This window comes from Paenibacillus sp. 3LSP, assembly GCF_032465655.1.
GTDB lineage: Bacteria > Bacillota > Bacilli > Paenibacillales > Paenibacillaceae > Fontibacillus > Fontibacillus barengoltzii.
In genome coordinates this window covers 1-46826 of record NZ_JAWDJI010000058.1, presented here as the reverse complement: position 1 = coordinate 46826, position 46826 = coordinate 1, and the positions used below count along the sequence as shown (strand labels likewise).

Sequence of the window (46826 nt, the reverse complement as noted above, 5' to 3'; positions counted from 1 at the left end):
AGCGGGTGGTTTTTTGTTTCGCACGCTTCGCGAGCTCAACTGGCTAAAGCCATAATAAAAATCCCGCTGCATACGCAGCGGGATCATCCTGCTTCTTAATCCTTAGAATACCGGTACCAAAGCACCTTCATAAGTATCGTTGATGAACGTGCGAACTTCATCGGAAGTCAGCGCCTTCGCCAGCTTCTGAATCGCTTCGGAATCTTTGTTGTCTGGGCGAGCGACCAGAAGGTTTGTGTATGGCGAATCTTTATCCTCGATGAACAAGGCGTCCTTCGTCGGGTTCAAATTCGCTTTCAGCGCGAAGTTCGTATTGATCAGCGCCAGATCTACTTCTGGCAGCAGACGAGGCAGCATAGCTGCATCCGTTTCTTTGAACTTCAGGTTTTTCGGATTTTCCACGATGTCTTTCGCAGTTGCTGTGATTCCAGCGTCATCCTTCAGTTTGATCAACCCTTGCTTTTGCAGCAACAGCAGTGCGCGGCCGCCGTTGGTCGGGTCGTTCGGGATCGCGATCGTCGCGCCGTCCGCAAGCTCGTCAGCGGATTTGATTTTGTTGGAGTATGCGCCAAACGGTTCAACGTGTACGCCTACAACCGGTATGAGGTCAAAGCCGTTTTGGCTATTTTGCTCATCCAGGTAAGGCTGATGTTGGAAGTAGTTTGCGTCCAGCTCTTTTTCATACAGTTGTACGTTAGGTTGCACATAATCGGTGAATTCTTTAACTTCCAGCTCAACGCCTTCTTCTTTCAGCTTCGGCGCGATAAGTTTCAAGATATCCGCATGTGGTACGGTAGCACCTACAACCAGCTTCACTGGTTCAGCTGCAGTTTGGTTCCCCGAATCTGCGGCGTTCCCTTCAGCGGCCGACGTTTCACCTGCCGTGTTTCCTGCTGCCCCGTTATTCGCGGCGTTATTGCTCCCGCAAGCAGCCAGTACCAGTACCAATACGAGCGTTAACAAAGATAAAGTCCATTTTTTCATTGCAGGTTCTCCCCCTTAAAAATGTTTTTTTGAATAAGGATGGTGTTATATATTTAAGTTTCCTTATTTCCGCGTAAAATAAATCACCAAGCGGTCACCCAGCATTTGCAGCACCTGCACCAGAATGACCATAAAAATCACCGAAACGATCATGATTCCTGTCTCGTACCGGTAATACCCGTAGCGGATCGCCAGGTCGCCGAGACCACCGCCGCCGACCATGCCTGACATGGCGGTATAGGATACCAACGTGACTACGGTAATCGTCATGCCTGCGATGAGGCCGGGCAGCGATTCTGGCAGCAGCACCTTGCGGATGATCTGGAATGAGGAAGCGCCCATGGCTTGGGATGCTTCAATCACTCCGCGATCCACCTCGCGCAGCGCCGTTTCTACCAAGCGGGCAAAGAACGGGGCCGCCCCGATCACCAGAGGAGGAATTGTCCCTTCCACACCGGTCGATACGCCCATGATCGCCCGCGTGACTGGAATCAACGCAACGATCAATATAATGAACGGAACCGAGCGAAGGATGTTAACAATGAGCGAAATGATCCGGTAAACCCAACCTAATACCAAGGATTGAGAACGTGAGAAGGTGAACAACAACACCCCGAGCGGAAGCCCGATCAAGAACGTAAACAAGGTTGCAACCCCCATCATCTTCAGCGTATCTAGTGTCGCCGTTCCCATCTCCGCCCAATCGATGGTTCCGAGATCCAATCCAGCCATTATTCGATCACCTCCACGTCAAGGTCACGTTCCCGCAGGAGCGACAGCGTGCGCTCCACCCGGTCATCTTCACCTTCAAACGATACGGTCAGTTGACCGTACGGGATATCCTTAATCGCTGAAATCGTGCCTTGCAGGATGGCGAAGTTGACGCCCGTTTCCCGAACAACTTGGGACAAGACCGATTCGTAGGTTTTCGCTCCTAAGAACGTGATTTTCACCAGCTTCGACCACTCTGGATGCGGAACCGAAGTCGCCAGCTTCAAGCCTTCATCCCCGGACTCCCGATGAATAAACTCCCGGGTTACCGGATGCTTCGGCTTCAGGAACACCTCCGTCACCGGCCCCTCCTCTACGATGCCGCCTTGGTGAATAACCGCTACACGGTCGCAGATGCTTTGGATGACATGCATCTCGTGCGTAATCAGCAGAATCGTTAGCTGGAACCGCTTGTTGATGTCCAGCAGCAGCTTCAGGATGGAATCCGTCGTCTGCGGATCCAGTGCCGAGGTGGCCTCGTCGCACAGCAGCACATCCGGTTCACTGGCCAAGGCCCGGGCGATACCAACACGTTGTTTCTGACCGCCGGACAGCTGCGCCGGATACTTGTCACGGTGCTCCTCCAAGCCAACGAGAGCCAGCAGCTCATTGACCTTCTCCGCAATGGCCGCCTTCGGCGTTCCGATCAGCGTCAGCGGAAATGCGATGTTATCATAGACGGTAGCCGAGGACAGCAGATTAAAATGTTGAAAAATCATGCCGATTTTGCGGCGCTGTTGCTGCAGCTCACGTTTGCCAAGCTTCGTCAGCTCCACCCCGCCGACCCAAACCTCGCCTTCGGTCGGGCGCTCCAGCAAATTGATGCACCGGATCAACGTACTCTTGCCAGCACCGGAATGACCGATGACGCCGAAGATTTCCCCTTTGCGAACGCTCAGATTTAATCCGGACAGTGCGGGGGTTGCCGTTTTTTTGGTGCGATAGATTTTCGTAATGCCCTTCAGTTCAATCAATCGGCTAACCTCCTGTTCCTAACATGCGGAAATATAACAAAAAGAGCCCTAACAGATTCAAAGGGCTCTCTTTACGTAAAGACAATGCCTTCTCATCTGCCAAAACCGAGTAAATCACATCGGTTTTGAAGGAATTAGCACCATGACATTCGGCCGTGATGAGTGCGCTTCATTCCGCGCATCATTCACGGGCGAATCGGTTGCTGGGCTTCATCGGGCCTTTCCCTCCGCCTCTCTCGATAAGAAATAAAATATGGAATTAAAAGAGTCGTTTGTGAAATTACATCAATGTTAACCTGTCATGTAAAACTATTGATGAGTATAATGAGTTTTGTTCGTTTTGTAAAGAGGAAAAATAAGAATGGCGATCGGATTAGATCGCCGTAATTTTTTTCCATCTATGATTGATGTAGTCAAATACCGTGAAGTAGGTGTCACAAACCATTTGGTATCCCTGCTCCAGATCCCGGATATGCTGATCCAGGTCCTCCAAGGCAACCTTGCCGAACAACGCCTGATGCCGTTGCCACAAGTCGTCCTTCATCTCCGAGTTCATGTAGTGAATCTCCGTATTTCTCCGGCGTCGCAGCACGCTGAGCGCTTCCCGGTACGTCTCTTTAATCGCGTTCAACCGGCTCCCCAGTTCGGTGTGGATCTTCAGCGTCGTAAATTGGCGCAACACCGTAAAATAGGAAAATCGCGACTTCACCTTCGACGTGTTCAAATCAAACAGTTCATTAAGCACCGTCCCGAGCTTGTCCAGCGCCGAGAACACGCGAATGAATCCATCCTTGTAAAAATACACATATCTTGCATAATCCGCCCGTTCCACCGGGTCCATGTCTTCAACAAATTCGGTATGTACCTTTTGGCGAAAAAAGGTAGCGGCATATAAGCATTGTTCGAGCTCATCCAACGAAGAGATCAATCCGTGCACCCAAATCTCCAGCTTGCGGAAATCATGCGTAGGGTCTTGATGCTCCTTGATTTCCTTCTGCAGCAGCCTCACGGTCTGCGTCATCGCGCTGATCGTATCGGCCAGCCGCCCCTCATTTTGGCGAGGCGGCTCCCCAAGCAAGCTTCGCAGCATAGGCATTCCTCATTTCACAGAAAGTAGGATTTCCAACGCTGATCCACCAAGGACACGATATCCTCTTGCGGGAACAGCTCATCCGGGTACCCTGGCTTCATGCGGGCATCAATAACGAGCGGCAAACTGTAGGACAGATGATGCTGGCGCACCTCGGAAGCCGCGTAGATGTCGCTGGCCGGATTAAACCGCGTAAACACCGTCCACAGGAACGCCGTTTGATCATGAGCCGCGGCTTCGGCGTTATCCACCAGCACCACCAGCGGCCAAGCGGTCCCGCGTTCGCGAAGACGACCCAGCAGACGCTCGGCCAGCTCCGGCTCGTCCTCATAGGATGCACCAGAAACGACAAGACATCCGTCATGAAATACTTGGATCGAATCGATTTCCGCGATTTCGCCTTCCTCGTACGCCCGAGGCAGCTCGCGCATCGGCTCGCCTACGCCGATCAGAATCGCCTTACTGCCGTGATTCAGCTTATGGCCGGTGTAGTCCAGCGTATCATGCGAAGTGTTGTTTAGAATAAACAAATCCGTGCGTGGATCAAAGCGTTCCAGCACCGTCTTCAGCAGCAGACGGAAATCGGCGAGATCGATCAGCTTGTCCGTCAACATCAGGAATTTGGTCAGTGAAAGTTGACCTTCCCCAAGAATCCGGAAGGCGGACACCAGCGCTTCACGGGAATAGCTCTCCCGAACAACCGCCGAGCTCAAGGCATGGAATCCGCTCTCCGCATATGTCCAAAGCGAGCGCACATTCGGCATGACGATCGGGAAGGCCGGCGACAGCAGCTTTTGCAGGAAATCGCCCAGATAATAATCCTCCTGACGCGGTTTACCAACGATGGTTGCCGGGTAGATGGCATCCTTCCGATGCCACATATGGCCAACATGCAGCACAGGGAATTCATGCTGCAAGGAATAATAGCCAAAGTGATCGCCAAAAGGCCCTTCCAGTCGACGCTCATGCGGAGGCACCAGCCCAAAGATGGCAAATTCCGATTCGGCCGGAATGCGGTGACCGCCCAGCGGGTTTTCGGCCATCGGCAGCTTCTCACCAAGAATGAAGGAAGCAACCAACAGCTCGGACAGATGCTCAGGCACCGGTGAAATCGCCGAGGCAATCATCGCTGGAGGTCCGCCCAGGAACACGGATACCGGCAACGGTTCGCCGCGTTTCTCCGCCTCATGGTAATGGAACCCGCCGCCTTTTTGGATTTGCCAGTGCACGCCGGTGGTTTGATCATCATACAATTGGATCCGGTACATTCCCAGATTGTTTTCTTTCGGTTGCAACGGATTTTCCGTATACACCAGCGGCAACGTAATAAACGGACCGCCGTCCTTCTGCCAGCTGGTCACCTTCGGCAGATCTTTCAGCGGCGCTTCCGTTCGGCAGACATCAAGAATCGGGGCGTCTTTTTTGGATACCGTTCTCATGCCAACCTTCAAAACGTCGCGAATCAGTCCGCGCTCATTCCAAATCGCTTTAGGTGTCGGCGGCAGCAGTTTATGTATCGCGTCAACCAATTGGTTAGCAAGCTGTTCTGGTCGCGGGCCAAAGGCCATCTCCACCCGGCGAGGGGTTCCGAACAGATTTGTTGCCACGGGAAAAGGCGTACCTTTGACATTGGTAAACAGCAGAGCCGGGCCGCCGTCATCGATGACCCGCCGGTGAATTTCGGCTAACTCCAGGTAAGGATCAACCGGCACATCGATGATTGCCAGGTCGTTTTCTTTTTGCAGTGCATCGATCCATTGACGCAGATTCTTGTAGCTCATCTCCTGATCCTCCTAAAAGACCGGGTCAGCGCCCGGTCGTTGCGTAACTTTACACTATAGACAAAAGTATACCTTACCTCATCCCCCTCGGGATGCCCAGTCATTCTACAGATTCATGACAATCCCGGCGCAATCGCGGAAGTTGTCGCCGAAACCTGACGCCATGAAGCGCAGGTTAAACGGCTTTATCAGCCGGTGCAGCCTGTACCTCCTTGGCGGTTCGGCTCAACTGCCAAGCTCGGACGCTTAAATAACATAGAACCCCAAACAAGGAGGCTAGCACGATGATATGCGCCAGCGAAGCGAAAAGATAAATCTGGTAGTTGTTGATCGTCAGCGCGATGGTTGCCCCGGTCAGCACTTGAATGATTACCAGCACCGTGGCGGCAACGCCCAGCTTACGGATGCCCGGCAGTTCGGGATGCTTGCGGTAGGCAAAATGGCCCACCGTGGCGATCACGACCAGCAACAGAGCAGCCGCAACCCGGTGAATAAAGGCGATCCCTTCCCCGCCGGATAAACCGGGAAGAAGCTGCCCGTTACATAACGGCCAACCGCTGCAGCCACCCGCCGAGTCCGTATGGCTGACATACGCACCGAGGTAAACGACAATGTATGTGTAAGCCGTCGCAAACCAAGTCAAATTGCGGAACGCTTTGGACACGCGGGCTCCCGATCCAGATGGACGCACAGGGTCTTGCGAACGACGCCCTGCGTTGCGGTCAGCTTGTCCGCGTTCTTCCTCGCGGATGCCGAGAACGAGCATGATCGAGCTGGCAAAAGCGATCAACGAGAACCCGAAGTGCAGCGCCATAACGGCGGACGACGTAGGGTATATGACTGCCATCGCCCCCATCACAGCCTGTACCATGACAAAAATTAAAGCCATCAAGGAATACAACTGGAGATCCTTCCGGTTCTTCCGGTACATCCAAAACGCAATGAACGCTGCCAAAGAAAACAAACCGGCCGCCCCGCTGACTGCCCGGTGTGAATATTCAATCATGGAAGCGAGCGTATGTGCAGGGACAAACTTCCCATGGCAAAGCGGCCAATCATTGCCGCAGCCAAGACCGGATTCCGTTTTGGTCACTACACTGCCCCCAAGAGTCGCCAGAAACATTACAAAACAAGAGGCATAACTGAGCCATTTTAAAAATTTCGTATGCAAAACGGTTCACACCTTTAAGTTAATCGCTAATCCTTTTCATTATAACCGATCAAGTAACCACTTTCATAGAAAATGTTGAAAAATAGACACCGCCGCAAGGGGAAGTCCCTGCGGCGGTGTGATGAATATAATGGCATCCGTCTGATTGTAGATTATAACGTATCCCGAGTCTCCGGCGTGTCATGGAGCGTATGATACACATCCAACGCCTTGTTCAGGAAATCCTCAATTTCCTCACGGGATTTGCGAAGCTTGTTCACGAATCGAACCAGCTCGCGGCCATCGGTATAGGCGACAAAGCTGGGGATCCCAAGAATGTTTTGCTCCTGGCTGACATCGCCGACTTGGTCAACGTCGACTTCAATCAACGTCAGTCGACCTTCGTATTTCGCCTCAACTTCAGGCATAAATGGATCTATAAATTTACAATCCGAGCACCAGTCGGCTTTGAAGACCGCTACGATCAGGTTGCTGGATTGAATGCTGACTTGAAATTCCGCAGGGGATGTAATTTTTTTCATGAATGATCCTTCCTTTCATCAGGATACTTCTAGTCAACCAAAAGCGGGAGTGGAAGTCAATCTTTTTGGACATACTGGATAGTATTATGCCTAGCCGGCCGCCAAATATTCGGACGCTCGATCCAAGGTAGAAGGGAGGCGGAATCCATGGAAGACCACCGCCAAGACACCGGGAACGGGAAGGCCGTCAACCTGAAAAGATGGATGTCCAGCCTGCCCGCCGCAATCTCAACGATGTTCAAAAATAAAACCGCCGTGCTTTCCGATTCCTCTGAATTGCGGAAAGAGACGGTGGATTTGGGCTGGAACGAAGCGGCTGCCCGGACGGTCATCAGTGAAATCGAGGAGTTGCTGCGGCGTTCTGCGGCCGCTCGTTCCGCATCAGCAGGAGAAGATTACAGCGCTGAGGATTTGCAGTTGGCCGAAGCGATCGCGGAGGAAACCCGTCTGGCCGGAGCCAACAATATCAGCCGGACGGCAGCTTATCTCGCCTGCTATCAAGCATGCCCGGAGCTGCATTGGGCCTTCCTCGCGCATATGGTTTCGCGGAACGCCGGCTGGAACATGACAGACCTGCAAAGCAGCCGTATGGCCGATGCGATTGATGCGGAAGAGAAGCGGCTCACGTATCGGTTTCTGGAGCGGTGCAACGCCCTGATTTTTCAGGACGCTTATCCGCAGCTCAGACTGTATATGAAAAGCCGGGAGCTCGGGGCCAGTCGGTTCCACCTGCTGCCGTATTTTCACGTTTCGCGTTTTATGCGGCCGTTTTGGGAGCGGTTTTGGATCGACCGCGGCAGCGCTCTGCTGACCGTCGGACTCATTATCAACGAACAAAATTATATCGAAAAACGCGTGGTACGCCATCCTTACTTCCAGAAGCAGGTCACGGACAAATTGAACTTCCGCCTGTTCAGCCTGGCGGGATTAAACCAAATCGTGTTCCCGCTGAGCGAAGCGGCGGAAGGGGGCGACGAGGCTGCCGGGAGCAAAGTGCGCCGCCTCGCGGGGCGCACCGTCTCCGACTTCGGCAGCCTGCAAGCCCGCATCGCGTTAGGCAAGAGCCTGTACGCGATGCTGATGGGCTACCGCGCCGTGCGAAGCGGCGCGGAGCGCTTCGCCGCGAGCGTGCCGCACAGCGGCTCGCGGGCCGATTATTGGCCGGAACTGTTCACGGCCAATTTAGAAGAAGCTCTGACCGCCAAGGTACAGGGGTCAGAGCTTCTCGCCCAGGAGACGCTGCCGCCGGGCCAGCGTCTCTACAGCCCCAAGCTGCTCAGCGCTTGGGGCGACACCGCCTATGAGCCAATCTCTAGGGAGGATTGGCTCAAGGACACCCGCGCGCTGGACGACATCAGCGCGCCAAAAGCGCCGTTCCTGTGCGACATCAGCCGCTCGCACAGGAACGGCATCCTCACCACCGCATTTGTGCACGATGCGGTGGAGGAGCAATGACAGGAGCGGGGTTGAGCTTGTTCGTCAACCCCGCTCCTGTCGCCGTCCTCCCATCTATCTGCGAGAGTACCATCCCTCGCTGCCAGCTCTTTTTCACCATTATCCCGTTAAATCAGACAGCTGAGCAATCCAAACGAAATTACACTGTACCCAAACAACATCCTAGATCCTTTTGCGAGAGATGATGATGTTAGAGGAGCGTTCACTAACCGTGTGGCTGAAGCGCTTCACCTGCTCCAGCTCCGAGCTCAACTTCCTACCGCCAAGGAACCCCCGAGCCAGCTCTTTTTTACCATTATCCCGTTAAATCAGACAAAGCTATTTTAAACTGAAGCAATTAAACCAACACAACACAAGGACCAACACCTAACCGCCTTATATGCGCCTTATATGCGCCTGCTAATTACCTACTTATTTCATACCCATCTCACACCCAACTCCCCCTGAACCAAGGGGATAACCCTCTAACGTCTCTGAACCAAAGGGATAATGGTGCAAAAGCGCCTAGCCGCACACCCTTGGAGCATCGAGCTTTCCCCAACGACCTACCGCCCACCCACTGTCAAACCACACGATGCTTCCCCTCGCACCCTCTACCTTCTACCTTCTCTGACCGAAAGGGATAATCGTGCAATAGCTCCCAGCGGGATACAACCATACAACCACACCCCTACGTGACACGCACGACACGACCTAATCCCCTCCAGATCCACCTGATTGATGCGCCCCCGCACTTCTACTTCCCTGAACCAAGGGGATAATGGTGCAAAAAAAAGCGACCAGCAGACACATGCGCATCCACTAGTCGCTTAAATTTGCTTCATGATTTCTAATGTTAGCCCACCTGGCGGTCTCGGCCGCCGCGTTGTAAACGCATGAGCGGGGAGAGGATTTTGCGGAGGGGGGCTGGGTAGCTGGTCAGCTCGTCCTTACGGACGACGCGCAACAGGATGAGCAGCACCGGATAGAGTGCCACCACTGCCACGCCAACGATGCAGCAGGTCAGGAAGAACGCGACCCGCGCTGGCATCAGGTCCACCATTTGAATGCCGGCTTGGTTTAAGCCATAGCCGACACCGGACAACACCACAACCGTGACCAGAAAACCGCCCCAACGGCTTCCCATCAAAGAGAACGGTACGATTTGCTTCATTGCTCGAACGTTCAGCAGCGTAATGACGAAGAAACAGAGTCCGGTGGCGATAATGATGCCATAAATCCCCCAAAACTGCGCAAACACATAGCTGGCTGCCAGCTTGACGACAATCCCGATCGCCACATGCACCATCGACAAATTGGCTTTGCCTACCCCCAGCAGAATTGAGTTACTGGTCATCATGGTGATTTGAAAAATCGTCGCAAACGTCAGTAACGCCACGATACTGCTGCCATCCCGTGTACTGAACAGCAACCCGTTCACAGAGTAGGCCGCCGTGCCCAATGCAAGGATGATCGGCATCCCGCTCAGCACGGCCACCCGCATCGCCAAGGTGACCTGACGCTGCAAATGCTCCTGATCCTTCCGCGCATATGCGGCGGAAATGATCGGCACCAGCGATTGGCTGAGCGCGATCGCCAGAATCGGCGGAATCCCCGCGATCATTTGCGCCCGGTTGCCGAGAATCCCGAGAATGTAGGTAGCTTGTCCAGAGCCGATTTGTCCGGTCAGCAGCGGCTTCAGGATCGAGTTGTCGATGAAGTTAACCGCCGGTACCGCCAATGCGGTCAACACAATCGGAATCGACAGCTTAAAGATTTCCGCATAAATCCGCTTAAACGGCAGACGACCGGCAACGCTCCGCGGTTTGGCTTGTCCCTCGGTCTGGTCTTTCCGTTGCAGCTTCAAGCTGTACACCAACATCACGATCAATGCCGCAACCCCGCCGAGCACTGCGCCAAATGTCGCGCCGGCCGCGATCTTTTCGCCCGAGTAACCCCAGTGGAACAACACAAACGCCAAAATAATCCCGGTTGCCACCCGCACGATCTGCTCGATCACCTGCGAAACGCCCCCGGCGATCATAATATTCCGGCCCTGTAAATAACCACGGATCATGGCGATCAGCGGAAACAGCAACAAGGCCGGCGCCAGGGCACGAATAGCCACCACCGATTCCGGAACGCCGGAAGCTACCGCGTAATAGGGCGCCAAGGCATACAGCAGCACGAACATCACCAAGCCCGCTACACCCGCAAAGAGCAGCGCCGCTTGGTATACGCGCCGCGCCTCCTCCGGCCGGTTTAACGCGTGCCGCTCCGACACCATTTTGCTCAGCGTGCTCGGGATCCCTGCCGTGGCTAAAGTTAACAGCATAAAATAGGCCGCATTAGCTTGAGAATAAGACGCATTCCCTTCGATACCTAGAATATGCTCCAACGGTACGCGCTGGAACAAGCCAAGCACCCGGGCAATCAACGCCGCCCCCGCCAAAATTAACGTGCCTTTAATAAACGATTCCTTCTTGGACAAAAGCAATTCCTTCTTTCCCGCAATCCATATGAGTGCTAACTAAAATGATGACTAAAATGCAACGATCCAAATGATAAACACGATGATCATCACCAGCTGCAAAATCACCTTGACCACCATGCTGCTAAGCAAACCAACCACAGAACCGATGCCTACCTTAAACGATTTGCTGAGCGACTCGCCCTTAATCAATTCCCCGATCATTGCACCCAGCAACGGCCCAAGAACCAAACCAAAAGCCGGAATGACAAACGGTCCGATGATAATGCCGATCGTGCTCAGCCAGACAGATAGCTTGCTGCCGCCGAATTTTTTGACACCCCAAGCCCCGACCGCATAATCCGCCACCATCAGCGCGACCACGATCAATGTTTGTAATATCCAGAAGAAGGGGCCAAACGACTCAAACGAGAAAAACCATCCGTACACAAAAAAGGCAAAATATATGGCGAGCACTCCAGGCAGTACGGGATACACCGCTCCGGCCATCCCCACAGCAAACAGGGCAATCACCAAAATCCAGCCAATCACGGACAGTGCCATTTTCTCACTCCCCTGTCAAAATATAGTCCCGAATAATCCAAGCAATGCCATCTTCATTATTCGACGTGGTCACGACATCGGCCTTCTCCTTCACAGCCTCTTGGGCGTTCCCCATCGCAACGCCCAGACCCGCGGCTTCAATCGCAGCCAAGTCATTTAAACTGTCTCCGATCGCAACGACTTCCGACATCTCGAGTCCAAGCAGTCCGCACACCGTCTGAATGCCGCTGGCCTTGCTGATCCCTTTCGGGTTAATCTCCAAATTGTGCGGGGAGGAATTCGTGATTTCTAGGCCGCCCATCTCTTGCAGCTCCCGCAAAATCTCTCCCCTCGCCTCATCATCCTCGGTAAAATAACCAAACTTCATCCAATGATTCTTTTCCAATAATTCCGGTCGCCAGTTCCCTTCGTTATAACTGCCTTCCACGGCATAGGCCCAGAACCAGACATTCTTTTCCCGGGAAATGTCGTACATTCGCGAAACGAGTGATCGATCAAGCAGCACCCGACGGTACAACTCATGCGGGGATTTCCACACTTCGCTACCGTTTACCGTAATCATCGGCGTCCCAAGGTCAAGTTGATTGCCATACGGAACTGCTTCCCGATAGCCTCTTCCTGTCGACAAGCAGACGTGGACTCCTGCCGCCGCCGCCTTCCGGATCCAACGTTCGGTCTCCGGCGAGATTTGTAGATCGTCGTTCAGCAAAGTTCCATCCATATCGAGCGCCAACAGTTTATATTTCAACAACAGACAGCTCCCCCCATCCGCAAGTTTCTGACTCTCTAAACAGCATACCGCCATTTTACCATAATCCCGAACTCCGACAAAGCTTAGTGAAGCAAGGACAAGTCACTCATAGGCATGATGAAAGCCGCCCACCAGGGCGGCTTCGCACCACTCAAAACACTCTCAGATTAACGTTGTCCGGTCAACGACTCAATATCGATGAACGGTGTGGCGCCGCCTGTAACTTGCGGGAGTTTGCCGTCCCATTTTTCCAGCGCCTTCTCCTGCACTTCGATCTGTTTCAGCTGCACGAGTTCCGGTGTAACCTCCTGCTTCTTCAACTTCAGCGCTTCTGCCTCAGCTTCCGCCTGAGCGATCTTCTGCTGCGCTTCAATCTGAATCCGCTTCAGGTCGTTGCTTGCTTTCAGTGCCTGCTGCTGAGCTACCTGCTTCGCTTCGATCGATTGGTTAAACGCGTCGGAGAACTTAAAGTTGACGATATTAATTTCGTTAACGATTAAATCGTATTTGGCCAAACGGGAGGTTAAATGCTCGCTGATCTCCCCGGCTACAACGTCACGCTTGGCAATCAATTCCTCAGCTTGGTAACGAGCTGTCACTTCTTTGACGATCTCCTGCACCGCCGGGTTAATGATGACCGTATCGTAATTGCCACCGATATTGTTCATCAGATTGTAAGCCGACTCCTTGTTCACCGAATAGTTCACGGCAACATGCGTAGATACCGGCTGCAAGTCCTTCGATGATGCGGTTGTATCTGTTTCCGTTTTGGTCACCTGTGTATTCACCTGAATGACGGTTTGAACAAACGGTATTTTAAAATGCATGCCCGGGCCTAAAATATTATCATTTAACTTCCCGAACGTTTTGTACAAGCCGACATGACCATATTCGACCTGCGCATAACTGTTGGATCCGACGATCAGGACGACAATGACGATAATGGCCGTAGAAATCCATTTCCCCGCGGACATATTCCTCTTGGTTTGCTGCTGCGTACCTGTCTCCATATGAATCCCTCTCCCCTTAATATGTGGTCTAACCGGAACGATTGACCGGCTAACTATATTAAGTAATACGGAGAAGACCGCCGCTTGGTGGCAAAAACTTGACAAAAACGTGCCATATTTGTGTTAACCAGCGATTTTCACGATTATATTGCGTTTCTTGCCGACTTAAGCGGCCGCAGAATACAGTTCATCGCGTTTCCGCTGCTTCCTCCCGAATCGAGCGATCAAACCATGCTTCGGCGAAAAGAGGAATGCCAGCAGGAATAACCCACCGGCAACCGTGACCATCGAACCGGCGATCGAAGCATCCAGCCATTTGGCCGCATAATAACCGCCGGCTGCGCTGATCGCCCCGATCAGCACGCTGTAACCGATCATTACACTCAGTCGATCGGTCAGCAGATATGCCGCCGAGGCCGGGATGATCAACATGCCGACGACCAGAATCGCCCCTACGCTCTCAAAAGAGGCCACCGTCGACAGCGAAACAAGCCCCATCAGCAGATAGTGGAACAATGCAACCGGAATGCCTATTGCAGCCGCCAATGCCGGATCAAAGGCACAGAGCTTAAATTGCTTGTAGAAGAGCAAAATGGCTGCAAGCACGATAAGCAGCGTCCCGCCCAGCATCCAGACCGCGATCGGCCCCATATCGTAGCCGTTCCATATCCAGGTATCCCATTGCACATAGGCGATTTCACCAAATAAGACACAGTCCAGATCCAGGTCGATATGCGAAGCGTTCCGGCTGATCAGGATGACACCAACGGCGAAAAGCGCTGTAAACACAATGCCAATCGAAGCATCGGATTGCAAGCCGCTTTGTTGCAGCATCTGGATGAAGAACACCGTGATCAGCCCCAGCACAGCGGCCCCGATTAACATCAGCAAGGAGTCCCGCGAGCTGCTGACCAGAAACGCGATGGCGATGCCGGGCAGCACGGAGTGGCTGATGGCATCCCCAACCATGGCCATTTTTCGCAAGACCAAAAAGCAGCCCAAGATTCCACACGTCGCCGCAACCAGCGTACCAGTCAATATAATCCAAAAATCCGCCATGTTATTCCGCCCCCCTTTCGACCGTGTTCCCGGCTTGCTTGATCATCGCCAGCTCCATCGGTTGCTGGATTTCATTGCGGCTGCGCCAGCGTCGTATCCACTGGGCCAGCCAACCCCGATTTGGCGCAAACACAGCGGAGACGAAAAACAAAGCGGTCGCCGCTAACACCGTCACAGGCCCAGTTGGCAAGTTCGATAAAGTGGAGCTGATCAGCGTACCGGTTACACCTGACAGTGCTCCGAACACGCCGGCCAGCACAACCATCACGCCCAGCGCATCCGTCCAGTACCGCGCAGCCACAGCCGGGGTAATTAGCAAGGCGGCGACGAGCACCACGCCCACGGCTTGAATGCCCACGACAACCGCCACCACGGTCATCATTAGCAGCAACTGTTCAAGGAAAGCTACTTGAAGCCCCATGCCCCGGGCAAACCCGGGATCAAAGCTCACCAGCTTCAACTCCTTAAAAAGCAACGCGCATATCGAAATCAGCAACACGGACACCGCGCCCATCAAGTAAACGTCAGCCAACATCATGGAAGCCGCCTGACCAAACAAATATTTGTCGAGCCCGCTCTGGTTCCCGTTGCCACTATGCTGGATTTGGGTTAGCAACACGATGCCGATGCCAAAAAACACCGACAACACGATGCCCAGCGCTGCGTCCTGCTTGATCCGCGTGTAGCGGGTAATGGCGGAGATACCAAACGTCGCTGCCATCCCGGCGAGGATGGCCCCAAGCATAAACAGGCCGACGGATTTGACGCCGCTTAGCATAAAAGCGATGCAGATTCCTGGCAGCGCGGCATGCGCTAACGCATCCCCAAGCAGGCTTTGCTTGCGAAGATAAGTGAAAGAGCCGATGACGCCGCTGCCCAAGCCAAGCAACAAGGATCCCATCAGAATCCACTGCAGGTTTGGATCCGTGATCCATTGCCATAATGTCGTTAGCATCGCGTCACACCTTCCCCGCAGGCACCGCGCCAAAATCGGCCAGCATAGCAATCTTCCCGCCGTACGTCTTGTGCAAATTTTCCGGTGTAAATGTCTCCTCAGTAGGTCCGGCGGCAATCAACTCACCGTTCAGCAGCAGCACATGATCAAAATATTCCCGTACTGTAGATAAATCGTGATGAACCACCAGCACCGTTTTCCCTTGCTCCTTTAATTCGTGCAGCAGGGCGATGATCGCTTTCTCTGTAGTGGCATCGACGCCAGCAAACGGTTCATCCATAAAATACACGTGCGCATTTTGAGCCAGAGCCCGCGCCAGAAAGACACGTTGCTGTTGTCCGCCGGATAACTGACTGATCTGACGCCCGGCGTACTCCGCCATCCCCACCTTCGCGAGACATTCCAGCGCGATCTGCCGTTCCTTGACTCCGGGGCGGCGAAACCAGCCAAGCTGGCCGTAACGCCCCATCATCACAACATCCAGCGCATTCGTTGGGAAATCCCAATCCACCGATTCGCGCTGCGGCACATAGCCAATCAATTTGCGTTGCTCCCGATAGGACTTCCCATAGATGCGAACTTCACCGTCCAGAGTTGGAAGCAACCCCAGTACAGCTTTTAGCAGCGTAGATTTCCCCGCTCCATTAGGACCTAGTATCCCAATCAACTGCCCTTCCGGGATGTGAAAAGAAACCGATCTTAACACCGGCTTCTTCTGATAAGCAACGGTTAATCGGTTCACCTCAAGCGGATAAACGTTCATTTTGGATCACCCTCTCTAAAGTTATTTCAAGGCCTCAACGATCGTGTTGACATTATGACGGACCATCTCGATGTAGCTATCCGCTTCTGAACCTGGTTCTCCCAGCGAGTCGGAATACAGCTCGCCGCCGATTTTTACCGTATGCCCCAGCTCTGCAGCTCCGGCAATCACCGCTTCCATTGATTTGGTCGGAATGCTCGACTCAACAAATACAGCTTTGATCTTATGCTCAACCAGGAAGTCTCGGAGCTTGGCAACATCCCTTGAACCGTATTCGGCCGCCGTACTGATTCCCTGCAGACCCATCACCTGAATGCCATAGGCATCTCCGAAGTAGCCAAAAGCATCATGAGCCGTGACCAGTATCCGGTCCTGCTCAGGAATTTCTGCGATCCGCTCCTTCACTTCCGCATCCAGCTTCTCCAATTCGGCAATATACGCCTCGGCGTTCCCCCGGTAGACGTCGGCATGGTCTGGATCGTAGGCCGACAACGTGTCGCGGATCGCTTGTGTGGCTGTGATCCAATGCCGTACGTTAAACCAGATATGCGGATCGTACTGCGTCCCCCCGGCATCTGCACCCGAGCGCAGCTCGCTAGGATCAATGTCCTTCGAGACCGCCACAGTCCGCTTCTTCTGCTCCAATTTCTCGAAAATCTCCGTCATTTTCCCTTCCAAATGCAATCCACCGTAAAACACGACCTCCGCCTGATCCAGCTTCTCGATATCCCCCTGTGACGCCTTGTATAAATGCGGGTCCACTCCTGGCCCCATTAGACCGGTGACTTCAACCTGCTCGCCGCCAACCTCCTGAACGACATCTGTGATCATGCCGATCGTAGTCACCACCTTAACGGGGGAATCATTAGCCGATGCGCGAACATGATCAACCTGATCTTGTACTTTGGAACAAGCCACTAATACGATGAACGCCAGCACGCCGAGCGTCATTTTGGCCCGTTCAAACGGGCTTTTCTTGATCTTCATTTCGTCCATTTTGCTACTCCTCTCCTCGAATTTGATTTAATGTTGTACAAGAGAACACTTGTTTACTTGATACCTTTTTGTTTTATTTGTATAAAAATGTTTCCTTAGGGCAAATTCTAAGCAAAAGATTCCCAAAAAGCAAGAGGAATTTCCCATAAAACAAAAAAAGCCTGCTCATCGCGAGCAAGGCTTCGTTTAATCCTATATTTACTTCTTAGGGTTACCGTCCAAACCGTATTCCCGATCATATGCATCAAAAATTTTCCGAGCAACCGGTGCCGCGCTGTAAGCCCCAAAGCCTCCTTCGGGAATTACAACCGCCACCGCCAGCTTCGGCTTCTCCCTTGGGGCGAATGCAATAAACACGCCGTTATCCAACAGTTCTCCTCTGTAATCCTGCTGCGAAGTTCCCGTCTTGCGGGCAAAATCGTAAGGAAACCCATCAAAGGCGTTCACAGTTGTTCGCATCCCTTCAATAACTTCATCCCAATAGGCCTCCTTCATCTTCACTTCGTTAAGCACCTTCGGTTCAAATTGAACCACCACTTGGCCTTCGGCATCGGTGATTTTCTGCACAAGTCTAGGTTGCATGCGTTTTCCCCGATTGGCCAGCGTTGCGGCATATTGCGCCAGTTGCATCGTCGTATATTTGCCCTGCTGCCCGAAGGAGGCATAAGCCAAGCGGGACAATGCCGTCTGCGATTCGTCTTTATAATCCAAGATCCCTCGGAAATCATCAGGCAAATCGATTCCTGTGGGGACGCCTAACCCAAATTGCTTCATGTAATCGTCCCAAACCTGAATCCCTTTGGCTCCATATTTGTTGTACAGCTTCTCCCCGACCATATCGACCATAAATGCATTGGACGATACGCGAATGGCGTCTTTCGGATAAAGGGGGCCGTAGACATGCCCGGAAGAATTCCGCACGCTCGCTGAATCGTTGCGGCCGAAATAAGCGATCCCTCGATCGTTGTACTTCGTCTTGGTCGTAAACAAACCTTCGTTTAAGCCGATCAACACCGACAATGGCTTGATCGTCGAACCCAGATACACGGTGGACTCAAAATCGTGGTCGGAGCGCCCGGAGGAATACGGCCATACCGTGCCATTCCGATAATTTGACGAAATTTGGTTCCATACCTCATTGGATACTCCGCCAGTTTGCCATACATTCGTATCATAATCCGGCATGCTGGCCATCACGATGACGTTTCCAGTGTCGACTTCCATAGCCACGGCATAACCCGTTTTGGCGTGAGGATGCACTCTACCGGATACTAGGTTTTGATGAACCCACTCGATTTGATCCAGAATCGCCTGTTCTGCGACCTGTTGCACCCTTTTATTGATTGTCGTATGTAGATCGTACCCCTTCTCCGGTGGTACGATTTCGGGAACGCCATTCACCATGTTCCGCGGATCAATCGGCACGCGCTTATATCCGTTTTTCCCCCGCAGTTCCTGCTGATAATATAGCTCCAACCCATCGAAGCCGACAAACTCGTCTTCCGTGTATTGCAGCGCCGGGTCGGTATTTCGTCGTTCCCGTATCGGCTGATACCAAGCCAAATCATATGTGGATTGGAACTTCTTTAGATAACCGATCGTTTGCACCGCAACCAAATCAGGGTCATAGTGGCGCACCGACTCCTCAATGATGTCTATTCCAGGAAACCTGCTTTTTTGAGCAAGGAAATAGGCGGTTTCTTGTTCCGTCAGGTTGCTCTTGATTCGACGTGGAGCAAACCCGCTGCTGCGGCGAAATTTCAAATCCATCGCATCCAGAATCTCTTCCTCCGTCATCTGCGCGTTGGGATCGCCATACGAATCAAACACCTTCTTCAATTCATTCGCCAGGGCCTCAGCTTCTGTCAAATTGGCTCTGCCCGTTTCAGTTGTAGAATCATAGTTACTTTTCTGTAAAGTCAAATATAAGGTTTGGATTGGCGTGGAATAAGCCAGCTTCGCTCCATCGGCGGACAGAATCGATCCTCGAACCGGCGGCATCGGGACATCCCGGAACCTCATTTTCACCTCTTCCATAGAGATCGATGGTCCTTCGACAAACTGCAAGATGGCAAGTCGGATAATGATGAGGGTGAACAACGCGAAGGCACTGAAGAAAAACAGATTCAGCCGAATATAGAAATGCCGCCGCATGGAGGCTTGCTGTTCCTGGGGATCCTCAATGACGAATTTGTTCATCCACTTTACGCCTCCCTGTTAGTGATGAATCGTCCTTCCATAAGAAAAACGACCCTTTCAACATCGCTGTGAAAAGGTCGTTGCTGTCATTGGATTCAATTAAGGATTCGTTTGCTCGGTTTGATTTCCGTTTTGCTGGGAAGCATTATTGTTTGTCTGTTGCTGATTTTGGTTTTTGGTCTTTTTCGGAACCCCGTCCAAGCCATATTCCTGATCGTATGCATCAAAAATTTTACGGGCAACCGGCGCGGCGCTGTATGCACCAAAGCCGCCTTCCGGGATAACAACTGCTACCGCCAGTTTCGGGTTCTCCCGAGGGGCGAAAGCGATAAATACGCCGTTATCGCGATTGGCACCATCAGCCCATTGCTCCGAGGTCCCGGTTTTTCTAGCAAAATCGTAAGGGAATCCTGAGAAAGCCATGGAGACATCGGTCTCCATACCGCTGATGACCTCTTTCCAATAAGCATCGTTAAATTTGACCTCATTGAGAACTACCGGCTTAAATTCCTTTACGATATTGCCGTCCGTATCGGTAATTTTGCTGACGAGATGCGGTTCCATGCGTTTCCCTCGCGTAGCCAAAGCCGTTGTATATTGGGCGAGCTGCATCGCGGTGTATTTCCCTTGTTGTCCAAAGGAAGCATAGACTAGCCTTGATAAGGCTGTCTCCGATTCATTTGTATACTCCAGATTGCCCAAATATTCTTTTGGCAGATCCACACCCGTCGAAACCCCTAGACCAAACTGCTTCATGTAGTTGTCCCAAATTTCAATCCCTTTCGATCCGTATTTGTTGTAGAGTCTTTCCCCCACCATATCAACCATAAAGGTGTTTGAAGAATGACGGATCGCGCCAGCCGGGTCGATGGAACCATAAGCATGGCGTTGGGAGTTCCGGACACTTGCAGAATTGTTCTTCCCAAAGTAGGCAATACCTGTATCGTTATAATAGGTACTTGTTGTAAACAAACCTTCATTCAAGCCGGTCAACACCGATAACGGCTTAATGGTTGAACCCAACAAAATAACGGATTCCAAGTTATGCCCCGACCGCCCCGAACTAATCGGCGTGATCGCCCCGTTCTGATAGTTGGAAGAGATCTTGCTCCAATTCTCAGGAGATATCCCGCCGGATTGCCACACATTGGTATCGTAGTCCGGCATGCTGGCCATAGCCACCACATTGCCGGTCTCGACTTCCATCGCAACCGCGTAGCCGGTTTTAGCATTAGGATGAACCTTCCCGGATACCGGGTGGGTATGCACCCATTCGATCTGATCAAGGATTGCCTGCTCAGCGACCATCTGAATGTTCTTGTTGATCGTCGTGTGAAGATCATGGCCTTTTTCCGGCGGCGTAATTTCCGGGATCCCGGTGGCCATGTTCCGCGGATCAATCGGCACGCTCTTATAGCCGTTCTTCCCGCGCAGCTCGTCCTGATAGTACAACTCCAGGCCGTCGTATCCGACGTCCTCAGTTTCTGTATATTGCAGTGCCGGATCATCGTTCTTCGCTTCCCGGATCTGCTTGTACTTCTCCAGCGATGTAGATGCCCCTTTAAACTTTCGGATATAGCCGATCGTTTGCACAGCTACGGTATCAGGATCGTAATGGCGGATACTCTCCTCAACGATGTCGATCCCCGGAAATTCACTTTTCCGTTCCAAGAAATAAGCAACTTCCGCAGGCGTTAAATCGATTTTAATTCGACGCGGCGTAAACCCGTTATACTGCCGGTAATCAAGGTCCATCGCCTTGATGATGTCCTCTTCCGTCATTTGGGTCTCCGGCGAACCTAATTTATCGAAAACTTCCTTCAGCTTCTTGGCAAGTGCCAATGCTTCCGGACGATTGGCTTTTCCCTTATCTGTGGAATTGCTGTAGTCTTTCTGCAGCGTGATATACAGCGATTGAACCGGCGTGGAATAGGCTAACTTCTCGCCCCCCGCCGCATAAATCGTTCCGCGGGTTGGAGCAAGCGGCACATCCTTAACGCGCAAATTACTCTCCTGTTTAGACAACGTTGGACCTTCTACGAACTGTAATATGGCTAAACGTACGATGATAACGGTAAATATGGCAAAAGCACTAAAGAAAAACATGTTAAGCCGAATGTTAAAATGGCGTTGCATTGCGATTTCTTGTTCTTGCGGATCCTTCGCATAAGTGCTTTTCAAGGCGTTTCCCTACTTTCTATCCCTTAAATCCTCATTTCTTGCAGTCAACTTCTCTATAGTACCATAACGAAATAAGGGGCGGTGAAGTTACGCCCCCTTTCCAGTATTTTTTCATCGCACCAACTTAAATTGCAGCCCTTACTCAAATCAGCTTGTTAGGGACATGGGTTTCACTGAATGCCGGCGGATTAAACCAGTCGCCGCTCTTGGCCCAGGTCGAATCCAGCGGAATCCAGGCGTCTTTCTCGGACAAGTATACCTCGTTCCAGGCATGAGGACCGTACCCGCCTTGCCCGTCGTATCCAAGTCCGGTCACGACCTTCACCTGAAGTCCGACGGTTCTGGCCATGACGGCATAGAGCCGGGCATAATCGATACACACCCCGCGTTTGGTATCAAACGTCATTTGCGGCGTTTGCTCATGCCAGATGCCTTTCTCCTCATAGTCTTTCACTTTATCGTAATCGTATGACACCCGGGTTCCAACCCAGTCGTATAGGCGCCGGGCCTTCTCTTCATCCGTGTCAGCGCCTTTGGTGATCTCTACAGCGGCCAACTCAATGGATTCGGGAATGTTGGCATCAATCACTTCGTATTTCTGCTGCAGGATGCTGCCAAGCTCTGCTTCTACGCTGCGCGTGAATACCGGCAGCTTCTCCTTGATCAAATTGCCGGTAATCGGCTCAATAATCGTTCTTGCCCCTTGTTGATAGACCGGCGAGGCTTCTACGTAACGGCTGAACCCGCTGTTGGGATACAACGTCACGACAATAAATAAGATGGCGATCAGCATCACGCAACGCGCCGCACCAATCACCGCGCCGATTCCTGCGCCAGCCAAACGGCTCAGCAGCGAAGCCGGACGGTCCCCGCCGGAGAACAGCCAGCCGAACAGACCGCTTCCCCCGCGAACGAACAGCATCGCGAAGCCCGCCAAAGTACGTATGATCCAATAGAGCAGAAGAAAAACGACGGCAAATCGCATCAGCGGAAAATCCCGCACCGCCATGACCAGCATATATAGAACTTGCTCCCATTTCGCCAGCTCTCGATCCGGCAACGGCAGCTCCGTCAGCCAAGTCTGAACCTTCGGAGATAACCACAGCGTTAACGGGATGGCGATGGCAATGCCAACCAGCGATAAGACGCCGCCGCTTAATAGCGTGAACAGACGGCCTGCCGAACGGGAGGCTCCGCGCACCAATCCCTGCAGCACCGAGCTGAGAAGCACGGCAAGCAGCAGCACCGTGATCCAGTTATATTCGCTTAGCGTTTGCAGCAATGTCGTCATGTCCAGCTTCATAAGCTCCTCCGTCCAATCTAGGTGTAAGTCGTCATTATCTTAGGTTATTGAGAATTCCGTTTCGCTTCTTGGATGAAAGCCTCCAGCGTGTCGTTCATCGACCATTCACCCAACGAAACGCCGCGGAACGATACTTTCACTTTATCGCTGCCCGCTTGTCCGGTCACTTCCAGATTCGGGGTCGTAATGGTAAACGAACCGTCCGGATTTTGCGTGATTTGGGCTTCCTTCGCTTCATTTTTCATCATGTTCAACGCTTCGGTTTTACTGATGTCGAGGGCTTGTTCCTTCACCGTTGTTACTGCCTCCCCGATATCCTTCAGCGTGATCCCGCTGTAAATCACGATAAATGCGGCGATGACCAGCACCAGTGCCCATTTGACAACCGTTCTCACAAAATTGAGCACAAGGAAGAGAATGACCAGTGCTACAACAATCACCAGCCAATTTTCTTTCAGAAATTCAGTCCATACTTGTACGTCATACATTGATGAATCCTCCATATTTAGATTTTCCATGATTTTTGATTTCTGTATTTTGATTCTAACCCATTATACATGATGGCCCAAGACCATGTCAGCTTAACCCCCAATCCCGCGGAAATCAAGCTTGGATGAAACTTGGATCGAGTAGCGGAGCGTAGCTGGAAGCTACGTGAGCAACGAAGAGACAAGGTGAATTCAAGATTCGAAGTCGAACAGCATCTCCGCCTCTACTTCGTGATGGAAAGCCGATCGGGTAATAAGTTCGTCCATGGGAGCGTACAAGTAATACTAACGTTCATTCTACGAAAAGGAGGGGCGACGCGTGAAAATCGCCTTCTGGCTGTACTTCTTTATGTTTCTGGCTTTCTTCGACCTGCACGCCCAGTACCCGATCCTGACTCCGTTTGCCTTGTCGCTGGGAGCCGCGCCGACGTTTATCGGCTGGATGATGGGGATTTATGCGCTGACGCATCTGCCGGGCAACCTGCTCGCCGGCCAGGGCGTCGATCGCCACGGCAGCAAACCGTACATGATCTTTAGCCTGGTGACTGCCGGCTTGGTTTTGCTGCTTCAAGCCTATGTCACGGAGCCTTGGCAGCTGCTCGTGCTGCGTTCCATCAGCGGTTTTGTGCTCGCCTTCCTGTCCCCGGCCTGTCTGGCGATGCTCGCTTCGCTGTCCAAAAATCCGGTGCAGCAAGGCAAGCTGATGGCCGGTCACGGGGTGATGCATACCGTTGCTTCCGTCGTATCGCCGGCCGCCGGCGCTTTTCTTGTCGCTCAATCCGGCTTTTCCATCGCCTTTCAAATGCTGGGCTGGCTGTTGATCTCGACAGGCATCATTGCCATTTTTACGATCAAGGAGCCTCCCCGTTTGGTTACGGAAGGTCCGGCCAAATTGGACGCGGCGAAATCACAGGTACCAGTGAAGATCAATGTGATCCCTTTGCGTTATTACGTGTTGCCGCTCGCCGTCTCCTGCTCACAGGGCATTTTGTTCTTTGAACTGCCGCTGCAAGCCGGCGGGGCAGAGGGGATCATGAACACCGGCTTTTATTTTTCTATTATCAGCTTAGGGGCGCTGGTCACGCTGTCGATGTTATTTTTGAGCCGCTATTCCCCTTATTTAAGAGCCAGTATCGGCATTCTGGGGATCGCCTTATCTTTCTTCGCCTTGGCCGCCTTTGAGTTCATTCCGCTTCCCGTGGTGCTTGTAGCCCTAGGGATGGCGAAGGGAGTCGTGTATCCCGCCATGGCTTCGTTGTTTATCGATTTAAGCGGAGGCAAACGGCTCGGCACCGTGTTTTCACTGCAATCGATCGCCATGTCGCTGGGTTCCTTTATCGGCCCGATTGTCGCGGGAGCCATGCACGGCAGCTATTCTCCTTACTTCCTAGCCTTCTTCGTGCTGATGCTGGCCACCATCATCGTCCCGCCTAGAAAGTTTACCGCAACCCTGCCGCCCCCAGTTGGCGCGGGCACGGGACACCATCATTAATCGATGGACTTATGCCCGCGGGACAAGTGCAACGGATTTTTCATTTCAGTTTAGGCTGCCGCACAGGGCACATGATACGGTCCTACATAAGATAATCGTGTAGTAACCGATCATGTTTGAAAGCGGGGTGAACATGAATGGGCGGCATTGACAATTGCGGACCGGGCCCGATGGTTCCTGGCTATGGATTCTGGACAACGACGGGGACGATCCTCGTGTTGTACATCTTGCTGGTAATCATCCTCCGTGCTCCTCTTTATTAATTCTTGTCATTGTTACTGACCCCTGCACACCGGTCTGCCCTCGGGCAGGCCGCTTGTGTTTAAGGGGGCTTTTGCAGCACAAGATTCCATCATCTACCGAAAAAGATGAACCCTCCCTTCCTCTGTTAACGTACTAAAAGATAGATCAAATTTTAAGGGAGGGCTCTAGTTGAAGAAAAAACGAAACTCGATTTTAGCCATCATTCTGACTCTTACGCTATGGTTACCTGGAACGGTTATGGCGGCAGAGGCGCCGCAGGCCAACACCTCACCGCAAGGCTTGGAGGAAATCGCCGCCGCGAAGGCCGCATTGCTCACCGAGACGTACGGAACAACCAGCGTTCAGTACGCCCTGGTCGACCATGGCAAACTCCTCGTTTCAGGACAAGCCGGAAAGAATGATCCTGAAGGCAAAATTCCGCTGACCGCTGAAACGATATACGGCATCGGATCGACCAGCAAAATGTTTACGACCGCTGCCGTTATGAAACTGGTCGATCAAGGTAAAATCAATCTCGATTCGCCGTTGGTTAATTATATCCCGGAGTTTAAGATGAACGATGAGCGATACAAGCAGATCACGCCGCGCATGCTGCTGAACCATTCCTCAGGTATGCAGGGATCCAGTCTCACCAACGCGTTTTTGTTCGAAGACAACGACCCTTATGCGCATGATACGCTGCTTGACCAACTGGCCAATCAATCCCTGAAGGCTGACCCAGGAGCGTATTCCGTATACTGCAACGACGGATTTACACTGGCGGAAATTTTAGTCGAACGTGTCAGCGGGATGGATTTTACGGATTATATCCACCAGGAATTCACCGAACCGCTTGGGATGGAGCATACGTTGACGCCGCAGGACGGTCTCGACTTTGACAAGCTTGCCGCACTCTATGCACCAGGAAATCCACAGCCATTACCGAAGGAAACGGTGAATGTAATCGGGACGGGCGGCGTTTACTCGACCGCTGAAGATCTGGTGAAATTCGCCGGCTTGTTTACGGGCGAAGCCGACAACATTTTGTCCAAGCAAGCAGCTAAAGCGACGGCACAACCGGAGTATAAAAGAGGGATCTGGCCTCAGGATAACGACAACAGCGTCGACTTTGGTCTAGGCTGGGACAGTGTAAAACTGTTTCCTTTTAATGAATACGGTATCCAAGCATTGGCCAAAGGCGGCGATACATTGCTGTATCATGCCCAGCTGGTCGTGTTGCCAGAGCAACAAATGGCAGCAGCGGTTCTCTCCTCCGGCGGGTCCAGCTCGCTGAACCAATTGCTTGCGAACGAAATCCTGCTCCAAGCGTTAAAGGAGAAGGGGACGATTTCCGAGCTCAAGCCAGCCAAATCCTTTGGTACGCCGGAACAAGCGGACATGCCTGAAGAACTCAAGCAGTTCAGCGGATATTATGGAGCCACCAACCAGCTGATCCGCATCGATGTCGCCGATGGTGAAATCCAAATCACGTCCCCGTTTGCGCCTGGCGAATCGTTAGGACTTCCTAAGCTCGTGTATACGAAAGACGGGACCTTCGTCAGCGAGGACGGATCACTGAAAGTCAGCTTTGTGAAAGAGAAGAACGGACGCACCTATCTGTGGGAAAGACAATACGCCACCGTTCCTGAATTAGGCCAGCTCGCCCTCAATCTGTACTCCGCAGAGAAACTTACGGACAACACCATTTCACCGGAAGCGGAGGCAGCCTGGAAGCAACGCGATGGGAAAAGTTATTACCTCGTATCGGAAAAATACAGCTCGATGGCCTACTTCATGATGTTGCCAGTTGTCCAAATGAACCGTACGGACAGCCTGCCCGGCTACGTGATGGACAAACAAATTACAGGCCCTGATACATTGATGGGCAAACATCAGGTTCCAGCGACGGGCAGCCGAGACTCCGAAGAATATCGCTTCTTCACTCAAGGCGGAAGTGAATATTTGGAGGCCGGCGGCGCCTTGTACCTCAGCGGCGATCAAATCCAAGAGCTGTACCCCGGCAAGAAGTCCGCGGTGACCTTGCAGCCGTCTGAACAAGCGCGTTGGTACACGATTCCGGCGAAAGCAGCAGGAAAGACGATCACGGTGGAACTTCCAGCCAAAGCCTCCTTTGCCGTGTATGATGCTGCAGGGGCTTGCGTGAACTTCTCGGTGGCCAGCGGCAGCACCCAAGTGAACCTGCCTGAGAACGGAACGATTGTGTTTATTGGTGATCCAGGCATGCGCTTTGGCATAGAATTGAACTAATCGAATCGAACAGCCCTTATTTTCTTATCTAGTTTCTAGCAATTTTGCATGAAGTCCCCTCCCGGGTATAAACTAGAACGTAATAACCCCAGCTTGGAGGTTTACGTTTAGCCTGGAGGGGATTTATTTTGGCAATCAGCATCATTGTGGAAGGGAAGAACGATCGCAGCAAGCTGCGGCGCTTATTAGACGAAGAAGTCCGCATCTACTGTACGTTTGGGACATTAAATCATGAGAAGCTGGAGACCTTGCGGAAGAAAGTTAAGGATGACGAGTTGTTTCTGTTCCTCGACAACGATCCTTCCGGCAAACGAATTCGCGGTGTACTTCGGGATGCTTTCCCTGATGCGGAGCAAATTTACACAAGACGAGGATATGCCGGAGTCGAAGGAACACCCGATGAATACCTCATCGCCCAATTAGAAAAAGCCGGGCTGGAGGAATACATCATCTATCCCCCAACACCGGCTACCTATGACAAGTTTTGATTGTGTATGAAGTTACTCCTTGGCGAGGCTCATCACACCTGCGGCGATTTCATCCGGCGTCGCCTCTGGCCGGTAAATTTCCCGCAGTTGGCCTTTGCGATCAACGAGACCGATGAGATCCATATGCACGTAGTTTCCATCCGCGTCCTTATCGATCAGAATTTTAAAGGAGTCCATCGCCAGGTCGATCGTCTTCTGCTGATCCCCCCGCAGGAAATACCAACCGGAATAATCCGCTTTGAATTTATCCCCAAACGCCTTGATGTTCTCCAGCGTATCGCGTTCCGGATCAAACGAGATCGAGACGATCGACGCATCCTTGCCGAATAAGCCTTTCTCTTTCAAAATATCCTGGACCTGGCTCAGTCGGAAGGTTGTGATCGGGCAAACATCGGGACAGTTGGTGAAGAAGAAATAAAACAGCCGGACTTTGCCATTGGTATCCTGCAGCGAGACCGTCTTGCCGTCTACGTTCTCCATGCTAAAATCCGCAACAGGGCGGATCACAGGAAGCTTAGGCTTCGCATACGTATCCCAGAGCAGATAGCCGGCTAAAATCACGCAGATGGCCAGCAGAATCCATGTCCATTTATATTTCTTCAAAACCGCCATTTCCCATCCCCCTAATTACAACCTAACCGTATCCAAGATCATCACGATTAAAGCAATGGTTAAATAGTTCACGGAGAAAATAAACACCCGTTTCGCCCAAGCGTCGTTATCCTTAGCCCGGAACCCTTGGAGTGCCATGAGCAGCCAAGCCACCGACAGCAGGGTGCCGATGATGAGGAACCAAACGCCCGTATAGCCATAGACATACATCAAAATCGGTATCGGAATCAGCAATGCCAGATAAGGGATCATCTGCAACTTCGTGCGCGGAATGCCCTTCACAACCGGCAACAACGGGAAACCAGCAGCCCGATATTCCTCGGTACGGCGAATCCCCAGCGCCCAGAAATGGGGCGGTTGCCATAGGAACAACAGGGCGAATAACATCCAAGTTCCCAAATCGATTCCGCCGGAAGCCGCAACATAGCCAATGACCGGCGGCATAGCGCCGGAGATGGCCCCAACCGACGTACTCCAGGTCGAGCTGCGCTTAAGCCACAGCGTATACACCACCACGTAGACAAACATCCCTACCGCACCAAACAACCCGGCCAACGGACCGGAGAAGATAAACAATACGGATAAGCCAAGCACTCCTAAGATGACGGCATACCATAACACCGTTCTCGGAGCCAGCTTCCCCGTAGGGAGGGCGCGATTCTTCGTCCGGGCCATCTTCGTGTCCATCTCCCGGTCGAAGTAATTGTTAAAGACACAGGACGATGCCATCACCAACATCGTTCCCAGCAACATGACAACTAATTGAATATAATCAAGCTCCCAGCGGGAAGCCACCCAAAACCCGGCAAACGCAGCAATCAGATTCGAACGCAGAATGCCCGGTTTCGTTAAGGCGATAAAATCTCTCCAAGTCGCCGTCTCTCCCGGAGGAGTAGGTCTCACGGACAACGCAGCGGATTCCGAAGAAGCCTGAACACTTAATGGTTTGTCCACGCGCGATTCATTCCTCCTATATTTGAAATAAAGTTCAGTTTAGGCTTAGGCTTACCTTTATTGATCATTCATAAAATGTTCAACGTTTTTACCCTTATGCTATAAACTTTATCATATCAAAAGCTAGAAGTGTTTGACAATCGCTGGAATATCGCGCGTTAACTATGACAATTTAGTGACACAGTAAGCCGCCGGGCACAGCCGGCGGCTTTCTTTTGACATATCGCTTATTTTCCGACAAACCCCATCAGACGTTGAACATCCTGCAGCGTTTTCTCAGCCATTTCGGAAGCGCGTTCCGCTCCTTGGCGCAAGATGTTGCGCAGCTCGCCCGACTCGCGGATATCACGGTACCGCTGTTGGAGCGGCTCAAGCACACTGACGACCGCTTCAGCCAAGTCTTTCTTGAACGGACCATACATTTGACCTTCATAACGTTTCTCTACTTCCGCGATGGTCAGTCCCGAGCATTGGCTGTAGATCGTAATCAGGTTGCTGATCTCCGGTTTCGTCGCCGGATCGAATTTTACTTCGCGCCCGGAATCCGTAGTTGCCCGGCTGATCTTCTTGCGGATTTCGTCCGGGGTGTCCAGCAAGGCGATGTAGCTGCCTGGGTTCGGATTGCTTTTGCTCATTTTCTTGGAGGCATCGTCCAGCGACATGATCCGTGCCCCAACCTCAGGAATGTACGGCTCCGGCAGTGTAAAGTATTCGCCAAACCGATGGTTGAACCGTCCCGCCAAATCACGGGTTAATTCCAAATGCTGTTTCTGGTCATCTCCAACCGGCACCAGATCCGCATTATAAATCAAAATATCCGCCGCCATTAAAGCAGGATAAACGAACAACCCGGCCCCAACGGATTCTTTCCCGGCCGATTTGTCTTTAAATTGCGTCATCCGTTCCAGCTCGCCCATCGAGGTGAGCGTCGTCAGCAGCCATCCGAGCTGGGCATGCTGCATCACATGGGATTGCAGATATACGTTCGCTTTATTCGGATCGATACCAGCTGCGAGATAAAGCGCCGCCACCGCTTCGGATTGCTCCGTCAGTGCAGCCGGTTCCTGCGGAACGGTGATCGCGTGCAAATCCACGATCATAAAGTTGCAAGCATGATCATGCTGCAGCTTCACAAAGTTCTTAATCGCCCCGATGTAATTGCCTAATGTCAGTTTGCCGCTGGGCTGAATGCCCGATAATACTCTCTTCATAACAAAAATCCTCCCTTTAATTTTATTTCTGCATAAGTAAGACCCCGGGTTTATTGTAAAATGCAAAAAGGCCCCACGCCCGCAAGGGACGTGAGACCGTGGTGCCACCCTTCTTTGCTGATGTTGGAGCATGAATGTTACGCAGTCAACTTAAGACGCTGATGCGTTTGTCGCAACAAGATCAGCCTTTCCAATCCGTAACGTGGATGATCCGGCCGGCTTACTGGCAACAGGCTCATCGCCTCTTGTGTTCAACCTGGCGCTCCGAGGCCCATTCGGCACAAGCTCCTTCACCGGTTCGCATCAACCACCGGCTTTCTGAAGAACGGAAACTTCGCCTACTTCCCCTCATCAACGCTTTCTCATTATGCCTATCATCATAAATAACACCAGCGTTGGTGTCAAATCTATTTTTCGTCTTACGCAAAAAGTGTTATGATTAGTCTAGTCTAAGGAACTGATTATGTGGGAAAAGGAGCAACGATATGAAAAAGGTGACCAAAGGGCAATGGAACGGTTACGATACGTACATCTTACATAGCCGAGAGCTTGAAGTCACGCTGCTACCTCGCCTAGGAAATAACGTCATTCGTATATGGGACAATGTCCAGCAGCGCGATGTGCTGCGTCATCCAGAAGAGAACGAACTTGATTTCTACCTGCAGAAGCCATATCATTTCGGCATCCCGCTCTTAACTCCCCCCGGACGCATTCGCAGAGGGAAATTCACGTATGCCGGGCAAGAATATCAATTTGATCGCAATACGGCAAATGACAACCACATCCACGGTCTGCACCGTACGCAAAGCTGGTGTGTGAGCGATATTGAAGAAGACGACGAAGGCTGCACGATCACCACAGAATTCAAAACCTCTGACGATCCCAATTGGATCCGTCAGTATCCCGAACCCTTGAAGCTGGAAATGACGCTCAGATTGCAAGGGACAAAATTAACGCAAACCTTCAAGATTACGCACTTGGGTCACAACCCAGCCCCTTTTGGTTTGGGGCTGCATACCTGGTTTCTCATTGACGGCGAACCTGGTCGCTGGAATGTGAAGCTGCCCGTGACGGAGCTTTACGAATTGGACGAGGAGAACATTCCTACCGGGAAGACCGCTCCGCTAGGAAGCTGGGATGCATTAAACACAGGGATGAATCTGCAAGGCGTGAATTGCGATACCATGCTGCGAATCGGAGATAAGCCGGTCGAAGCGTTGATGCTGCGCGATGACGGCTATGGCCTTCGCTACGCAGCGGATCCTGAGTATTTTAAATTTTGGGTGATCTACTCCAAGGGGGAAGCAGATCAATTCTTCTGCATTGAACCTTACACATGGTTGCCGGACGCTCCAAATTTGAACCTCCCCGCCAGTGAGACCGGGCTGATCGAATTGACGCCGCAACAAACGTTGGAATTAAATCTTTCCCTAGAAATGATTTATCCGAATACCGGCGATGAGAACGAAGCTTAACCTTTTTCAAAATTTCCGCCTTCCTTATAGAAGGCGGCTTTTTTGTATGATTCCACGATTCCACAGCTTGTCTGCGTGAAGAAATAATTACCACTGCTATAGTTTTGAAGCCTCCCGCATATTTTGCACCCTACGAACCATACTAACATCACAAACGCCAAAGGAGGTGACAAACATGGCAGGTCAAAGCCGCGGAAGCCGTAATAACCTTATTGTTCCTCAAGCAACTGCTGCGCTGCAACAACTGAAAATGGAAGCAGCTCAGGAATTGGGCGTACAAATTCCGCAAGACGGTTACTATGGGAACTATACTTCCCGTGAAACCGGTTCTCTTGGGGGCTATATCACAAAACGTTTGGTTCAAATGGCGGAGCAACAGTTGTCGGGTCGTTCGAACCTGTAACTTGCATCCTCCCATTACCCTCTATAGAAACAGGCGGTCTGCTTAGCAGATCGCCTGTTTCCTTAAATATTGAAAGCCTCTAGGAAGACAGCTTTCGGTATGTATTAGCAACTTGCTCCTTCTGCGAATACCGTTGGATCAGCAAGTTGGCCATGTTATAATTCGATTCCATGATGGCATCCACGACGACAGCCCCTTGGCGCAGGGCGAATTCATAGCTGATCTCGCCATGTGTCCAGTACCGCTTGTACTTCAGCGCTTCAATCGCCATTTTTCGAAAAGAATGGATCTGTTCTGCATTAAGTCCGTAAGGTTCTTCACGAAGCTGCCCATTTCGACCCTCAATCGGATTGTGGCGGATGCCAAATTTCCCGATGGTGTTATTCCGGATCTGTAGAAATACGGTACCCGAAGTTAACCCCGACAGTTCCTCCTCCAGTTCCTTAAAAACCATGTCGATCTGCCTAACCAGCGATAGTTGCTCGGCTTTCAGCATATTCTCCCACCTTTCCCCCAAAGAATGCAACCTATGAAATAGGTCTTATGTCACATTATAGGTTAAATTTACCTATACATCAACATTATGATACATATTTACTAATTATGTCTTTTTCTCTCGATATTTTCTTTCCTCTTCCGACAAAATTCTTCAACAAAAAAAGGTCCCCTCTCGAGGACCTAAAATAGTGTAACAGAATGAAGCAGGTAGCGCCCGGTTTATTTGGTTAATTCCAAGAATGCGTCAACGTCGGCCACACATACGGCCATCGCGTCACGCCAAAAGTCCGGCTTCGTCAAATCCACGCCCAGATGCTTGGCAGCCAGCTCTTCTACCGTCATGCGGCCGGTATCTTGCAGAAGCGCATCATATTTAGCCGCAAAGCCTTGGCCTTCACGGAGCGCTTGTGCGTAGATCCCCGTGCTGAACATGTACCCAAAGGTGTAAGGGAAATTATAAAAAGGCACATCGGTGATATAGAAATGCAGCTTAGATGCCCAGAAATGCGGGTGATAGCTGCCCAACGCCCCCTGGAACGCTTCACGCTGCGCTTCTTCCATTAATTCGCACAACTCCGCAGCATCCAAATAACCCTGCCGGCGCTTCTCGTAGAAACGGGTTTCAAACAGGAAGCGGGCATGGATATTCATGAAGAAGGCAATTGAATTTTGCACCTTATCGGCGAGCAGAACAATTTTCTGCTGATCATCTTCCGCATGTTTGACGAAGGCGTCAGCTAGAATCATTTCCGCGAAGGTCGAAGCGGTCTCCGCCACGTTCATCGCGTAATCCTGACTGAATCTTGGCAGCTCCTCCATCACGTATTGATGGTAGGCGTGTCCCAGCTCATGCGCCAACGTGTATACGTTGGATACGTTCCCTCCATATGTCATGAAGATCCGTGTCTGCTTGCTCAGCGGCAGAGAAGTGCAGAAACCACCCGGGCGTTTACCAGGACGGTCCTCGGCCTCGATCCAACGTTTATTAAACGCCATGGTGGCGAACTCCGCCAGCTTCGGGCTAAATTTGCCGAACTGCTCGACGATGTCTTCGGCTGCCTGTTCGTACGAAATTTTGCCGGAGGCTTGGCCTAATGGGGCATCCACATCGGTCCAGCTTAATTTCTCCACCCCAAGCAGCTTCGCTTTGCGCTCTAAATAAGCCACAAACTTCGGCTTGTTCTCGACGATCACTTGCCACATCGCATCGAGCGTGGCTTTGGACATCCGGTTCATGTCCAGCGGTTCCTTCAAAATATCGTCCCAGCCGCGTTTTTCGTACAATTTAATGCGGAATCCCGCCAAGCGGTTCAGCGTATCGGCACAATAGTCCTCCGCCTTTGTCCAGGCTTCCTCCCATTTCGGGAATACGCGCTCGCGCACATTGCGGTCTGGATGATCCAGCTTGTTAGCTGCTTGACCGACAGACAGCATTTGAACCTCGCCCCCTTCTTCTTCAAAAGGGACTCCTACTTTGGCGACGATCGTATCATAATGCTGTCCCCAGCCGTGATAACCGTCTACTGCCAGGTCGGACACGAGGTTTTCCAGCTCCGGCGCCAGCTTCTCCCGCGCTTGCTCCCGTTTCTCGCGAAGCAGGAAGGAGATCGGAGCGATTTCTTCCCGCTGCATCCAGGCTTCCCACACCTCATCACTTGTCAAGCGGAGCAGGTTCCAGAATAAAGTCATCACGTTGTTGTATGCAGCGTTTAACGAAGTGACTCTCGCGTCAAGCTGGAGAGCTTTCTTGTCATGCTGGTCTTGCGCGGTCAAACAGCCGATAAAGGAGCCGGCTTCGGACAGACGGCTGTCGGCCGCTTGCAGATCTTCAATCAGGTTATCCAATGCCTTGGTCTCTTCTACAGTGGACGGGGCCTGCAGTTCTTGCAGCTTCGCCTGGTAGGCGGCAATATCCCGTTCCAGAGCATCCAGATGATCTCTTAGCGCCGTAGAGGCAGAACCTCCAGGGAAAATGGTTTCCAAGTCCCAAGTTTGTTGAAGGGTTCCTACGAATCTTGACATAAGTTCGCTTCCTTTCCGTATCGTTTAGAATTGATGCTTTATGGGATAACAGTGTATGCTAGTAGAGGATGCTCTATTATCACGCTTGTCTAAATACAGGGGGGATTTCCATGAAACCGTTGCAAATATCGGCGGATACCGCCGTGAAATTAGCCGCAAAACTCAAGGTGCCGGTCGAGCACCTTATGCATATGCCGCAGCACATTTTAATGCAAAAAATCGCAGAACTGGCCAAAGAAGAAGCAAGCCAGCCTTCCGCACCATCAGAACCCGGAATTGACAGTCAAGCCGGTCACGAATCGGAGCGTTCATGATCCCGTTTAACCAAACATGGCCTTATGATCTTGTCATGGGGGACGTGTATGTCCATGAGTGCCCATTTTGCTCCAGTCGTAACGTGCTGCTGCCGCTGAAGCCCCGTGAGTTGAAAACGATCCACGAAGGGAAGAAGAAGCTGCTTGTCTTCCCCTGTTGCGGGAACAAGCTTCATGTCCTGGACTGTGACAATGATTACCTGTTAACGGATAAGGTGGTCCGTTAGGTCGCCTTTAGCGCTCAAGATACAGGAAAGGGCCGTTTCCTTCTGGAACCGGCCCTTCGTCATGCCTTCTTCGATGTCTGCTTGTCCGTTCCGTCAACCGCGCATTTCCTCAGGCAGCTCATGTCCGCCATTCATCATTTCTTCGCGAAGCAGCGCCCATTGCTCCCGGGATGCCCGAATCATCGCCGCATCCATGATCTTCTTGTCATTAATGACGCGCCCAAACCATTTGACCGCATCGTTGTACTTGCCGACCCGACGGTTCAACTCGCCGATCAAATACATCAGCCTTGCATCGCTGCCGCCGACGCCTTCTTTTTCGTAAACACGGATGTAAGCCTCCAGAGCAAACTGCAGAAAACGCTTCTCCTGTTCGACGTTGTTCTTGTACCGGTACAACCAGGCAATATGATGCAGCAAGCTGGCAATAATTCGTTCCGTTTCGCCGATGGTTTGCGCGCAGATCAGCGCCAGCTTGTACGTCTCCAGCGCGGTCTCCCAATCCCGGCGCCCGCCATAGTCCTTCTGGTTAAATCGACTGCCGATCGCCTCTTGGAATAGGGTTCTTTGCCTTTCGGTCAATCGTGGCACCGAATTCTCCGTCGAAGCAAAACCGCAGGACGGGCATACCCGAACAACGTAATAATCCGGATTCTCCTTCTGGTAGTAGCTGCAGAAATCCGTGTCCGTACGTACAGCCCGCTTAAAGCTCGGACGCACACGCGAGGTCGAAAATTCATTCTGACAATGGATGCAAGTGACCTTGATCTGATAAAGCGGTTCAAGTTCCAAAACGTCCTACTTCCTTTCAGTAATCTGCCCTGCCCGGCACATTATGTTCATCGGTCTAAGGTGTGTTTACGAAATGAAAAGCCGGGCCGGACAGACGCTCCAGCACGATCCCTCGCAGCGGCTCCTCGACGCCAATCTCCTCCAGCGCAGCTTTCATGCAGGCCAGCCAAGCCTCGGCGCGTTCCGTCGTCACCGGAAACGGCAAATGCCGGGCGCGCATCATCGGATGGCCAAAGGCATCAGAGTAGAGGGACGGGCCCCCAAAAAACTGCGATAAGAACATAAATTGCTTCTCCATGACCGGAGTAATGTCTTCCGGGAATAAGGGTCCTAACAACGGATCACGTTGAACCCGCGGATAGAAGGCTTCCACCAACCGCCGAATTGTCTTCTCTCCGCCGAGGTTGTCATATAGACTTAAGCTTGGATTCATCTGTTCACCGCCTCCGTTTTTCCTTATTATATCAAAAAAAAATAAAAGCTCCTACCAAGGAGCTTCTATTCTAACGCGGTCTTTCCATCTATCAGTAGCTGCGCCAATCCTCTTCGCCGGGATGGACGAGAGCGGCTCGAATTACATAAACAAAAGCACAGACAAGTATCCCTGCGACAATGCTCATGAACATCACTCCATCCTCAAAATTTGGCTGCAAACCATGTTTGATCAAATCATAGCTGGTACTAAAGTTCTATTATTAGTCTTAAGTATCATTTTAGCATAGAAGCTCAAAAATATCAGCCCCATTTTGAAACCGCTTACTCAATTTTTTTGTGCTGTTTGTCCCAATCATTTCATACACTTCACTATGATTTGTTGTGGAGGCGTACCCATGAAATTCCAACGCTTAACGGCTGTGTTATTACTCTTTACCGCACTCATGCTGGCCGTTCTCATGGCCTGCTACCCGGAAGCTTCCTGGCAGGCCGGGGTTCGCGGCCTCGCCATCTGGTGGGACGTGCTGTTCCCGTCCCTCTTCCCGTTCTTCGTCATCTCCGAAGTGCTGCTGGGCTTTGGGATTGTGCATTTTCTCGGCAAACTGCTAGACCCGCTGATGAAGCCCTTGTTCCGGATCCCCGGCAGCGGCGGATTTGTGCTGGCGATGGGGTTTGCTTCCGGCTACCCCGTCAGCGCCAAGCTGGCGACCAAGCTGCGCGAGCAACGGCTCGTTTCCCGGGTAGAGGGAGAACGGCTGGTCTCGTTCACCACGTCATCCGACCCCATCTTTCTTATTGGGGCGGTCTCGGTCGGTTTTTTTGGGAATCCGAAGCTGGCCGCTGCACTTGCATTAGCACATTATGGAGGAGCCCTGGTGATCGGCCTGATCATGCGCTTCTACCGTCCAGATCGAAACTTGTCGGCAGATCCCGGGGAAGGCGGCGAATCCGAATCCGGGCGCTTCAGTCTGAAGCTGGCGCTTAAAGCCATGCATGAAGCCCGGATCCAAGACGGACGAAGTCTCGGAGAACTGCTGCGGCAGGCCGTTGCTTCTTCCCTGCAGCTGATGACCGTTGTTGGCGGCCTAGTTGTATTTTTCTCCGTAATCCTGGAGGTGCTCACCGCTTCGGGTTTTATGGGCTTCCTCTATACCGGGTTCCAACAGCTGCTGCCGCTGCTGGGGCTGCCCGGCCAGTTAGCTGAGCCGCTTATGGGCGGCTTGTTCGAGGTCACCTTGGGCGCAAAAGCATCCGCAGCGCCAGAGGGGATTCCGTTGCAATTCAAAGCTGCAGCGGCCGCCTTTATTCTCTCTTGGGGCGGCTTATCGGTTCATGCCCAAGTGGCCAGCATCTTAAATGGCGCTGACCTGCGTTATTTGCCTTTTCTCATTGCAAGATTCCTTCATGCCGTGATCTCCGCCGGGCTGTTGCTGCTGCTCTGGAACCCCTTGATGGGAGCCTCACCGGCGTGGGCAATTCACCCCCCTGCGTTTGGGGGCCGACAGATGCTATACGGTTGGGGTGCGGTTCCGGGAGCGTTCCGGCTCTTCTTAGTGACCCTGACCATGTTGCTTATTTTGTCATTTTTGGCCGAAATCATTCGCCGCCAGCGGCATCGAAAATGAAACGTTGTGTTCTGCGGACGAATTGATTATGATCTTTACAAAAGGACATTCAAGCGCATGTTCAAAATATTGTTCATTTTTGAACAGTCTTTTTCAAAGGAGCTTGTCAACTTGAGATACTTTGTACTTGACCGCGGCGATCAGCTGTCCGTGGAATTAAGCCAAACCTTCCATAAGCTTGCTGCGCAGCATGGGCTTGAGCTGGATGCGAAATCCCCGGACATCGTCGTCTCCATTGGCGGGGACGGCACGATGCTTCATGCCTTCCATACGTTTATCGACCAGATTCAATCCATCGCATTCGTAGGGATTCATACAGGCCACCTGGGCTTCTACGCCGACTGGAAAGCCGACGAAATTCCCGAGCTGGTGGAAATGATGAGCGGTCATGCGGATCCTGGCTTGCTCAGACCGCGTATTGTCCGTTACCCCTTAATCGATCTGGAGATTCAGAAGAAGTCGGGCAGCTCTTCCTACATTTGCTTAAACGAATTTACCCTGAAGGGCGTCGATGGTACGGTGGTTGCCCAAGTGGACATTAATGACCAAATGTTCGAAATGTTCCGCGGCGACGGCATCTGCGTTTCCACCCCTTCCGGCAGTACCGCTTATAACAAGAGCTTGGGGGGAGCAATGATTCACCCCACGATTGAAGCGCTGCAGATTACAGAGATCGCTTCGATCAACAATCGTGTGTTCCGGACGTTGGGTTCTCCGCTCGTGCTGCCCAAGCATCATCATTGCGACATTTATTCGCGCAAGGAACAACGGTTATTGTTGACCATTGACCACGTCAACCTGCCGATGGACGATTTAGTGTCCGTGCGCTGTCAGGTATCGGAACAGAAGATCAGCTTTGTCCGTTATCGTCCATTCCCGTTTTGGAACCGGGTCCGTAATGCATTCCTGGACTAATCGGCAGATCTGACAAGCTCAATGGATCACGAAAATATTGTAAAGGAAGAACTGAATATGATCTTAAGCTCATTCCGCAAGTATGCATTCATCCCGGTGTTGTCCCTCGCCTTGCTGGGCTTGCCCCAGATGGTTGGAGCGGCCGGGACGGCAGGCACATCTGATGCCGCAGCTGCCGGGACAATCATTCAACTGGGAACATCGGAAACCTCCACGGACCTGCAGGCGCTTCAAGAAGTATTGGACTATCTGGAAGCCTACAACATCGAAGGCGTTGAGCGTCAAGAGTTTCTCGATAATGCGATACGCGGCATGGTTTATACGCTGGACGACCCTTACAGCGATTACTATTCTAAAGATGAACTGGAGAGCTTCGAGAACAGCGTCAATCAGGAGTTCGTTGGCATCGGTGTTACACTTCGCTTCTTTAACAACAAACTGTACATAACCGACGTGTTGCCTAATTCTCCAGCCTCCAAAGCCGGGCTTCTCGCAGGGGATATTATTACCAAGGTGGATGCAAAGCCGGTCACCAGCAGTGAGGATGTCGCCCGGATTCAAGGGGAGGAAAATACCCAGGTCTCCATTACGGTCAACCGGAACGGACAGGCTCTGGTATATCCAATTACAAGAGCGCATTTCACTTTGCCTTCCGTCACTGGCAAGGTTATCCCTTCCAGCAGAGTCGGCTACATCGCCGTGACTTCCTTCTCCGATACTGCGGATGAGGAATTTGCGCAAAAATTAGCCTCCCTTCGCAAAGAAGGAATTGGTGCACTTGTTCTGGACCTGCGCGACAATCTTGGCGGTTACGTTGAATCGGCAGCTAATATTGCCAAGCAGTTCATGAAAGAGGGAATCTTGATGTACACCTCCGGCCAGAGCGGGGAAATGCAGCCCGTAGAAATCACGGGCGGCCAAGACATCGGGATGCCGGTTGTGGTGTTAACCAACGGCCTGACCGCCAGCGCATCGGAAATCTTGACAGGGGCGCTGCGCGACAACGGAATCGCCAAGGTCGTAGGGGAACAAACTTACGGGAAGGCGCGCATTCAGAACGTATTCCCGTTGTCCAATGGCAGCTCATTGAAGCTGACGGTTCAAGCCTACTTCACGCCAAACAAGCTGGATTTCAACCATGTGGGGCTCAAGCCGGACATCGAAGTAAAGAACAATGCCGCAGCGCAGTTAATAACCGGGATGTATGCAGCCGGTGTACGGCAGATCAGCGTATCCGGAGGGCCGGCCTCGCTCAACATTAACGGAACGGCTTTCCCGGGATATATCGATGTGATTCAGGACGGCCAACTCACCTATGCCCCTTCCCGTTTATTATCGTCGCTGATTCAAGGAACGCCGGTCTGGAATTCCAAGAACGGGAAGCTGACCATCACCGACTTGCAAGGAAAGCAAACCGGATTCACCTTAGCTGCCAAAACCGTCAAAGTGGTCGATGGTGAATCTTATCTCGAACTGCATGAGTTCCAGAAGAAATATCCGAAGCTCACATGGAGCTATAAACAAGGCTTACTGAACTTATCTATGAAATAAATACTTAAGCCCCCAAAAAAAACGGCCTCCCGATTATTCGGGGGCCGTTTCTGTTTCCTGGGGTTGCACGTCTTTACCGTTTCCGGTATCTTTGTCCTTCGCTGCGTCCTTATCCTTATGGTTGTCCCGCACCTTCTGAAGTACGAAATAAGCGCAGCCGAAATTACAGTATTCGTTAATATAATCCGTGATGCCGGAATACGCGGTATCCCGATTAGCCTTGGGATGGTTGTCCCGCAGAAAACCCTTGAGGCGGAGCTTCTCATAACCCCAGTCCCCAATGATGTAATCATAGCGGTCAAGCACTTCGCTGTAACGCTGCTTAAACGCTTCAGGATCCCACGCATCCCGATAATTCTTAATCAGTTCGTAGGTTCTGCCGCCAATTTGAATCAAAGCCCCATCCTCCTTTCGGTTTACGGCGAAACAGGTGCGCCGGCTTGTTTCTTGGCCGATTGGACCTGTTCATGCGCATGATACGAGCTGCGCACGAGCGGACCGGACTCCACGTGGCTGAAGCCGCGCTTCATGCCTTCTTCCTTCAGCGCTGCAAACTGCTCAGGTTTATAATATTTCTCTACGCGCAAATGCTGCGGTGTAGGCTGCAAATATTGTCCGATCGTCAAAATATCGCAGTCCACGGCCCGCAGATCGTCCATCGCCTGCAAGATCTCGTCCCATTCTTCTCCAACCCCCAGCATAATGCTGGACTTCGTTGGAATCTCCGGCTGCATTTCCTTCGCTCGCCGGAGCAGCTCCAAGGAGCGCCGGTATTTCGCCTTCGCACGAACGCGGTCAGACAACCGTTCCACCGTTTCGATGTTATGGTTCAGAATATCCGGCTTCGCATCCATCACGATCCGCAGCGCATCCGCATCCCCCTGAAAGTCTGGGATCAGCACTTCGACGCTGCAGAACGGCAAGCGTTCCCGGATCGCTTTAATCGTCCCGGCAAAAATGCTTGCCCCGCCGTCCTTCAAATCATCCCGAGCTACGCTGGTCACGACGCAGTGGCGCAAATTCATCTGCTCTGCTGCTTCCGCCACGCGCTGTGGCTCCTGTAAATCGAGCTCCGTTGGCATCCCCGTATTCACCGCACAGAAGCGGCATGCCCGTGTACAAATATCGCCCAAAATCATAAACGTTGCCGTCCGGTTGGCCCAGCACTCATATATATTTGGACAACGCGCCTCTTCGCAAACGGTATGTAAAGTTTTAGAGCGCATCATCTGCTTGATGTCTTGATAGTTGTCACCTGTCGTCAATTTAATACGAATCCAATCCGGTTTCGGTTCCTGGATTTGTTTAGCCAAAGCGCAAGACCTTCCTTCTTGTGATTTAAGCTGTAGCGCCATTTATTATATCATGAATCCGCTGGAAAAACCTACTTCGCAAATGGAATAAAAAAACATCATTTGCCTCACTCTAAGAGGGTCACGAATCGCGTGCAAAATAAAGGCGAAGGAGGAATACTTGCCTTGAAGTCTCAACGGTTTGCCCGCGGTAAAGCGGCCTGGTGCATCGCCTGCGTGATGTTGATTACCTCATTTGGTCCGATCTTAGGCATAGGAGCTGCAGAGGCGAACGCTCCAGGAACAACAGAGAAGCCGGTAGTCAGCGTATTCCAGCAACGACGCACCTTGTACGAAGAGATGGAACTGTTGACGAGTGTTCCCTGGTATTGGCTTGCGGCTGTGGATCAATATGAACGCACCATCACACCGCGTAAGGAACAGCAACAGCAAGTGCAGCGCGTAACCGGGTTTCGCTTCAAGGAAGCGTTCTGGTCCGGGCCGCTCAATCCCGATCCTGAGGACCGAAATCCGGCCACCATCGAACTGTTTGGCGGCGTTGGGAAGGATGCCACCGCAGATGGCGCAGCCGACCCGACAAACGATCGGGACGCCTTGTACACCTTGGCATCTTATTTAACCAGCTTCGGCTATACAGAAGATGATTTTCGCATCGCCTTATGGCGTTACTATCAACATGATGCTGCGGTCGAACGGATTCGCCAATTCGCGAAAATGTACAAACACTGGGGCAAGCTGGACTTATCGGACAGCGCCTTTCCGCTTCCGCTGCGCAGCTCCTATACCTATCGCGACACTTGGGGAGATCGGCGCGGCTGGGGCGGTCTCCGAATCCATGAGGGCACGGATATCTTTGCCCCGATGGGCGTCACAGTACGCAGCGTTTGCTACGGGATTGTAGAAACGAAAGGGTGGAACCCCTACGGGGGGTGGCGCATCGGCATCCGGGATATCCAGAACCGTTACCACTACTATGCACATCTGCAAGGTTATGAGAAAGGAATCGAGGTCGGTCATTTCGTCGAACCTGGACAAACGATCGGCTGGGTGGGCAGCAGCGGCTACGGCCCGCCGGGAACGTCGGGGAAATTCCCGCCGCATTTGCATTACGGGATCTATCGGGATACGGGAAGCACGGAATGGGCATTTGATCCATACCCACTGCTGAAGAAATGGGAACAAGCGGAACGCTCCAAAAAAAATAAAAGGGCGACCAAATAGTCGGCGCCCTTTTATTCATGTTCCCCCGTATCGGATGTTTCTGAGTGGAGTGATTCCTCCGAGCTTGAACCGTTGTTCCCGGCCTCTGGATTTCCAGCGGAATTGGAATTCCCCGTTCCTCCATTTCCATCTGGCAGATTCCCTTTGTCCTTGGTCAGCGGCTCAGTGGAATCCTTCTCGCTGGGCAGCACCGGAAGAGCAATGTTAGGTGCATTAGCTTGGCCTTCGCCCACCGGGTTGCCTTTGCTGTCATAGTAGTACATCGGCACATCTCCAACCACGAGCAAGTAGGACACCGGGATTTCCGTTTCAACCGTCTGTGACTCCATGTCAAACGGGACGACGACGGCCAGCTCCGTTTTTACCCGAAGGTACACTTCGACAAGAATCATGTTAATCCCGGCATCTTGTTGCCGTGTATTCAGATCAACCTTCACATCCCCTTTGGGCTCGATCTTGATTGGAATACTGGGACCAAAGGAAGCCAGAATCGGACTGCCGAGAGCCTGCCCCAGCGGGATGGACTCCGATAGCCGGGCGACCTCCACCAGCGTATGCCGCACCGTTTGAATCGTTTCAGACGTGACCTTCATGTGGGCGGAGTAGTTGAGCATAAACCCGGTGATTTTTCCGTTATCGTCCATCTTCCAGTCGATCAATTCTTCGACCTGTTGTTGATTTGCGACTTGCGCGGTGATGGCGTCATTAATGGATTCTGTCGCGATTTGCTTGACTCGAATTTGCGCCAGATGAATGATAGGCCCTGTCATCCGGCGTTCGACATACTGTACAAATTGCAGCAGGCCGATCACCGTGACGAGCACAAGAACGATCCATATCGTCCGTCTATGCTTTGGCCGCCTGGTTCGGCTTCGCCATCCGCGTCGTCGTCGTCGTATCCGCATGTTCTATCACCCCTGCTTCTTCTACAAAGTTATGCGGGACAGGGGCAAAAAAGAAGGACGCACGAATGGAAATGAAAAGGAACACTTTCATGGTTTTGCCCTTGATTTTTTGAGATCAATTTCGTATAGTTCTTTAGGATTAAATTTTTGTCATGAAACTTAACTTCAAAGCTGAAATGAACCATGCTATAATATTCATCATAGTGTATAAATATACAAGGGGACCTGCATCATGAACAGCTTAAAAACGCTGTACCAAGTCACCATTGAATTAAGGAAAGATCAACTGGCATCGAGAGTCATGCCATGGAAGCTGCTTGTGGAAACAAATCGTTATTACGAAATCAAACCCATCACAGGACCGGGAGCAGTCAAACGTCTGTATAAAGAGAAGCTGAATATCGCCGTTCATGAAACCAAACATTATTGCGATGGAACCCTGGCGGTTTCCGCTTTCTGTCAAGAAGAGCATATCGAGGAGATCCGCAGGTACCTGATCGAACAACTCGACTCCAAAATTAATAACTATATGAAGGACCTGGAACTAAACAAAAAAGCTCTCGGCTCCAAGCTGGCTATCAAGGGCTTTACGTAAATAAAAACCCCGAACCGGACATTCTGGTTCGGGGTTTGATTTTTTCGCGCTAGCGATAATATCGCTGCCGCATCGCCTCATACAGCAGCACCGAGGCGGCCATGGCCACGTTCAGCGATTCGGCCTGGCCGCGCATCGGAATCAGCAGCCCGTCGTCCATCAGCTCGCGGACGGTCGGGCTCAGGCCGCCGCCCTCGCTGCCGAAGAGCAGCCACACGGGCTGCGTGAAATCGTAGGCGAAGCAGTTCGCCGCCGCCTGCAGGCTGGTGCCGGCCAGCCGGATGCCCCGCTGCTTCGCCTGCGGCAGCACCTCTGCCAGGTCGGCATGCATGACCGGCAGGTGGAACAGCGAGCCCATGGTGGCGCGCAGCACCTTGGGCCCGTAGATGTCGGCGCAGCCAGCGCCGACGATGACCCCGTCCGCAGCGACCGCATCGGCGCTGCGAATGATCGTGCCGACGTTGCCGGGATCCTGCACACCGTCGAGCACGACCACCAAGCTCCGCTCCTTCGCCAGGAGCGGAGCGACCGTCCCGCGGTCCTTGCGGACGACCGCGAACACCGGCTGCGGCGACTTCGTATCGCTGCACTTGGCGATCACGGCGGCGGACACGCCGATCCAATGGACGTCCAGCCCTGCGGACGCGGCCTCCTGCAGTTCGGCTGGGATGCCGCCTTCAATATCGTAGCAGACGCACTCCACGTCTGCCCGCGCCTCAAGCGCCTCCTGCACGAGGTGAATGCCCTCAATCAGATATTTTCCCTGCTTGTCCCGATTTTTCTTCTCAAGCAGCCCCGCCCATTCCTTGACGCGGGGATTCTGTGCAGACAAGATTTCCATGTTCTTCCATCCTTACTCTGGTTTCAAAAAGATCCGTCGCTCACGAAGCCCGGCTTGTCTTATTCCTCAGCATAAGCCAGCTCCAGCTTCGTTAAATCCCCCTTCTCGCCAACGATGACGAGCACGTCCTCCTCCGTCAACGGAACCGTCGCTGCCGGGGAGATGTTCATTTTGCTGCCCCGCTTAATCGCCATCACGTTACAGCCAAACCGAGCGCGAATATCCAGCTCCTTCAGGTTCTTGCCAACCATTTCCGAGCTGACACGCATCTCCACAATGCTGTACTCGTCGGACAATTCGATATAATCCAAGACGTTCGGGGAGGTCAGATGATGCGCCACCCGCAGCCCCATATCCCGTTCCGGGAAAATGACCTTATCGGCCCCAATTTTCTGCAACACTTTGCCATGCAATTCATTTTGCGCCTTCACCACAATGAGCGGCCCGCCCATGTCTTTGAGGATCAGCGTGGTTAAAATGCTGGCCTGAATATCTTCACCAATCGCTACAACAACGACGTCAAAATTTCGAATTCCCAGTGCGCGCAGCGCATCTTCATCGGTGGAATCCGCGGTTACCGCGTGCGTGACCTGATTCGCCACGGCCTGCGTATGATGTTCATCCGCATCGATCGCCAGAACGTCAAAGCCCATGCTGCTAAGTGAGGTTGCCACACTTAACCCAAAACGGCCCATACCGATCACGGCAAACTGTTTTTTAGCTGCATTTGCCATGTTCTCACCACCCATATTTTATCCATCCGATTTAGTATACCACAATCCAGGAAGGAGTATGGACGAAGACAGTCTAGATGCACTCAGAAATGCTAGCTAAGATGAACGTAAACAAAAGACAGCCCTCCAAATTGCTACATCTCGTAGGTTAAAATGGATAGTGTAGTATAAACCAAACCATTTCAGAGCTACATAGCAAAGGAGAGCTGATACTATGCAGTCTACCA

The 46826-nt window shown here is 52.1% G+C and carries 45 protein-coding genes, 1 riboswitch and 1 other annotated feature; of the genes, 13 read left to right on the top strand and 32 right to left on the bottom strand.

Annotated features, from left to right (window positions below):
* Positions 1–102: 102 nt before the first annotated feature.
* The 7 genes from RW092_RS04135 to RW092_RS04105 all read right to left on the bottom strand — a co-directional run bounded on the left by RW092_RS04135 (position 103) and on the right by RW092_RS04105 (position 7292).
* Entirely contained in the window at positions 103–984 is an 882-nt protein-coding gene (locus RW092_RS04135) for a MetQ/NlpA family ABC transporter substrate-binding protein (protein ID WP_316009608.1), read from the bottom strand.
* 63 nt (positions 985–1047) lie between these two features.
* Positions 1048–1716, bottom strand: coding sequence for a methionine ABC transporter permease (locus tag RW092_RS04130; RefSeq protein ID WP_316009607.1), 669 nt, complete (start codon positions 1714–1716; stop codon positions 1048–1050).
* Entirely contained in the window at positions 1716–2729 is a 1014-nt protein-coding gene (locus RW092_RS04125; protein ID WP_016310948.1) for a methionine ABC transporter ATP-binding protein, read from the bottom strand. The genes RW092_RS04130 and RW092_RS04125 overlap by 1 nt, the downstream gene beginning before the upstream one ends.
* An 89-nt stretch (positions 2730–2818) precedes the next feature.
* Positions 2819–2975, bottom strand: a riboswitch (SAM riboswitch).
* Positions 2976–3102: 127 nt separating this feature from the next.
* Positions 3103–3819, bottom strand: a complete 717-nt coding sequence (locus RW092_RS04120; RefSeq protein WP_316009606.1) for a Cthe_2314 family HEPN domain-containing protein — start codon at positions 3817–3819, stop codon at positions 3103–3105.
* 14 nt (positions 3820–3833) lie between these two features.
* Complete coding sequence (locus tag RW092_RS04115) at positions 3834–5600, bottom strand: UbiD family decarboxylase (protein ID WP_028539816.1); 1767 nt, start codon at positions 5598–5600, stop codon at positions 3834–3836.
* A gap of 175 nt (positions 5601–5775) precedes the next feature.
* The gene (locus tag RW092_RS04110) at positions 5776–6771 is read right to left on the bottom strand and encodes a COX15/CtaA family protein (RefSeq protein WP_028539815.1); all 996 of its coding nucleotides are present in this window, start codon (positions 6769–6771) and stop codon (positions 5776–5778) included.
* A gap of 152 nt (positions 6772–6923) precedes the next feature.
* On the bottom strand, positions 6924–7292 hold the full coding sequence (locus RW092_RS04105; protein WP_016310944.1) for a thioredoxin family protein: 369 nt from the start codon (positions 7290–7292) through the stop codon (positions 6924–6926).
* Positions 7293–7439: 147 nt separating this feature from the next.
* Here RW092_RS04105 and RW092_RS04100 point away from each other — a divergent pair, with 147 nt between their 5' ends.
* The gene (locus RW092_RS04100; RefSeq protein ID WP_316009605.1) at positions 7440–8747 is read left to right on the top strand and encodes a DUF2515 family protein; all 1308 of its coding nucleotides are present in this window, start codon (positions 7440–7442) and stop codon (positions 8745–8747) included.
* 835 nt (positions 8748–9582) lie between these two features.
* On the opposite strand, the gene RW092_RS04095 is transcribed toward RW092_RS04100, so the two are convergent.
* The 12 genes from RW092_RS04095 to RW092_RS04040 form a co-directional block, all read right to left on the bottom strand.
* Positions 9583–11217 (bottom strand): putative polysaccharide biosynthesis protein, encoded by a 1635-nt coding sequence (locus RW092_RS04095; RefSeq protein WP_316009604.1) that lies wholly within the window; start codon positions 11215–11217, stop codon positions 9583–9585.
* Positions 11218–11268: 51 nt separating this feature from the next.
* Complete coding sequence (locus tag RW092_RS04090; protein ID WP_036624508.1) at positions 11269–11754, bottom strand: DUF456 domain-containing protein; 486 nt, start codon at positions 11752–11754, stop codon at positions 11269–11271.
* Between the two features lie 10 nt (positions 11755–11764).
* Positions 11765–12565: a Cof-type HAD-IIB family hydrolase gene (locus tag RW092_RS04085; RefSeq protein WP_316009603.1), complete on the bottom strand. Its 801-nt coding sequence runs from the start codon at positions 12563–12565 to the stop codon at positions 11765–11767.
* Positions 12566–12678: 113 nt separating this feature from the next.
* Positions 12679–13521: a prohibitin family protein gene (locus RW092_RS04080; RefSeq protein ID WP_316009602.1), complete on the bottom strand. Its 843-nt coding sequence runs from the start codon at positions 13519–13521 to the stop codon at positions 12679–12681.
* Positions 13522–13686: 165 nt separating this feature from the next.
* A complete protein-coding gene (locus RW092_RS04075; RefSeq protein WP_028539802.1) occupies positions 13687–14580 on the bottom strand; it encodes a metal ABC transporter permease in 894 nt (297 codons plus the stop codon).
* A gap of 1 nt (position 14581) precedes the next feature.
* Positions 14582–15535: a metal ABC transporter permease gene (locus tag RW092_RS04070; RefSeq protein WP_316009601.1), complete on the bottom strand. Its 954-nt coding sequence runs from the start codon at positions 15533–15535 to the stop codon at positions 14582–14584.
* Between the two features lie 4 nt (positions 15536–15539).
* Complete coding sequence (locus RW092_RS04065) at positions 15540–16298, bottom strand: metal ABC transporter ATP-binding protein (RefSeq protein ID WP_085279626.1); 759 nt, start codon at positions 16296–16298, stop codon at positions 15540–15542.
* Between the two features lie 21 nt (positions 16299–16319).
* Positions 16320–17294: a metal ABC transporter solute-binding protein, Zn/Mn family gene (locus tag RW092_RS04060; RefSeq protein WP_316009600.1), complete on the bottom strand. Its 975-nt coding sequence runs from the start codon at positions 17292–17294 to the stop codon at positions 16320–16322.
* A gap of 198 nt (positions 17295–17492) precedes the next feature.
* Positions 17493–19493: a peptidoglycan D,D-transpeptidase FtsI family protein gene (locus RW092_RS04055; RefSeq protein ID WP_316009599.1), complete on the bottom strand. Its 2001-nt coding sequence runs from the start codon at positions 19491–19493 to the stop codon at positions 17493–17495.
* Positions 19494–19592: 99 nt separating this feature from the next.
* Complete coding sequence (locus RW092_RS04050) at positions 19593–21629, bottom strand: peptidoglycan D,D-transpeptidase FtsI family protein (RefSeq protein ID WP_410055508.1); 2037 nt, start codon at positions 21627–21629, stop codon at positions 19593–19595.
* A 187-nt stretch (positions 21630–21816) separates the two neighbouring features.
* Positions 21817–22977 (bottom strand): transglutaminase domain-containing protein, encoded by a 1161-nt coding sequence (locus tag RW092_RS04045; protein ID WP_316009597.1) that lies wholly within the window; start codon positions 22975–22977, stop codon positions 21817–21819.
* Between the two features lie 44 nt (positions 22978–23021).
* Positions 23022–23465: a hypothetical protein gene (locus RW092_RS04040; RefSeq protein ID WP_028538783.1), complete on the bottom strand. Its 444-nt coding sequence runs from the start codon at positions 23463–23465 to the stop codon at positions 23022–23024.
* Between the two features lie 319 nt (positions 23466–23784).
* Between RW092_RS04040 and RW092_RS04035 the strand changes: the two genes are divergently transcribed.
* From RW092_RS04035 to RW092_RS04025, 3 genes are all read left to right on the top strand, one after another.
* Positions 23785–24957 (top strand): MFS transporter, encoded by a 1173-nt coding sequence (locus tag RW092_RS04035; protein WP_085279623.1) that lies wholly within the window; start codon positions 23785–23787, stop codon positions 24955–24957.
* 432 nt (positions 24958–25389) lie between these two features.
* The gene (locus RW092_RS04030; protein WP_016310928.1) at positions 25390–27468 is read left to right on the top strand and encodes a serine hydrolase domain-containing protein; all 2079 of its coding nucleotides are present in this window, start codon (positions 25390–25392) and stop codon (positions 27466–27468) included.
* A gap of 128 nt (positions 27469–27596) precedes the next feature.
* Positions 27597–27956, top strand: a complete 360-nt coding sequence (locus RW092_RS04025) for a toprim domain-containing protein (protein WP_016310927.1) — start codon at positions 27597–27599, stop codon at positions 27954–27956.
* Between the two features lie 12 nt (positions 27957–27968).
* Here RW092_RS04025 and RW092_RS04020 read toward each other — a convergent pair whose 3' ends face one another.
* The 3 genes from RW092_RS04020 to trpS all read right to left on the bottom strand — a co-directional run bounded on the left by RW092_RS04020 (position 27969) and on the right by trpS (position 30733).
* Positions 27969–28568, bottom strand: a complete 600-nt coding sequence (locus tag RW092_RS04020; RefSeq protein ID WP_016310926.1) for an SCO family protein — start codon at positions 28566–28568, stop codon at positions 27969–27971.
* 15 nt (positions 28569–28583) lie between these two features.
* Positions 28584–29522, bottom strand: a complete 939-nt coding sequence (gene cyoE / locus RW092_RS04015; protein WP_016310925.1) for a heme o synthase — start codon at positions 29520–29522, stop codon at positions 28584–28586.
* Between the two features lie 227 nt (positions 29523–29749).
* On the bottom strand, positions 29750–30733 hold the full coding sequence (trpS, locus tag RW092_RS04010; protein WP_016310924.1) for a tryptophan--tRNA ligase: 984 nt from the start codon (positions 30731–30733) through the stop codon (positions 29750–29752).
* Between the two features lie 81 nt (positions 30734–30814).
* Positions 30815–31097: a binding site (T-box leader), on the bottom strand.
* A 121-nt stretch (positions 31098–31218) separates the two neighbouring features.
* Between trpS and RW092_RS04005 the strand changes: the two genes are divergently transcribed.
* Both RW092_RS04005 and RW092_RS04000 read left to right on the top strand, forming a co-directional pair.
* Positions 31219–32208, top strand: a complete 990-nt coding sequence (locus RW092_RS04005; protein WP_016310923.1) for an aldose 1-epimerase — start codon at positions 31219–31221, stop codon at positions 32206–32208.
* A 175-nt stretch (positions 32209–32383) separates the two neighbouring features.
* A complete protein-coding gene (locus RW092_RS04000; protein ID WP_016310922.1) occupies positions 32384–32611 on the top strand; it encodes an alpha/beta-type small acid-soluble spore protein in 228 nt (75 codons plus the stop codon).
* 79 nt (positions 32612–32690) lie between these two features.
* On the opposite strand, the gene RW092_RS03995 is transcribed toward RW092_RS04000, so the two are convergent.
* On the bottom strand, positions 32691–33107 hold the full coding sequence (locus RW092_RS03995) for a hypothetical protein (protein ID WP_016310921.1): 417 nt from the start codon (positions 33105–33107) through the stop codon (positions 32691–32693).
* Positions 33108–33328: 221 nt separating this feature from the next.
* Entirely contained in the window at positions 33329–35131 is a 1803-nt protein-coding gene (locus RW092_RS03990) for a M3 family oligoendopeptidase (protein WP_016310920.1), read from the bottom strand.
* A 110-nt stretch (positions 35132–35241) separates the two neighbouring features.
* Between RW092_RS03990 and RW092_RS03985 the strand changes: the two genes are divergently transcribed.
* A complete protein-coding gene (locus tag RW092_RS03985; protein WP_016310919.1) occupies positions 35242–35445 on the top strand; it encodes a YycC family protein in 204 nt (67 codons plus the stop codon).
* Positions 35442–35672, top strand: coding sequence for a hypothetical protein (locus RW092_RS03980; RefSeq protein ID WP_016310918.1), 231 nt, complete (start codon positions 35442–35444; stop codon positions 35670–35672). Before RW092_RS03985 ends, RW092_RS03980 begins: the two co-directional genes overlap by 4 nt.
* Before the next feature lie 93 nt (positions 35673–35765).
* Here the strand turns inward: RW092_RS03980 and RW092_RS03975 are convergent, their stop codons facing one another.
* Together RW092_RS03975 and RW092_RS03970 are read right to left on the bottom strand one after the other, a co-directional pair.
* A complete protein-coding gene (locus RW092_RS03975; protein ID WP_016310917.1) occupies positions 35766–36464 on the bottom strand; it encodes a DUF2225 domain-containing protein in 699 nt (232 codons plus the stop codon).
* 55 nt (positions 36465–36519) lie between these two features.
* A complete protein-coding gene (locus RW092_RS03970) occupies positions 36520–36897 on the bottom strand; it encodes a globin domain-containing protein (RefSeq protein ID WP_016310916.1) in 378 nt (125 codons plus the stop codon).
* Positions 36898–37294: 397 nt separating this feature from the next.
* On the opposite strand from RW092_RS03970, the gene ylbJ reads away from it, so the two are divergent.
* From ylbJ to RW092_RS03955, 3 genes are all read left to right on the top strand, one after another.
* Complete coding sequence (gene ylbJ, locus RW092_RS03965; protein WP_316009596.1) at positions 37295–38524, top strand: sporulation integral membrane protein YlbJ; 1230 nt, start codon at positions 37295–37297, stop codon at positions 38522–38524.
* Between the two features lie 111 nt (positions 38525–38635).
* The gene (locus tag RW092_RS03960; RefSeq protein ID WP_028538795.1) at positions 38636–39439 is read left to right on the top strand and encodes an NAD kinase; all 804 of its coding nucleotides are present in this window, start codon (positions 38636–38638) and stop codon (positions 39437–39439) included.
* Between the two features lie 57 nt (positions 39440–39496).
* Positions 39497–40990, top strand: a complete 1494-nt coding sequence (locus RW092_RS03955; RefSeq protein ID WP_316009595.1) for a S41 family peptidase — start codon at positions 39497–39499, stop codon at positions 40988–40990.
* Positions 40991–41023: 33 nt separating this feature from the next.
* Here the strand turns inward: RW092_RS03955 and RW092_RS03950 are convergent, their stop codons facing one another.
* Positions 41024–41386 carry a YutD family protein gene (locus tag RW092_RS03950; protein ID WP_316009594.1) on the bottom strand — a complete coding sequence of 121 codons (363 nt, stop codon included), beginning with the start codon at positions 41384–41386 and terminating at the stop codon, positions 41024–41026.
* A gap of 20 nt (positions 41387–41406) precedes the next feature.
* The gene (gene lipA / locus RW092_RS03945) at positions 41407–42345 is read right to left on the bottom strand and encodes a lipoyl synthase (RefSeq protein WP_406879087.1); all 939 of its coding nucleotides are present in this window, start codon (positions 42343–42345) and stop codon (positions 41407–41409) included.
* A gap of 123 nt (positions 42346–42468) precedes the next feature.
* Between lipA and RW092_RS03940 the strand changes: the two genes are divergently transcribed.
* Positions 42469–43524, top strand: coding sequence for a M23 family metallopeptidase (locus tag RW092_RS03940; RefSeq protein ID WP_028538798.1), 1056 nt, complete (start codon positions 42469–42471; stop codon positions 43522–43524).
* A gap of 11 nt (positions 43525–43535) precedes the next feature.
* On the opposite strand, the gene yunB is transcribed toward RW092_RS03940, so the two are convergent.
* Complete coding sequence (yunB, locus tag RW092_RS03935) at positions 43536–44429, bottom strand: sporulation protein YunB (protein WP_316009593.1); 894 nt, start codon at positions 44427–44429, stop codon at positions 43536–43538.
* Complete coding sequence (locus RW092_RS03930) at positions 44371–44520, bottom strand: hypothetical protein (protein WP_016310908.1); 150 nt, start codon at positions 44518–44520, stop codon at positions 44371–44373. Before RW092_RS03930 ends, yunB begins: the two co-directional genes overlap by 59 nt.
* 141 nt (positions 44521–44661) lie before the next feature.
* Between RW092_RS03930 and RW092_RS03925 the strand changes: the two genes are divergently transcribed.
* On the top strand, positions 44662–45024 hold the full coding sequence (locus RW092_RS03925; protein ID WP_016310907.1) for a hypothetical protein: 363 nt from the start codon (positions 44662–44664) through the stop codon (positions 45022–45024).
* 49 nt (positions 45025–45073) lie between these two features.
* On the opposite strand, the gene RW092_RS03920 is transcribed toward RW092_RS03925, so the two are convergent.
* Positions 45074–45865 (bottom strand): TrmH family RNA methyltransferase, encoded by a 792-nt coding sequence (locus RW092_RS03920; protein ID WP_028538800.1) that lies wholly within the window; start codon positions 45863–45865, stop codon positions 45074–45076.
* Positions 45866–45924: 59 nt separating this feature from the next.
* On the bottom strand, positions 45925–46599 hold the full coding sequence (locus RW092_RS03915) for a potassium channel family protein (protein WP_016310905.1): 675 nt from the start codon (positions 46597–46599) through the stop codon (positions 45925–45927).
* Between the last annotated feature and the right edge of the window lie 227 nt (positions 46600–46826).

What these genes read in the sequence shown, in the direction of transcription:
- RW092_RS03925 (WP_016310907.1), top strand. Translation starts at nt 44,662, where the DNA reads ATGAACAGCTTAAAAACGCTGTACCAAGTCACCATTGAATTAAGGAAA.
- RW092_RS03995 (WP_016310921.1), bottom strand. Translation starts at nt 33,107, where the DNA reads ATGCTGAAAGCCGAGCAACTATCGCTGGTTAGGCAGATCGACATGGTT.
- RW092_RS04115 (WP_028539816.1), bottom strand. Translation starts at nt 5,600, where the DNA reads ATGAGCTACAAGAATCTGCGTCAATGGATCGATGCACTGCAAAAAGAA.
- RW092_RS04130 (WP_316009607.1), bottom strand. Translation starts at nt 1,716, where the DNA reads ATGGCTGGATTGGATCTCGGAACCATCGATTGGGCGGAGATGGGAACG.
- RW092_RS04000 (WP_016310922.1), top strand. Translation starts at nt 32,384, where the DNA reads ATGGCAGGTCAAAGCCGCGGAAGCCGTAATAACCTTATTGTTCCTCAA.
- RW092_RS03990 (WP_016310920.1), bottom strand. Translation starts at nt 35,131, where the DNA reads ATGTCAAGATTCGTAGGAACCCTTCAACAAACTTGGGACTTGGAAACC.
- RW092_RS04070 (WP_316009601.1), bottom strand. Translation starts at nt 15,535, where the DNA reads ATGCTAACGACATTATGGCAATGGATCACGGATCCAAACCTGCAGTGG.
- RW092_RS03970 (WP_016310916.1), bottom strand. Translation starts at nt 36,897, where the DNA reads ATGAATCCAAGCTTAAGTCTATATGACAACCTCGGCGGAGAGAAGACA.
- RW092_RS03920 (WP_028538800.1), bottom strand. Translation starts at nt 45,865, where the DNA reads ATGGAAATCTTGTCTGCACAGAATCCCCGCGTCAAGGAATGGGCGGGG.
- trpS (WP_016310924.1), bottom strand. Translation starts at nt 30,733, where the DNA reads ATGAAGAGAGTATTATCGGGCATTCAGCCCAGCGGCAAACTGACATTA.
- RW092_RS04080 (WP_316009602.1), bottom strand. Translation starts at nt 13,521, where the DNA reads ATGGAGACAGGTACGCAGCAGCAAACCAAGAGGAATATGTCCGCGGGG.
- RW092_RS04100 (WP_316009605.1), top strand. Translation starts at nt 7,440, where the DNA reads ATGGAAGACCACCGCCAAGACACCGGGAACGGGAAGGCCGTCAACCTG.
- RW092_RS04005 (WP_016310923.1), top strand. Translation starts at nt 31,219, where the DNA reads ATGAAAAAGGTGACCAAAGGGCAATGGAACGGTTACGATACGTACATC.
- RW092_RS03915 (WP_016310905.1), bottom strand. Translation starts at nt 46,599, where the DNA reads ATGGCAAATGCAGCTAAAAAACAGTTTGCCGTGATCGGTATGGGCCGT.
- RW092_RS04065 (WP_085279626.1), bottom strand. Translation starts at nt 16,298, where the DNA reads ATGAACGTTTATCCGCTTGAGGTGAACCGATTAACCGTTGCTTATCAG.
- RW092_RS04075 (WP_028539802.1), bottom strand. Translation starts at nt 14,580, where the DNA reads ATGGCGGATTTTTGGATTATATTGACTGGTACGCTGGTTGCGGCGACG.
- yunB (WP_316009593.1), bottom strand. Translation starts at nt 44,429, where the DNA reads ATGCGGATACGACGACGACGACGCGGATGGCGAAGCCGAACCAGGCGG.
- RW092_RS03930 (WP_016310908.1), bottom strand. Translation starts at nt 44,520, where the DNA reads ATGAAAGTGTTCCTTTTCATTTCCATTCGTGCGTCCTTCTTTTTTGCC.
- RW092_RS04085 (WP_316009603.1), bottom strand. Translation starts at nt 12,565, where the DNA reads ATGGCGGTATGCTGTTTAGAGAGTCAGAAACTTGCGGATGGGGGGAGC.
- RW092_RS03985 (WP_016310919.1), top strand. Translation starts at nt 35,242, where the DNA reads ATGAAACCGTTGCAAATATCGGCGGATACCGCCGTGAAATTAGCCGCA.
- RW092_RS04120 (WP_316009606.1), bottom strand. Translation starts at nt 3,819, where the DNA reads ATGCTGCGAAGCTTGCTTGGGGAGCCGCCTCGCCAAAATGAGGGGCGG.
- RW092_RS04060 (WP_316009600.1), bottom strand. Translation starts at nt 17,294, where the DNA reads ATGGACGAAATGAAGATCAAGAAAAGCCCGTTTGAACGGGCCAAAATG.
- RW092_RS04050 (WP_410055508.1), bottom strand. Translation starts at nt 21,629, where the DNA reads ATGCAACGCCATTTTAACATTCGGCTTAACATGTTTTTCTTTAGTGCT.
- RW092_RS03955 (WP_316009595.1), top strand. Translation starts at nt 39,497, where the DNA reads ATGATCTTAAGCTCATTCCGCAAGTATGCATTCATCCCGGTGTTGTCC.
- RW092_RS04055 (WP_316009599.1), bottom strand. Translation starts at nt 19,493, where the DNA reads ATGAACAAATTCGTCATTGAGGATCCCCAGGAACAGCAAGCCTCCATG.
- lipA (WP_406879087.1), bottom strand. Translation starts at nt 42,345, where the DNA reads ATGGCGCTACAGCTTAAATCACAAGAAGGAAGGTCTTGCGCTTTGGCT.
- RW092_RS04040 (WP_028538783.1), bottom strand. Translation starts at nt 23,465, where the DNA reads ATGTATGACGTACAAGTATGGACTGAATTTCTGAAAGAAAATTGGCTG.
- RW092_RS04135 (WP_316009608.1), bottom strand. Translation starts at nt 984, where the DNA reads ATGAAAAAATGGACTTTATCTTTGTTAACGCTCGTATTGGTACTGGTA.
- RW092_RS04020 (WP_016310926.1), bottom strand. Translation starts at nt 28,568, where the DNA reads ATGGCGGTTTTGAAGAAATATAAATGGACATGGATTCTGCTGGCCATC.
- RW092_RS04045 (WP_316009597.1), bottom strand. Translation starts at nt 22,977, where the DNA reads ATGAAGCTGGACATGACGACATTGCTGCAAACGCTAAGCGAATATAAC.
- RW092_RS03980 (WP_016310918.1), top strand. Translation starts at nt 35,442, where the DNA reads ATGATCCCGTTTAACCAAACATGGCCTTATGATCTTGTCATGGGGGAC.
- ylbJ (WP_316009596.1), top strand. Translation starts at nt 37,295, where the DNA reads ATGAAATTCCAACGCTTAACGGCTGTGTTATTACTCTTTACCGCACTC.
- RW092_RS04105 (WP_016310944.1), bottom strand. Translation starts at nt 7,292, where the DNA reads ATGAAAAAAATTACATCCCCTGCGGAATTTCAAGTCAGCATTCAATCC.